The organism is Pseudomonas sp. WC2, assembly GCF_050586545.1.
Classification (GTDB): domain Bacteria; phylum Pseudomonadota; class Gammaproteobacteria; order Pseudomonadales; family Pseudomonadaceae; genus Aquipseudomonas.
On the sequence record NZ_JBOBDR010000012.1, the window covers coordinates 170,251 to 218,862 of the forward strand.

General features: G+C 61.0%; 47 protein-coding genes. 16 read left to right on the forward strand and 31 right to left on the reverse strand.

Annotation, left to right across the window (positions count from 1 at the left end; translation table 11 throughout):
• Positions 1-2: 2 nt before the first annotated feature.
• Positions 3-329, forward strand: a complete 327-nt coding sequence (locus ACQ4OE_RS16650; protein ID WP_430947265.1) for a DUF6124 family protein — start codon at positions 3-5, stop codon at positions 327-329.
• Between the two features lie 117 nt (positions 330-446).
• Here ACQ4OE_RS16650 and ACQ4OE_RS16655 read toward each other — a convergent pair whose 3' ends face one another.
• Genes ACQ4OE_RS16655 through cpaB form a run of 8 tightly spaced genes read right to left on the reverse strand, consistent with a single transcriptional unit; the run spans position 447 to position 7,900 of the window.
• Complete coding sequence (locus ACQ4OE_RS16655) at positions 447-719, reverse strand: DUF3613 domain-containing protein (protein WP_122593647.1); 273 nt, start codon at positions 717-719, stop codon at positions 447-449.
• Positions 720-729: 10 nt separating this feature from the next.
• Positions 730-1,452 carry a hypothetical protein gene (locus tag ACQ4OE_RS16660; RefSeq protein WP_430947266.1) on the reverse strand — a complete coding sequence of 241 codons (723 nt, stop codon included), beginning with the start codon at positions 1,450-1,452 and terminating at the stop codon, positions 730-732.
• A 22-nt stretch (positions 1,453-1,474) separates the two neighbouring features.
• A complete protein-coding gene (locus ACQ4OE_RS16665; protein WP_122593643.1) occupies positions 1,475-2,359 on the reverse strand; it encodes a type II secretion system F family protein in 885 nt (294 codons plus the stop codon).
• A 1-nt stretch (position 2,360) separates the two neighbouring features.
• Complete coding sequence (locus ACQ4OE_RS16670; RefSeq protein WP_430947267.1) at positions 2,361-3,245, reverse strand: type II secretion system F family protein; 885 nt, start codon at positions 3,243-3,245, stop codon at positions 2,361-2,363.
• A 17-nt stretch (positions 3,246-3,262) separates the two neighbouring features.
• On the reverse strand, positions 3,263-4,531 hold the full coding sequence (locus ACQ4OE_RS16675) for a CpaF family protein (RefSeq protein WP_430947268.1): 1,269 nt from the start codon (positions 4,529-4,531) through the stop codon (positions 3,263-3,265).
• On the reverse strand, positions 4,528-5,718 hold the full coding sequence (locus ACQ4OE_RS16680; RefSeq protein WP_122593639.1) for a pilus assembly protein: 1,191 nt from the start codon (positions 5,716-5,718) through the stop codon (positions 4,528-4,530). The genes ACQ4OE_RS16675 and ACQ4OE_RS16680 overlap by 4 nt, the downstream gene beginning before the upstream one ends.
• A complete protein-coding gene (locus ACQ4OE_RS16685) occupies positions 5,715-6,938 on the reverse strand; it encodes a type II and III secretion system protein family protein (RefSeq protein ID WP_430947269.1) in 1,224 nt (407 codons plus the stop codon). The genes ACQ4OE_RS16680 and ACQ4OE_RS16685 overlap by 4 nt, the downstream gene beginning before the upstream one ends.
• Before the next feature lie 20 nt (positions 6,939-6,958).
• Entirely contained in the window at positions 6,959-7,900 is a 942-nt protein-coding gene (gene cpaB / locus ACQ4OE_RS16690; protein ID WP_430947270.1) for a Flp pilus assembly protein CpaB, read from the reverse strand.
• Between the two features lie 338 nt (positions 7,901-8,238).
• On the opposite strand from cpaB, the gene ACQ4OE_RS16695 reads away from it, so the two are divergent.
• From ACQ4OE_RS16695 to ACQ4OE_RS16705, 3 genes are all read left to right on the forward strand, one after another.
• Positions 8,239-8,445: a Flp family type IVb pilin gene (locus tag ACQ4OE_RS16695; protein ID WP_122594139.1), complete on the forward strand. Its 207-nt coding sequence runs from the start codon at positions 8,239-8,241 to the stop codon at positions 8,443-8,445.
• A 116-nt stretch (positions 8,446-8,561) separates the two neighbouring features.
• Positions 8,562-8,774 carry a Flp family type IVb pilin gene (locus ACQ4OE_RS16700; RefSeq protein ID WP_122593634.1) on the forward strand — a complete coding sequence of 71 codons (213 nt, stop codon included), beginning with the start codon at positions 8,562-8,564 and terminating at the stop codon, positions 8,772-8,774.
• A 63-nt stretch (positions 8,775-8,837) separates the two neighbouring features.
• Entirely contained in the window at positions 8,838-9,245 is a 408-nt protein-coding gene (locus tag ACQ4OE_RS16705; RefSeq protein WP_122593632.1) for a response regulator, read from the forward strand.
• Positions 9,246-9,418: 173 nt separating this feature from the next.
• Here the strand turns inward: ACQ4OE_RS16705 and ACQ4OE_RS16710 are convergent, their stop codons facing one another.
• The 4 genes from ACQ4OE_RS16710 to ACQ4OE_RS16725 form a co-directional block, all read right to left on the reverse strand.
• Positions 9,419-11,089 (reverse strand): ShlB/FhaC/HecB family hemolysin secretion/activation protein, encoded by a 1,671-nt coding sequence (locus ACQ4OE_RS16710; protein ID WP_430947271.1) that lies wholly within the window; start codon positions 11,087-11,089, stop codon positions 9,419-9,421.
• A gap of 133 nt (positions 11,090-11,222) precedes the next feature.
• Positions 11,223-12,791, reverse strand: a complete 1,569-nt coding sequence (locus ACQ4OE_RS16715; RefSeq protein ID WP_430947272.1) for a collagen-like triple helix repeat-containing protein — start codon at positions 12,789-12,791, stop codon at positions 11,223-11,225.
• A gap of 307 nt (positions 12,792-13,098) precedes the next feature.
• A complete protein-coding gene (locus tag ACQ4OE_RS16720) occupies positions 13,099-13,953 on the reverse strand; it encodes a MaoC family dehydratase (protein ID WP_430947273.1) in 855 nt (284 codons plus the stop codon).
• Positions 13,954-13,956: 3 nt separating this feature from the next.
• Complete coding sequence (locus tag ACQ4OE_RS16725; RefSeq protein WP_430947274.1) at positions 13,957-15,309, reverse strand: 3-oxoacyl-ACP reductase; 1,353 nt, start codon at positions 15,307-15,309, stop codon at positions 13,957-13,959.
• A gap of 236 nt (positions 15,310-15,545) precedes the next feature.
• Between ACQ4OE_RS16725 and ACQ4OE_RS16730 the strand changes: the two genes are divergently transcribed.
• The 3 genes from ACQ4OE_RS16730 (at position 15,546) to ACQ4OE_RS16740 (ending at position 19,400) form a co-directional block, all read left to right on the forward strand.
• Positions 15,546-16,823: an acetyl-CoA C-acetyltransferase gene (locus tag ACQ4OE_RS16730; protein WP_430947275.1), complete on the forward strand. Its 1,278-nt coding sequence runs from the start codon at positions 15,546-15,548 to the stop codon at positions 16,821-16,823.
• Positions 16,824-17,062: 239 nt separating this feature from the next.
• Positions 17,063-17,959, forward strand: coding sequence for a PA4780 family RIO1-like protein kinase (locus ACQ4OE_RS16735; protein ID WP_122593621.1), 897 nt, complete (start codon positions 17,063-17,065; stop codon positions 17,957-17,959).
• A gap of 232 nt (positions 17,960-18,191) precedes the next feature.
• Positions 18,192-19,400, forward strand: a complete 1,209-nt coding sequence (locus ACQ4OE_RS16740) for an MFS transporter (protein ID WP_430947276.1) — start codon at positions 18,192-18,194, stop codon at positions 19,398-19,400.
• Here the strand turns inward: ACQ4OE_RS16740 and cueR are convergent.
• The 3 genes from cueR to ACQ4OE_RS16755 all read right to left on the reverse strand — a co-directional run bounded on the left by cueR (position 19,354) and on the right by ACQ4OE_RS16755 (position 22,754).
• A complete protein-coding gene (gene cueR / locus ACQ4OE_RS16745; protein WP_122594988.1) occupies positions 19,354-19,767 on the reverse strand; it encodes a Cu(I)-responsive transcriptional regulator in 414 nt (137 codons plus the stop codon). The two genes, ACQ4OE_RS16740 and cueR, sit on opposite strands and share 47 nt — an antisense overlap.
• A complete protein-coding gene (cueA, locus tag ACQ4OE_RS16750) occupies positions 19,764-22,157 on the reverse strand; it encodes a copper resistance metal-translocating P1-type ATPase CueA (protein ID WP_430947277.1) in 2,394 nt (797 codons plus the stop codon). The genes cueR and cueA overlap by 4 nt, the downstream gene beginning before the upstream one ends.
• A 213-nt stretch (positions 22,158-22,370) precedes the next feature.
• Positions 22,371-22,754, reverse strand: coding sequence for a hypothetical protein (locus ACQ4OE_RS16755; protein WP_016987375.1), 384 nt, complete (start codon positions 22,752-22,754; stop codon positions 22,371-22,373).
• Between the two features lie 147 nt (positions 22,755-22,901).
• On the opposite strand from ACQ4OE_RS16755, the gene ACQ4OE_RS16760 reads away from it, so the two are divergent.
• Both ACQ4OE_RS16760 and ACQ4OE_RS16765 read left to right on the forward strand, forming a co-directional pair.
• Entirely contained in the window at positions 22,902-23,099 is a 198-nt protein-coding gene (locus ACQ4OE_RS16760) for a cation transporter (protein WP_430947278.1), read from the forward strand.
• Positions 23,100-23,188: 89 nt separating this feature from the next.
• The gene (locus tag ACQ4OE_RS16765) at positions 23,189-24,391 is read left to right on the forward strand and encodes a multidrug effflux MFS transporter (RefSeq protein WP_430947279.1); all 1,203 of its coding nucleotides are present in this window, start codon (positions 23,189-23,191) and stop codon (positions 24,389-24,391) included.
• A gap of 4 nt (positions 24,392-24,395) precedes the next feature.
• On the opposite strand, the gene ACQ4OE_RS16770 is transcribed toward ACQ4OE_RS16765, so the two are convergent.
• From ACQ4OE_RS16770 to ACQ4OE_RS16780, 3 genes are all read right to left on the reverse strand, one after another.
• A complete protein-coding gene (locus tag ACQ4OE_RS16770; protein WP_430947280.1) occupies positions 24,396-24,569 on the reverse strand; it encodes a hypothetical protein in 174 nt (57 codons plus the stop codon).
• A gap of 152 nt (positions 24,570-24,721) precedes the next feature.
• The gene (locus ACQ4OE_RS16775) at positions 24,722-25,735 is read right to left on the reverse strand and encodes a zinc-binding alcohol dehydrogenase family protein (protein ID WP_430947281.1); all 1,014 of its coding nucleotides are present in this window, start codon (positions 25,733-25,735) and stop codon (positions 24,722-24,724) included.
• A 32-nt stretch (positions 25,736-25,767) separates the two neighbouring features.
• Entirely contained in the window at positions 25,768-26,061 is a 294-nt protein-coding gene (locus ACQ4OE_RS16780) for a putative quinol monooxygenase (protein ID WP_430947282.1), read from the reverse strand.
• Between the two features lie 118 nt (positions 26,062-26,179).
• Between ACQ4OE_RS16780 and ACQ4OE_RS16785 the strand changes: the two genes are divergently transcribed.
• From ACQ4OE_RS16785 to ACQ4OE_RS16795, 3 genes are all read left to right on the forward strand, one after another.
• Positions 26,180-27,109 (forward strand): LysR family transcriptional regulator, encoded by a 930-nt coding sequence (locus ACQ4OE_RS16785; protein ID WP_430947283.1) that lies wholly within the window; start codon positions 26,180-26,182, stop codon positions 27,107-27,109.
• A gap of 318 nt (positions 27,110-27,427) precedes the next feature.
• The gene (locus ACQ4OE_RS16790; protein WP_430947284.1) at positions 27,428-28,162 is read left to right on the forward strand and encodes an ArsR/SmtB family transcription factor; all 735 of its coding nucleotides are present in this window, start codon (positions 27,428-27,430) and stop codon (positions 28,160-28,162) included.
• Between the two features lie 128 nt (positions 28,163-28,290).
• Complete coding sequence (locus tag ACQ4OE_RS16795) at positions 28,291-29,673, forward strand: MFS transporter (protein WP_430947285.1); 1,383 nt, start codon at positions 28,291-28,293, stop codon at positions 29,671-29,673.
• A gap of 60 nt (positions 29,674-29,733) precedes the next feature.
• Here the strand turns inward: ACQ4OE_RS16795 and ACQ4OE_RS16800 are convergent, their stop codons facing one another.
• The 3 genes from ACQ4OE_RS16800 to ACQ4OE_RS16810 all read right to left on the reverse strand — a co-directional run bounded on the left by ACQ4OE_RS16800 (position 29,734) and on the right by ACQ4OE_RS16810 (position 32,879).
• Positions 29,734-30,687 carry an adenosine deaminase gene (locus tag ACQ4OE_RS16800; protein WP_008082147.1) on the reverse strand — a complete coding sequence of 318 codons (954 nt, stop codon included), beginning with the start codon at positions 30,685-30,687 and terminating at the stop codon, positions 29,734-29,736.
• Positions 30,688-30,767: 80 nt separating this feature from the next.
• Positions 30,768-31,733: a 2-oxoglutarate and iron-dependent oxygenase domain-containing protein gene (locus tag ACQ4OE_RS16805; protein ID WP_430947286.1), complete on the reverse strand. Its 966-nt coding sequence runs from the start codon at positions 31,731-31,733 to the stop codon at positions 30,768-30,770.
• A 72-nt stretch (positions 31,734-31,805) separates the two neighbouring features.
• Positions 31,806-32,879 (reverse strand): BMP family ABC transporter substrate-binding protein, encoded by a 1,074-nt coding sequence (locus ACQ4OE_RS16810; RefSeq protein WP_122594978.1) that lies wholly within the window; start codon positions 32,877-32,879, stop codon positions 31,806-31,808.
• A gap of 288 nt (positions 32,880-33,167) precedes the next feature.
• Between ACQ4OE_RS16810 and ACQ4OE_RS16815 the strand changes: the two genes are divergently transcribed.
• Positions 33,168-34,259, forward strand: a complete 1,092-nt coding sequence (locus tag ACQ4OE_RS16815; RefSeq protein WP_430947287.1) for a calcium:proton antiporter — start codon at positions 33,168-33,170, stop codon at positions 34,257-34,259.
• 126 nt (positions 34,260-34,385) lie between these two features.
• Here ACQ4OE_RS16815 and ACQ4OE_RS16820 read toward each other — a convergent pair whose 3' ends face one another.
• From ACQ4OE_RS16820 to ACQ4OE_RS16830, 3 genes are all read right to left on the reverse strand, one after another.
• A complete protein-coding gene (locus ACQ4OE_RS16820) occupies positions 34,386-35,744 on the reverse strand; it encodes an 8-oxoguanine deaminase (RefSeq protein WP_430947288.1) in 1,359 nt (452 codons plus the stop codon).
• Positions 35,745-35,933: 189 nt separating this feature from the next.
• Positions 35,934-36,617 (reverse strand): SDR family oxidoreductase, encoded by a 684-nt coding sequence (locus ACQ4OE_RS16825; protein ID WP_430947289.1) that lies wholly within the window; start codon positions 36,615-36,617, stop codon positions 35,934-35,936.
• 25 nt (positions 36,618-36,642) lie between these two features.
• Positions 36,643-36,993: a MerR family transcriptional regulator gene (locus ACQ4OE_RS16830; RefSeq protein ID WP_122594974.1), complete on the reverse strand. Its 351-nt coding sequence runs from the start codon at positions 36,991-36,993 to the stop codon at positions 36,643-36,645.
• Positions 36,994-37,075: 82 nt separating this feature from the next.
• Here ACQ4OE_RS16830 and ACQ4OE_RS16835 point away from each other — a divergent pair, with 82 nt between their 5' ends.
• Entirely contained in the window at positions 37,076-37,510 is a 435-nt protein-coding gene (locus ACQ4OE_RS16835; protein ID WP_430947290.1) for a hypothetical protein, read from the forward strand.
• Between the two features lie 59 nt (positions 37,511-37,569).
• On the opposite strand, the gene ACQ4OE_RS16840 is transcribed toward ACQ4OE_RS16835, so the two are convergent.
• The 7 genes from ACQ4OE_RS16840 to ACQ4OE_RS16870 form a co-directional block, all read right to left on the reverse strand.
• Positions 37,570-38,496 carry an ABC transporter permease gene (locus tag ACQ4OE_RS16840; protein ID WP_430947291.1) on the reverse strand — a complete coding sequence of 309 codons (927 nt, stop codon included), beginning with the start codon at positions 38,494-38,496 and terminating at the stop codon, positions 37,570-37,572.
• Positions 38,496-39,602, reverse strand: a complete 1,107-nt coding sequence (locus ACQ4OE_RS16845; RefSeq protein ID WP_430947292.1) for an ABC transporter permease — start codon at positions 39,600-39,602, stop codon at positions 38,496-38,498. The genes ACQ4OE_RS16840 and ACQ4OE_RS16845 overlap by 1 nt, the downstream gene beginning before the upstream one ends.
• A 13-nt stretch (positions 39,603-39,615) precedes the next feature.
• Positions 39,616-41,163 carry an ABC transporter ATP-binding protein gene (locus ACQ4OE_RS16850; protein ID WP_430947293.1) on the reverse strand — a complete coding sequence of 516 codons (1,548 nt, stop codon included), beginning with the start codon at positions 41,161-41,163 and terminating at the stop codon, positions 39,616-39,618.
• A 537-nt stretch (positions 41,164-41,700) separates the two neighbouring features.
• Complete coding sequence (locus tag ACQ4OE_RS16855) at positions 41,701-42,282, reverse strand: IMPACT family protein (RefSeq protein ID WP_430947294.1); 582 nt, start codon at positions 42,280-42,282, stop codon at positions 41,701-41,703.
• A 7-nt stretch (positions 42,283-42,289) separates the two neighbouring features.
• Positions 42,290-42,940, reverse strand: coding sequence for a TetR/AcrR family transcriptional regulator (locus tag ACQ4OE_RS16860; RefSeq protein ID WP_122594969.1), 651 nt, complete (start codon positions 42,938-42,940; stop codon positions 42,290-42,292).
• A gap of 88 nt (positions 42,941-43,028) precedes the next feature.
• Positions 43,029-44,417, reverse strand: coding sequence for a uracil-xanthine permease family protein (locus tag ACQ4OE_RS16865; protein WP_430947295.1), 1,389 nt, complete (start codon positions 44,415-44,417; stop codon positions 43,029-43,031).
• A gap of 122 nt (positions 44,418-44,539) precedes the next feature.
• A complete protein-coding gene (locus ACQ4OE_RS16870) occupies positions 44,540-45,460 on the reverse strand; it encodes a LysR family transcriptional regulator (protein ID WP_064387741.1) in 921 nt (306 codons plus the stop codon).
• A 138-nt stretch (positions 45,461-45,598) separates the two neighbouring features.
• On the opposite strand from ACQ4OE_RS16870, the gene ACQ4OE_RS16875 reads away from it, so the two are divergent.
• On the forward strand, positions 45,599-46,948 hold the full coding sequence (locus ACQ4OE_RS16875) for an aspartate aminotransferase family protein (protein WP_430947296.1): 1,350 nt from the start codon (positions 45,599-45,601) through the stop codon (positions 46,946-46,948).
• A gap of 76 nt (positions 46,949-47,024) precedes the next feature.
• Complete coding sequence (locus tag ACQ4OE_RS16880) at positions 47,025-48,518, forward strand: CoA-acylating methylmalonate-semialdehyde dehydrogenase (protein ID WP_122594965.1); 1,494 nt, start codon at positions 47,025-47,027, stop codon at positions 48,516-48,518.
• Positions 48,519-48,612: the final 94 nt, after the last annotated feature.

Here is a 48,612-nt window from a genome sequence, read left to right on the forward strand (position 1 = left end):
CAATGGACAAACTAATCCCCGACCCACCCCTCGAAGACCTGCCCACCGACCGTGACGCCATCAACCGCGCACTCGATTTCTACCTCGACCCCAAGCCCGCCAAACCCCGTCAACCCAGCACGATGTTCCTCGTCCATCCCGGTGTCGATACCGAAAGTCTGTTGGCCCACGCCTGTGAATCCCTGGCATCCGCCAGCGCGATGGCGAGTAATTTCGCCAACGAGTTGAATGGTTTGCAACGCAGCACGGCGTTGGCCATTCAGCAGATTGTGATGCTGGCCGAGTTGGCGGTGAATCGGGCGCTGGATCGGGTTGATCCGCAGACTTGAAACCGCATCATCGTTCTTCGCGAGCAGGCTCGCTCCCACAATTGAACGCTTTTCAGGACGCGGTCGAATGTGGGAGCGAGCTTGCTCGCGAAGGCGGCCGGGGAGCCCGCATGACTCTCAATTCTTTGTCTCGATCTTCCCGCCCGCATCCGGGTCGTAAAAATCCGGAATCTCATACTGATACTTCTTCAACCAGCGTTGCATCGCCAGTTCACGCTCGGTGGCGGTGGCCGGTTGGGGGTTTTTCGAGGCGGCCTGGTTGCGGCTTTGCAGGAGCAGCCAGCCTTCGGTTTCCTGTTGTTGCGCTGAGGCCGGGCCGGCGTCGATGGCGGCGGCGCTGAGAGGCAGGGTGAGCAGGGTCAGGTAGCACAGGCCTTTGACGGGGTTCATGGCTGTCTCCTTATTTGATGGCGGACGGTTGCGGGTCGGCCACCGCTGCCACTTGGTTGCCGGTCGAGGGTTTGCTCGGCGCCGGGGCTTTGAGTTTTTCCGCGCGTTCCTGGGCTTCGGTGAATTGCTCGGGCGTGAGTTTCGCCTGGCTGACGATGGCGGCGGCTTGCGGCCAGTTGTTCTGGTAGAGCAGCAAGGTGACCATGTTCAGCGCGGCCAGTTGATTGTTCTGCTTGAGTTCGAGGGCGGTGAGGAATTCGAAGCTGGCATCGTTCAGGCGCAGTTGGTTGAGGTAGACCACGCCGAGGTCGTTGCGGATTTTTTCGTCGGTGGGCGCCAGGCGGGCGGCGCGTCGCAGATGGGCCTGGGCCTGGCCGTTGTCGCCGCGGGCGGCGTAGAGTTGGCCGAGGCCGTGTTCGGCTTCGGCGCTCAAGCAGCCGCCGAGCAGGCTGCGGTAGAGCGGTTCGGCTTCGTTGCGCCCGAGCAGACGATAGACCTTGGCTTTGCGCAGGCGCACTTCGCTGAGGTTGTCCGGCAGGCTTTGCAGGTTGGCGAGGCTGGCGTGCAGTTTGCCGTCGTTGGCCAGATCATCCGCCAGGTTCAGCGCCAGTTCCTGCTCCGAGCTCAACTTGCTGCAACTGCTCGGCGACATCAAACTTGTCCACGGTGCCTGGCCATCGGTGGCGCAACCGCCGAGCAGTAACAGACTCGCCATGACTATCAGTACTTTCATCAAACGCTCTCCATGAGCCAGATCAGGCTGCAAATGCTCGGGTTATTGCGGTGAATCCCGGGCCGGCCAAAACGATCAGCAACGCCGGAAACAGAAACAGCATCATCACCACCGACATCTTCGCCGACATTTTCGAGATGTATTCCTGCAAGCGGGTCAGGCGGCGGTCATCCAGCAATTGCTTGAGCGCCAGCAGCGATTTCATCGCGCCGCCGCCCTGTTGAATCAGTTGCTGGAGGATCACGCAGGTGTCGGTGAATTCATCCACGGCGAGCATCACCGCGGCTTTGTTCAATTCCTGGCCAAGTTCCAGACCGGAGTCGACACGGGTCAGGATCAGGCGCAGTTCGCTGGTCAGTTCCGGCAGCAGTTTTTGCGCTTCGGTGCTGAGCACGCGCAGGGCTTGTTCCACTGCCATGCCAGATTCGAAGAGGATGCGCAGCAGCGGAATGAACGTGGAGATTTCCGCCGAGATGATTGTCTGCCGGCGTCCGGCGGCGTAGGCGAGCAAGCGTTTGGGCAACAGGTAACCGCCACCGGCGGCGAGCATCGGCACGATCCAGCGATTGGCCGCCTGGGGGAAAAACACTTCTTGCAGAAAGATCGCCAATCCCAGGGTCAGCAGTGGCGTGCCGATCTGGCAGGCGGCATACAGCGAACGTTCGCTGGCGCGGCGCCAGCCGAGACGGTTGAGCAAGATCTGGGTTTCGCTGTCCATGCTCACCGAGCGCTGGCCGAACCGGCTGCTGCCGAGTGCGCGCAACCAGTTGCCGAAGCGGTTTTCGCGCACCAGATGCCCCTGCAGGCGCTGATTGACCTGGCGCACGCGGCGGCGTTCGGTGAGCAAGTGATTGACCACCAGCAGCAATGCACCGAGCAGCAACATGAGGGCGGCGAGATAGACCATGTCAGACGCTCCGCAACATGCGCCACAGCGCCAGGCTACCCGCCACCTGCAGCGCGGCGGCGATGATCAACATGGTCTGGCCGCCGGAGTCGTTCCACATGCCGAGCATGTAGCCGGGATTGGTCAGCATGAAGTAACTCACCAGAATCACCGGCAGCGAGCCGAGCACCCAGGCAGTCATCCGTGTTTCCCCGGTCAGGGCGCGCAGTTGCCGCGCGCCCTGGTCGCGTTCGCGGATCAGTTTGATCAGGTTCTCCAGCAACTCGCTGGCATTGCCGCCGTAGCGGTGGTTGACCTTGAGGCCGAGGGCGAACATGCGCAGTTCGTCCTGTTCGTACAGTTCGGCAAAGTCACTGACGGCGTCCGGTAGGTTCACCCCCAGTTGCACGTTGCGCTGCACCCGGCCCATGGCCTTTTTCAGTGGATCTTCACTGGCTTCGATACCGCCCAGCACCGCATCACTCAAGGTGCGCCCGGATTTGAGACTGCGCACGGTGTGATCGAGCAATTGTGGCAACTGTTCGATCATGCGTCGGGTCCGCCGCCGGTAGAGAAAGGCGATGTACACGCGCAAAAACAGCGGCGGTACGACCAGCATGATCAGCAGGCCGATCCAGTCTGCCGCCAGATAACCGACCCCCACCGCCAGCGCCCACAGGCTCATCCACAATCCGAAGCGCTCGGTGGGTCGACCCAGCCCTGCACGCAGGAACATCCGCTCCAGTCCCACCCACAGCGGTTTTTCCACGGTCAGTTGCGGTTGCCCGGCAGCGAGCCGATTGAGCACTTTTTCCGTCGCGGTCTGGCGCATGCCTTGGAGGAACAGGCGGATCGACAGCCCGAGCAAGATCAGGCAAGTGGTGATGAGGATGATCGCTCCCAGCATGCTCGCGCTCCTTGCCGTCAACCGAGATGGGCGTCATGGCGCAGCTTTTCGCCGGCCGGATTGATCGCTTCGCGCAGGAAGCCGAAACCGCTGCGACGGTCGAGGCGAAACAGGGTGTTGGTGACATAGACGTCTTCGCGGATGCCGACCACTTCCACCACCTCACTGACGCAGCGACGGCCGTCGGGCATGCGCGTCAACTGGATGATCACGTCGAGGGCGGCGCAGATCATCTGGCGCAGGGTGCGTTCGGCGATGGAGCGCCCGGTCAGACCGACCAGCGTCTCCAAGCGCAACAAGGCATCCTGCGCATTGTTGGCGTGCACGGTGCTCATCGAACCGTCGTGGCCGGTGTTCATCGCCGTCAGCACATCAACCACTTCGACGCCGCGAATCTCGCCGAGGATGATGCGGTCGGGGCGCATGCGCAGGGCGTTGCGGATCAGGTCGCTGGCCTTCACTTCGCCGTGGCCTTCGGCGTTCGGCGGACGGGTTTCCAGGCGCACCACGTGCGGGTGGCCGAGCTGCAATTCGGCAACGTCTTCGATGGTCACCAGCCGTTCGTGCGGGTTGATCAACTGGCTGAGAATGTTCAGCAACGTGGTTTTGCCGGTGCCGGTGCCGCCGCTGATAAGAATGTTGCAACGCTTGCCTACCGCCTCCTGAAGGAATTCGAAGATCGACAAGTCGATGGTCTGCATGGCCATCAGATCACTGCTTTTGAGCATGTCCTTGCGGAATTTTCGAATCGACAGGCACGGGCCGTCGAGGGCGATCGGCGGGATGATGGCGTTGACCCGGCTGCCATCGGGCAGGCGTGCGTCGACCATTGGCGAGGACTCATCGAGCCTGCGCCCAAGCGGCGCAAGGATGCGTTGCATGACCCGTTCGACGTGATGCGCATCGATGAAGCGCAGGTCACTTTGATGCAGTACGCCGTCGCGTTCGATGAACACCCGATGCGGGCCGTTGACCAGAATTTCCGTCACCGACTGATCCCGCAGCAACACTTCCAGCGGACCGAAACCGGTGAGTTCGTCGACGATCTCTTCGGCCAGCCGCTCCATCTCGTAGCGGGAAATTGCCAAATGCAACCGGGCGATGTATTCGGCGACTTTGTCCGTGACGAATTGCGCCAGTTGCTGGCGTGAACCTTCCAGCAGGTTTTTCCCCGACTCTTCGATGGCGTCGATGATGTAGCGGTGCAATACCAGTTTCAGGCCATCGTGATCGGTGTTGCCGACGCCGCCGCGTTGCGGCGCGCCGAAGAGTTTTTCTGCGCTCATGAGCTGCCTCGCAAGCGGTCGAACCAGGTGACTTTCGGTTTGGCCAGGCCTTCGGAGCGTTTGGCCAGGCGTTCGCCGAGGGTACGCAGGCTCTGGGTGAGTTTTTCCCGCGGGGCCAGTTCGAACAGGCTGACGCCTTGGTTCTTGGCGTTCAGGCGCAGTTCCGGAGCGAGGGCGAGGACGGCGATGACTTCCAGATTGAAAGTCTTGCCGAGGGTTTCCGAGTTCGGCGCAACGGCGCTCAGGTAACGATCGACCAACAGGCGACCGTGGTCGAGTTTCATGCCTTTTTCCCGCCACAGATTAAGGATCGCCAGATTGCGCCGGCAGTTGAGGACGTTCTGATCGGTGTACCACAGCAATTTGTCGCAATGGCTGACGAACGTGCGCAAGGCTTCGCTGTCGGCCTGGCCGGTGAGGTTTACGACGATGTGCTGGAAGTGTTGGCGCAAGGCGCTGAGCAACATGTACAGCTCGGCGGCGCTGGTGGTTTCCAGCGGTTCGTCACTGCTCGCGTAGGCGAGAATCCGCAAGCCGTGTTCGGCGCTGGTGAAGGCACTGTCGATCAGCGTCGCGTCGAGCCGGCGCAAGTGGCGCAGGGCATCGCCGAAGTGAAACGAGCTCTCCAGCCCCAACAGCGCCAGACTGTCACCGCGCGGCAAACCGAGATCGAGCAGCAGCGTCTGCTGACCGCTCTTTTGCACCACCATCGCCATGTGGTTGGCGAGCAGCGCGCCGTCGGAGCTGCTTTGCACACCGTACATGACGGTAAGGCCGCCCAATTGCGTGTTCGGCGTCACCGCCGGCAGGCGTTTGCTCAGGCGTCGCACCAGCCCGGCGACTTCGCTGGAGCGCGAGCCATAGGCGACGAAATCCCGTGCCCCGGCGCGCATGGCATTGAGCACAAGTTGATTGTCCATGCCGTCGCCGAGGGCGACGATCGCCAGCATTGGCTTGGCTTCCAGCGCGCCTTCGATCAACGCACTCTGGGCGACCACGTGTTCGCGGTCGAGGCCGACGAACACCAGATTGGCGAATGTCACGTCGACCAGCGCGAGCAATTCATCGAGGCTGCCGCCACCGGCGCTGACCACTTGGCCGAGGGGCGCGAGGGCGCTTTGCAGCCATTCCAGATCGGTACTGTTGCGGGTGATGGCGAGGAAGGTCTGGCTCAGGCTCTGGCTCATTGGGATAGTCCGCTGCGCTTGTCGAAGTTGCCGTTTTCGAGGAAGAACATGCGGTAGAAATTCGGATCGTAGTTGCGCAGTTTTTCCCCCGGCAGCGACGGCAGTTGCGCATCCGCCGCCAAGGGCTGAACCAAGTGCGGAGTGACGATCATCAGCAGTTCGCGCTCTTCGCGCTTGATCTGCGAATCACGGAAAAAAGCACCCAGCACTGGAATGTCACCCAGCCCCGGAAACTTGTTCACCTGCGAGCTGTTGCTGGTGCTGATCAAACCGCTGATGACAAAACTTTCGCCATCGGCCAGCGACACACTGGTGTCGGTGCGCCGCACGGTGAGGGCCGGCACCGGCGTGCCGCCAATGGAAATCCCGTTGGCGTAATCCAGTTCGCTGACCTCCGGCGCAACTTTGAGCATCACCCGATTGCGGTCGATCACGGTCGGGGTCAACGTCAGGCGGATACCGAATTCCTTGTATTCGATGGTCACCGTGTCGCTGCCGGAGCTGGGCACCGGGATCGGAATTTCGCCACCGGCCAGAAAGCTTGCACTCTGTCCGCTCAACGCCACCAGGCTTGGCCGCGCCAGCGTATAAGCGAAACCGCTGCCCTCCAGCGCGTTGATGATCGCCATGGTCTTGCCGCCGATCCAGGAGAAATTGAACAGGCCGTTGTTTACCGGCAAGCGTGCTTGCGGCACGCCATCGATGGTCGGCAGGGTACCGGGTGAACCGAACAGGAAGTTGCCGCGCACACCGATCAGCGAGGCCGTGGCTTCCTTGAGTTTGGTGCGGCTGACTTCGACGAAACGAATGTCGGTCTGCACTTGTGACGGCAGGGTCGGATCATCGGAAGGCAACGTACTCCCGCTGGTGAGCGCCGCCGTGGCGGCGCCGTGGACGAACACCATGCTTTGGCGCGGCTGGCTCGAGCAGTCGGTCCAGATCATCAAACTGGTGGCACCGGGGGCGATGCCGGTGAGCAGCAACGATGAGCTGCCGTTGGCGTGCACGTCGGCGATTTTCGGATCGCCGATGGCCAGGCGTGTGATCGCCACTGGGGACGGCATGTCCTGTTGAAAACCTTGATCGATTTCGATCACCGAAGGCATCGGGCCGAGCGCCGAACATTTGCCGCTGGCCGCCCACGCAGCGTTGGTCGACAGTCCCAGCACAAACAAGGCTCGCAGCATTGGTTTCAAGGTCGGTCGGAGGCGACTCTGCATGCACGTGGATCCTTGCGCAATCATGGGGTTTGTTGGGTGATCTGGTTGCCGCGAATGATTTCCACCGCCGGCCGGGCAGTGCCGCCGGTGCTGGCGGTGGACGGCGTTTTCGGTGCAGCGCCCAACGCCAGTTGCGTAAACTGGAAGAGCTGGCTGTTGGCGTTGTCGAGGTGGGCGGGTGCTCGCGGTTCGCCGGCCCAGTATTTGGCCAGGCGTTGTTCTTCGCTGCTGCGCACGGCCAGGCGCAACGTGCCGACCTGCGTGGCGAGCATCATCCGGCTGAGCAGTTGTTCCGGCACCGCGAGCACGACCGTGCGTGCTGCGATGCGGCGTTGGTCCTGTTTGATTTTTTCATCGGCGCTCAGGGCCGGTGAGGCGGGTTGGCCGTCGTTGGTCAGGCCGTATTGATCGCCGACACCGAGCACGCGCATGGCCGGCACGACAATTTGTGCCGATTGCTGCAGGTTGCTGGCGTCCTGCCGCAGGTACAGCAAAACGTCGACATAGTCGCCGGGAATCAACTGCCCGGCGGCGCCGATCACTTCGTCGACGGCCACAGTCAGGGCACGCTCGTCGCTGTGAATCATGCGTGCCAATGAGCCGCCGGCCTGGAAGCTTTCATCGTTGAGCCAGGTGCCGGCGCTCAGGTGCCGCCAGGGTGTGCGCCCCACGGCCTGGTCGATATTGCTGAGGCTGCCGGCCGGTGCGCTGCGCAGTTTTTCCACCGCAACATCGGCAGCGGTCAGGGGGGTGAAGGGGGGCACGTCGTGCACCAGCACGACCACCGGTTGACGGGTCTGGTCTTCGGCAATGGCGACGGTTTTTTCAACGGTGACCGCCGGCGCGGCAGGCGCCTCGGCAACGGGGGCCGGTTGACGACTGAGCACCAGTCCCCAGTAACCGACGAAAATGGCGCCGAGCAACAGCACCGCTGCAAGGCCAATGGTGACGCGACTGTTCATGACGGCTCTCCCTTTCCTGCTGCACTACCCACCGCACTTAACTACGAGAGAAGTCCCATCCGGCAGCTATGAACATGCAACTATTTCGCTATTTCAACGCTAGCTGATCCAAGCCGAAACGCCATTACTGACAGGAAAATAACCCACTAAAGTATGAGTCTTGGCCAATTAGCAGTAGGAAATGGCCGAGACACGATGGGATTAATCCTTTGTGATTAATGCGTTCTTACAGTTGTTGGGAGAGGCTTTGTTGACAATGCTCAAATGGCACGGTGGAACCTTGCCGCTGTAGCGTGACAGCAGCGCCATAGGCGCGAAGGAGTGGACGTATGTTTCGTATGACTCTCGACTATCTGGTAGCCAGAGCCCGGACTTTTATCAACAGTGAAGAGGGCGCCTCGGCGATCGAATACGCAATTGTGGTAGCCATGGTCGCGGTGGTCGTTGTGGTGTTTGTGACACCTGTCGGCAACAAAGTCCTCGCCATTTTCAACTCGGTCCTGACGTCGCTTGGCGGAACGGCGCAAACCCGACCCACGCCTTGATCGCACCTGCTCTCCTGACAATGTCTGCGCGCGGATCACCGCATTCGCGACCAGGCATTGTCGAGGCATCTTTATGACCTGTGTCTGGCCCGACGCCGACACGCAGGAGAACGTCCATGGTCTTTGATTATCTGCTGACGCGCGTACGGGCATTCCTGGCGAGCGATGAAGGGGCTTCGGCAATCGAATACGCCATTGTGGTGGCGATGGTTGCTGTGGTGGTTGTGGTGTTCGTGACGCCGGTGGGTGCGCGAGTGCTGGCGATTTTCAACAGTATTCTGGTGTCCCTTGGCGGGGCCGCGCAGACGGCTCCGGTGCAAACGCCGTAATCGCGGCGCGTGGTCAATGACAGGCTACACTCGGTTTCACTTTCAGTTTTTCAGGGATTGCCCATGACTGCTTCTTCGCTGCCCCGCCAACAGTTGCTTCTGGTTGACGATGAAGAGGACGCGTTGCTGGAGTTGGCGGAGTTGCTGGAAGGTGAGGGGTTTGTCTGTCATACCGCGACGTCGGTGAAGCTGGCGTTGCATCACCTGACTCGCCATCCGGATATTGCGCTGGTGATTACCGATCTGCGCATGCCGGAGGAGTCGGGCATGTCGTTGATCAAGCGGTTGCGTGAGCACACTTCGCGTCAGCATTTGCCGGTGATTGTGACGTCTGGCCATGCGGATATGGAAGATGTCAGCGATATGCTGCGATTGCAGGTGCTGGATCTGTTTCGCAAGCCGATTTATCACGTCAGGTTGTTGGAAACTTTGGATAACTTGTTTCCCAAGCCGAAGGTTTCTGTTGGGTGAATATCCGTTCTGTGCTTCGCACATGAGTCAAAACGGTCGGGCCTGGTTTGCTGAATGGTTGTAGCTGGCTGCTAACGATGGCGGCCTGCGAGCCGCGCACGCAATCCAACTGTGGGAGCGAGCTCGCTCGCGAATGCGGTATTTTCAGCCACCGCATTGCTATCCCACTCTCCTCACAATTGATAACTGAAACTGATGCTATACCGCGCCCGGCGATTGAACGTGTCGAGCGCTTCATCCGACATCGCCTTCGCCGCTTCCAGCGCAATGTTGTAGTACTTGGCATCGCCAAAGCGCAGGCCGATCGCGGCTGATGACAGGTTGTTGGCCTGGACCGGCAATTCGTTGAACCAGCTGCGCGAACGGTCCAGCACAAAGTACGGTTGCAGGATGCGCACCCAATTGCCGTCGCGGTTGAAGCTATAGTTGACCTCGTACGCCACCCCCCAGCCCTTGTCGCCCGACGCCTGATCATCCGGGTAACCACGGCCGAAGTTCTGCCCGCCGAACACCGCGCGTTCACTGTCGGGCAAGGTGTCGTCGCTCCAGTACAGCGCTGCCGACAGTACGCCTTGCCAGTTGTCGAGAAACTTGTTGCTCTGCACCCCGGACAGGCGTACGCGGAAGAAGTCGAGGTCGATGGCGCTGTTGTTGGTTTTCGCACCCATGCCGTCGACGCCCTGGTACACGCCGCCACTCAAAATCCGCAGTTGCCGCGCATCGGCTTTGCGCCAGTCGCTTTCGAAAGCGAGGGCGCGGATGTCGGTGCGTTCTTCGACGCTCAGCGGGTAGCCGACGACCTTGTAGCGGGTCTTGTCGTTGACGGCGTACAGCCGCGAGCCGGCGGTGAGCAGTTCGTTGGAAGCGGCAATCAGCGGCAGGTTGAAACCGATCGAATAGCGGTCGTTCTCGCGATGCGGTTTGAGTTCCAGGCCGTTGTCGAGCAGGAGGCTGGTGCTCGGGTCGGCGCGGTAGCGCGAAGCGGAGAGGGCCAGTTGTGCGCCCTCGGCATTGAGGAACTGGTTGTAGTCCAGTCGGTAGTAATGCTCTTTGTCGTCGCCCGGTGGGAACAGGCCGCTAAGGGTCAGCTGCTCGCCCATCGAGGTCTGCGAATTGCTGCTGACGCCGAGCAGGGCCTGGGTGCCGTTGCGGTTGTCTTCGGTGGTGCTCAGGCTGCTGGTGAACGCTTTGCGGCTGGCTTCGGCGACCAGGGTGGTCGCGCCGTCGGTGGTGCCCGGCGGCGGCACTTGCGCCTGAATCGTTACCCCGGGAATTCGGCTCATCAGCGTCGTGTAGCGTTCGAAGGTCTTGCGGGTCAGTGGGCGTTCAGCCTGGATCTTCGCGGCCAGCTCATCGATCAGGCCTTTGACCCGACCGATGTCGCCCTGCATTTGCACGTCACGCACGTAACCTTCCACCAGCACCACCCGCGCCACGCCGTCGTCGAAATTCTGTTGCGGCAGGAACGCGTAGGACAGCAAGTAGCCGTCCTGCTGATAGCGACGGGTGATGTTGCGTGTGGCTTCGATCAGATCGGCGAGGCTGGTTTGCCGACCGATCAGGGCTTTGTAATTCTCGGCGAGTTCAGTCAGCGGGTAGATCGTGCCGCCTTCGATCTGCACGGTTTTCAGATTGACCTTGGTGGTCATCATCAACGGCTGCGCAGCGGTCGCCCCGGCCTCCGGTACTTGCACCGGCGCGGCGCTCGGGCGATAGGCATCGGCCGGCAGGTTGGGCACGGGCAGGTTGCGGATGGTTTCGTTGCTGTTGAGAAAGCTGGGCAGGGTGTCGGCGAGGGCAGCGGAACTGAGGCTGAGGAACAGCAGGGACGCCATAACGCGCATAGGACACTCCATGGTCAGGTCACAGCTTGAGGCTGTTTTTTCCTAAGAAAAAAGCGGAAGACTCGTGGGAATCTTCCGCCCTCAACCAAGCGTAGGCGCTGTAGGTAAGGCCGTCGAATCGGCCAGGTGCAATTTAACGTTTGTTGCCTCCCAAGGCGCCGGTCAGACCACCGAGTACACCGCCCAGACCGCCACCGGTGGTGCCCCCGCTGGCACCGCCGTTGACCAGGCCGCCGACGGCGGTGACGGTGCTGCCGACGTTGGTTACCAGCCCACCGACGGCGGTAGTCACCGGATTGTTGGTGGCGGCAATCGTGTTGCCGAGGTTGCCGACCGCGCTGCCAACCTGGCTGGTGAGACCGGCGACTGGCGAGCCGATACCGGTAGCGGCACCCAGTTGTTGAGTCACGTTGGTCACGCCACTGGTGACCGGGTTCAGCGCTGTGCCCAAAGTGGCGCCGACGGTGGCCAGTGGTGAAGTCGTAGCGGTAATCGGTGAGCCCGAGCCGCCCAGTACAGTGTTCAGCGAAGCCACGGTATTACCCAGGCCGACAGCGCTGACACCACCGGCGCTGACCACGCCATTGGTGCTGCCGGCGTTCAGACCTGCACCGACATTGACCACCGCGCCACCGACAGTTTGCAGCAGACCGGTGCCGCCGAGTCCGCCACCGAGACCGCCGCCAATACCGCCGGAGCCAGTGCCGGAACCGGTGCCGTTGGAGACCAGACCACCCGCCTTGCCGACCGCAGTCCCGGCATTGCTCAGCGCACCGCCGAGGGTGTTGGTCAGAGCATTGCCGTTGCCAGCGTCAGTCACTTTGTCACCCACGCCGTTGACGGTATCGCCGACTTTCTGAACCAAGCCTTTGAGTGGATCACCCAGACCGGTCGCGCTGCCGACTTTGTCGGTGGTGCTTTCAACCATCGCAATCACCGGCACCAGATTTTTGCCGAGCTGGTTGGTCAATTGACTGGTCGGGCCATTGGTCAGTGTGGTGTCGAGGGTATTGCCGAGCATGGTGACTTTTTCGCCAACGCCATCCAGCAGCGGCGCGACTTTGGTGACCACGCCGCCGACCACCGGAACGCTGCCGGTAGCGGTCGCCAGTTTGCCGCTGAGGTCGGACACGCCGTTGCCGACATCCGTCACCACGCCGCCCACCGATGCGACGGTGGTGGTCAGGCCCTTAGAGTCGGTCGCCAGTTTGCCAATGCCGTTGCCGACACCGTCACCCAAGGTGCTGACGACATTGCCAGTGGTGTTGGCCACGCTTTGCACAACGCCACCGACCACCGGAACGGTGCTCAACGAGTCGCCAATCTGCCCGACGCCATCGCCTACGCCGGCGACGGTAGTGCCGACATCCTGCACCAGCGTGGTGGTCACCAGCGGCGTTGGGGTGGCTGGATTGGTCGGGTTGGTAGGATCTGTCGGATTGGTTGGATTCGTCGGATTGGTCGGGTTGGTTGGATCGGTTGTGCCTGTGCCGCCAGTGCCACCGGTTCCGCCTGTGCCTGCGGTATCACCTGTGCCACCTGTGCCGCCAGTACCTCCGGTGCCCGCTGTGTCGCTGGCCGGCGCCGAACTGGCCGAGCTGCTTTTATGGCCGCCACCGCCGCTGCTGCAGCCAGCGAGACCCAGAGAGAAAATCAAAGCCAGAGCGATTGCCGATTTGCACCACACGTCTTGAGTTTTCATGATCGAGATTCCTTGCACCTGTCACAACGTTCGTCGTCTTCGATGGCTCACCGATCTGTTGCCGGTGATGCCTCGTCCGTGGTTGTAATTTCAGTCGGTGCGTGGATTTCAACCATTCTCAAGTTGGTATTAACGCCTTTATATACAAGGGCCAATGCAGTGCCTAACGACTAATACCCAAGATATACACGGGCAAAAAAAGGCCTTGAAAATCAAGGCCTGAGTTTTTTTGGGGAGAGGGGAAATAGCGAGGAAAACTTAAGTGATATATACACAATTTACGGGCTGTTGCTGCTCTGCCGGAGCGTCAGGCAATCGGTTGCCATAGACCGACCATGTGCTCCAGGTCGCCAGCGCCCATCAACTGCAACTCGCCACTGGAACCTGCGGCGCTGGCCAATAACCTGACCTCGCTGGGCAGGCGCACCGGTTTGCGAAAATGCACGGCGATTTCCAGATTGGCCTTGGGTAGCTGATCCGCCAGCGCCGCCAGTGTGCGAGCCTTGTTCCACAAACCGTGGGCGATGGCGGTGGGGAAACCGAACAGCTTGGCACTCGCCGCGCTCAGGTGAATCGGGTTGTAGTCGCCGGACACCTTGGCGTATTGCCGGCCAATGTCAGCCGGGGCTTTCCAGTGTGCAACTTCCGTCAGCGCTTGGCTCGGTTGCCAATCCTGCTCAACCGCCTCGCCTTCGAGTTTCACCCCGCGACAGAGCATCTGACTTTCCGCCTCCCACAACGGCCCGAGTTGATCATCGAGTGTGGTCAGCAAATCAAACGTGGCGCCTTTGGGATGCGGTTGCAGGTTGTGTACGCGCGCACTGACTTGCGCGCGGCTGATCCCGCCCATTGGCCGTAATACGCGGATGCGATTGCTCAGGTGAATCAGGCCGAGCAACGGAAACGGGAAGTCCTTGGCCGTGAGCAATTGCATCTGCAAGGCAAAAGCGAGGATGTGTGGATAAGTCGGCGGCAACAAGCCGTCATCGGCGAACCCGCAGACTTTGCGATACGCCGCCAGGCGTTGGCCCTCGACATCTACCCAGCAGCGCAAACCGTTGTCGGGCAGTTGCGTACCGGTGATTTTGCGTCGCGTCGCCGCCCGCGCGTAAAGCCCGGGCAAACCCGGTTCACGATCCAGTGTGTGCCATTCGATGCTCATGCCTTAAGCCCCCAGAACACTTTGTCCACAGACTCGCAGCGCCTGCCCGGTGAAAGCGCCGGTGCCGGGTTGCGCCAGCCATGCGACGGCTTCAGCGACGTCTTGCGGCAAGCCGCCCTGGCCCAGCGAACTCATGCGCCGCCCGGCTTCACGCAGGCCAAACGGAATGTGCGCGGTCATCTGGGTTTCGATGAACCCCGGCGCCACGGCGTTGATGCTGATGCCGCGCTCGAGCAGGGTCGGCGCCCAGGCTTGCGCCAGACCGATCAGCCCAGCCTTGCTCGCGGCATAGTTGGTTTGCCCACGGTTACCGGCGATGCCGCTGATCGAGGCGAGCAGCACCACCCGTGCGTTGTCGTGCAGCGTGCCGCTGTCGAGCAAGGCTTTGGTCAGCACTTGCGGGGCGTTGAGGTTCACCGCCAGCACCGCGTCCCAGAATTCCGGGGTCATGTTGGCCAGGGTCTTGTCGCGGGTGATGCCGGCGTTGTGCACCAGAATGTCGACGCCGTCAGGCAGATGTTCGATCAGTTGACTGGCCGCGTCTTCGGCGCAGATATCCAGGGTGATGCTGCGCCCGCCGAGGCGCGCGGCGAGGGCGTCGAGATCGGTTTTCGCCGGCGGCACGTCGAGCAGGATCACCTCGGCGCCGTCGCGCGCCAGGGTCTCGGCAATCGACGCGCCGATGCCGCGCGCCGCGCCCGTGACCAACGCCTTGCGCCCGGCCAGTGGCCGCGTCCAGTCTGTCACGGGTGTCGCACAAGCCGTCAGGCGAATCACCTGACCGGAAACGAAGGCACTTTTCGGCGACAGGAAAAACCGCAGCGGCCCTTCGAGTTGATCTTCGGCGCCTTCACCGACGTAGATCAGTTGCAGCGTGCCGCCGCTGCGCAACTCTTTGGCCAGTGAACGGGAAAACCCTTCCAGCGCTCGTTGCGCACTGGCGGCGAACGGATCAGTTTGGCTTTCCGGGGTGCGGCCGAGAATCACCAGATGCGCGCTGGATTCGAGGTTTTTCATCAATGGCTGGAAAAATTCGCGCAGCTGTTTGAGCTGGTCGGTGTGCTGCAACTCACTGGCGTCGAACACCACGGCTTTGAGTTTCGGGCCATGGCCGGGAATCCACTCGGTGGCGCTTGCAGGCTGATCGCCGTAGCGATAAATGCCGTCAGTCAAACGGTTGGCGAAACTGCTGATGCGCTCCGCCAGCGGCCCGCCGCCGATCAGCAGCGCACCCTCCACCGGACGCAGACGCCCGGCTTGCCAGCGTTCCAGCCGCACCGGCGACGGCAGGCCCAGTGCCCCGACCAGACGATGGCCGATGGACGAGTTGGCGAAGTCGATATAGCGGTCAGACATGGAACGCTCTCCAGAAGTTGGGGTTCAAAGTGTGGACTATCGACGGCAATCAATCGTTCGATCCACGCAATACGGCCTACGCTAGAACAGCAGAGTAGACCACCGACCCTGTGGGAGCTGGCTTGCCAGCGATGGCAGAGTGTCAGTCACTGTAGATGCTGGACGTGCCGGCCCCATCGCTGGCAAGCCAGCTCCCACAGGGATCTCAATGAATCCGGATCAACAAGGAGTTATGCATGAGTCAGCTGCGCCGCGTCGCGATCATTGGCGGTAACCGTATCCCTTTCGCCCGCTCCAACGGGCCGTACGCCACGGCCAGCAATCAGGCGATGCTTACCGCCGCCCTCGAAGGCCTGATCGAACGCTACAACCTGCACGGCCAGCGCATCGGTGAAGTGGTGGCGGGGGCGGTGCTTAAATTGTCACGGGATATGAATCTGACCCGCGAATGCGTACTCGGCTCGCGTCTGTCTCCTGCAACACCTGCCTACGACATTCAGCAAGCCTGCGGCACCGGCCTTGAAGCGGCGATCCTGGTGGCGAATAAAATCGCCCTCGGCCAGATCGAGAGCGGCATTGCCGGCGGCGTCGACACCACATCCGACGCGCCGATCAGTGTCAGCGAAGGCCTGCGCAGAATCCTGCTGCAAGCCAACCGGGGCAAAACCACCGCCGACAAACTGAAAACCTTCCTGCAATTGCGGCCCAAACATTTGCTCCCCGAGTTCCCGCGCAACGGCGAGCCGCGCACCGGATTGTCGATGGGTCAGCACTGCGAGCTGATGGCGCAGACGTGGAACATTCCCCGCGAGGATCAGGATCAACTGGCGCTGGAAAGCCATCACAAGCTGGCCGCGTCCTACGCCGAGGGTTGGCACAACGATCTGATGACGCCGTTTCTGGGCCTGACCCGCGACAATAATCTGCGTCCGGACCTGACCCTGGAAAAACTCGCCGCGCTGAAACCGGCCTTCGAGAAAAGCGCCAAAGGCACGCTGACCGCCGGCAACTCGACACCGCTGACCGATGGCGCCTCGGTGGTGCTGCTGGGCAGTGAAGAGTGGGCGAAGGAACGTGGCCTGCCGATCCTGGCTTATCTGCGCGATGGCGAAGCGGCGGCGGTGGACTTCGTCAACGGCGCCGAGGGCCTGTTGATGGCGCCGGTGTATGCCGTGCCTCGCCTGCTGGCGCGCAATGGACTGACCTTGCAGGACTTCGATTACTACGAAATTCATGAGGCGTTCGCCGCACAAGTGCTGTGCACGCTGAAGGCCTGGGAAGACCCTGAATACTGCAAAACCCGCTTGGGCCTGGAGGCGCCGCTGGGTTCGATCGACCGCAGCCGGCTCAATGTGAAAGGCAGTTCGCTGGCGGCGGGGCATCCGTTTGCCGCGACTGGCGGGCGGATCGTCGCCAACCTGGCCAAATTGCTGGATGCGGCGGGCAAGGGCCGAGGTCTGATCTCGATCTGCGCCGCGGGCGGGCAGGGCGTCACCGCGATTATCGAACGTTGACCCCGCTCCCACAGGATCTTCAGTGCATCGACATGTCAGATTCTGTCGCAAATGCCCTCGACGGCCGATAACTACAAGTGACCCGGGCTCGGCTATGATTCGCAGCGGTCGATTTTTTTCGGCACAGTGTGTGCATTCATAGGGTTCACAGGTCGGCAACCCCTCCCCGTGGTGCGAGGATTGCCGTATAACGAGTGACATTCGCGTGTTTGGTAATAAAGGACCCACAATAAAAGCTGATGAAGACTCCAAAACGCATTGAACCCCTGATCGAGGACGGTCTGGTCGACGAAGTGCTGCGCCCACTGATGAGTGGCAAAGAAGCAGCTGTTTATGTAGTGCGCTGCGGTAATCAGTTACGTTGCGCGAAGGTCTACAAGGAGGCGAATAAACGCAGTTTCCGCCAGGCGGCCGAGTATCAGGAAGGCCGCAAGGTTCGCAACAGCCGACAGGCGCGGGCGATGGCCAAGGGCTCCAAATTCGGTCGCAAAGAGACCGAAGATGCCTGGCAGAACGCCGAAGTCGCGGCGCTGTTCCGTCTCGCCGGTGCCGGTGTGCGGGTACCCAAACCGTACGACTTCCTCGACGGCGTGCTGTTGATGGAATTGGTCGCCGATGAATTCGGCGACGCTGCGCCGCGTCTGAACGACGTGGTGCTGGAGCCGGATCAGGCGCGCGAATATCACGCGTTCCTGATTTCGCAGATCGTGCTGATGTTGTGTACCGGTCTGGTGCACGGTGACCTCTCGGAGTTCAACGTGCTGCTGACACCGACCGGCCCGGTCATCATCGACCTGCCGCAAGCGGTCGACGCTGCCGGCAACAACCACGCGTTCAGCATGCTCGAGCGCGACGTCGGCAACATGGCTTCTTATTTCGGTCGCTTCGCGCCGGAGTTGAAGCAGACCAAGTACGCGAAAGAAATGTGGGCGCTGTACGAAGCCGGCACTTTGCACCCGGCCAGCGTGCTGACCGGCGAGTTCGATGATCCGGAAGATCTGGCCGATGTCGGCGGGGTCTTGCGCGAGATCGAAGCGGCGCGCCTCGACGAGGAACGCAAGCAGGCCATCCGCGCGGCGGACGACGAGCCGAAAGGCAAGTCCGACGAACCACCGCCACCACCGTGGATGCAGTAAGCGTTTGAACAGAAACCCGGCTTCGGCCGGGTTTTTTTGTGCCCTGTACTTTTCCGGAGAACACCCCAAATTCCCTGTGGGAGCGAGCCTGCTCGCGAAGGGGCCGTACCAGTCACCATCCTCGTTGACTGATACACCGCTTTCGCGAGCAGGCTCGCTCCCACAGGGGGTGGTGGTGTTGCTAATAGTTGTGTGGGAATCTGTCCGGCCTCCGCACACTCAAGGACTGAATGTGATCACCCCACGCAACACCCACCTGATCGTCACCGCTCGATTGATCTCCGATTTCGGCGCTTTCCTCAACATGGTCGCGCTCGCCACTTACGTCTACCTGCTAAGCAACAGCGCCATGAGCGTCGGGATCTTTCTTGCGAGCCGCGTGGGTGGAGGGATATTCGCCAGTCTGATCGGCACCGTGTTTTACCGCCGTTGGGGCGGGCGCCTGCCGTTGATTGCCTTCGATCTGCTGCGCGCCAGCCTGCTCGGTTTGCTGCTGATCGTGCCCGCCGCACAGCAGGCGATTTTCTTGCCGGTGGTTGCTTTCGGCTTGGGCCTGGGCAATTCGATGTTCGCCATTGGCCTCAACAGCCAGTTACCACGTTTGATCCCCGCCGAGCAATTGCTCAGGGCCAACGCCTGGATCACCTCGGCCTCATCCGCCGCCATGGTGGGGGGCAGTCTGGTTTCCGGTTTGCTGGTGGCCGCTTTTGGTTTCGAGACGGTGTTTGCCCTGAATGCGCTGACCTACCTGTTGGCGGCCGTGCTGATCGTGCCGCTGCGTTTCGAAAAAACCATCGTCGACGAAAAACCTGAGCGCAGTGAATGGTCGGCCTTGATGCACTGCCTGCGCAGTGCCCCGGTGATTGCTGCGATGCTGGCTGTGAGCATGGGCGACACCCTCGGCAGCGCGGCGCACAACGTCGGTTTTCCGATCATCTCGAAATTGCTCTCGCCGGATTCAGCGAGCACCACGTTGGGCCTGATGCTCGCGGTGTGGGCCAGCGGCAAATTGCTCGGAGCGCGAATCGCCAGCCGCCTGAAGGGCTCGGACAACGTTCACCTGGAGCGTCGATTCTTTTTCGGCGTGGCGCTGATGTCTTGCGGCTTCATCCTGATGTTTCAGCAGCACAGCCTTTTCGGTTTGCTGCTGTTTTCGCTGCCGGCGGGGCTGGGCGACGGTTTTTCCGAAGTCGGCCTGATGTCACGTCTGCAGCGCGAACCGGAATCTCTGCGCCTGCCGATTTTCAGTTTTCTGACGCTGCTGCAAATGACCGGGTTGGGTGTCGGCATGCTGATCGCCGCGCCGTTCTACGCCTGGTGGACGCCGGGTGCCGTGGTCATGCTGTTCCACGGCATTCCCCTCGGCACTTTGCTCGCGGTGAAGTGGTTGGCGTTCAGGCGCGGGCGGGTTGCGCGCAGCAGCCCGACGCCAGTTCCTTGAGGATCGGGCAGTCTGGGCGATGGTCGCCGTTGCAGTGTTCGACCAGGTCCTGCAAGGTGTCGCGCAGCTCACCGAGTTCGCGGATCTTCTGATTCAGCTCGTCGATGTGCTGGCGCGCCAAGGCCTTCACATCGGCGCTGGCGCGTTGCCGATCCTGCCAGAGGGTCAGCAGTTTGCCGACCTCTTCCAGTGAGAATCCCAGATCCCGCGAACGCTTGATAAACGCCAGGGTGTGCAGATCGTCTTCGCCGTAGACCCGGTAACCGCTGTCGGTGCGATGGGCTGCTTTGAGCAAACCGATCGACTCGTAATAGCGGATCATTTTCGCGCTTAGGCCGCTGTGTTTGGCCGCTTGACCGATGTTCATCGGTGCTCCTCCAGATCCTTGGGCTTCCAGGTTTTCAACAGTAGCGCATTGCTCACCACGCTGACGCTCGACAGCGCCATCGCCGCACCGGCCAGCACCGGGTTAAGAAAGCCGAACGCCGCGAGCGGAATGCCGATCAGGTTGTAGACGAAGGCCCAGAACAGGTTTTGACGGATCTTCGCGTACGTCTTGCGGCTGATCTCCAGCGCCGCCGGCACCAGACGCGGATCGCCACGCATCAGGGTGATGCCCGCCGCGTGCATGGCCACGTCGGTGCCGCCGCCCATGGCGATGCCGATGTCGGCAGCGGCGAGGGCCGGGGCGTCGTTGATGCCATCACCGACCATGGCGATCACGCCGGTTTTTTTCAGCTCCGCGACGGTGGCGGCTTTGTCCGCCGGCAGCACTTCGGCGTGGACATTGCGGATGCCCAGCGCCTCGGCGACCACGCGAGCGCTGCCACGGTTGTCGCCGGTCAACAGATGGCTGTGGATATCGCGTGCGGCGAGTTGCTGCACGGCTTCCAGTGCGCCAGGTTTCAAAGTGTCGCCGAAGGCGAACAAGCCGAGCACGCGCGGTTCAGGGCTTTGCTCGATCAGCCACGACAGGGTGCGGCCTTCGGCTTCCCAGGCTCGGGCGGATTCGCTCAGGTTGCCAGCACTGAGGCCGCTTTCTTCGAGCAACCGGCGATTGCCCAGCGCCAAACGTCGGCCATCCAGATTGCCGGCAATGCCGCGACCGGTCATGGATTGGCTGTCGCTGACAGCCGGAATATTCAGTTCGCGTTCGGCAGCAGCGTCGAGCACCGCTTTGGCCAACGGATGTTCGCTGCCGCGTTGCAGGGCGCCGGCCAGTGTCAGCACGTTGTTTTCATCGCCGTCGACTGCACTGAAATGAGCGATGCGCGGCGTACCGGAGGTCAGCGTGCCGGTCTTGTCGAAGACCACGCTGCTGACTTCATGGGCACGTTCCAGCGCTTCGGCGTCTTTGATCAGAATGCCGTGGCGCGCCGCGACACCGGTGCCGGCCATGATTGCGGTCGGCGTCGCCAGACCAAGGGCACACGGGCAGGCGATGACCAGAACAGCGACCGCATTGATCAGTGCGGTTTCCAGCGGTGCGCCATGTAGCCACCAGCCGATCAGTGTCGCCAAGGCAATCAGCAACACCGTCGGCACGAAGATCTGGCTGACTTTATCCACCAGTTTCTGGATCGGCGCTTTTGCCGCTTGTGCGTCCTCGACCAGGCGAATGATGCGCCCCAGCACGGTTTCGGCGCCGAGGGCCTGAGTGCGCACCAGCAAGCGACCTTCACCGTTGATCGCGCCGCCGGTGACCTTGTCCCCCGGTTGCTTCGGCACCGGCAGACTTTCGCCGCTGATCAGGGCTTCATCGGCATGGCTCTGCCCTTCGATGACCTCGCCGTCGACCGGGAAACGTTCACCGGGTTTGACCAGCACCAGATCATTCAGGCGCAGGGCGCTGATGGCGACGTCCTGTTCGCGGCCATCGATCACTTGTATCGCCCGCTCCGGGCGCAAGGCTTCGAGGGCGCGGATGGCGCTGGCGGTCTGGCGTTTGGCGCGGCTCTCGAGGTATTTGCCGAGCAGCACCAAAGCGATGACCACCGCCGACGCTTCGAAATATAAATGCGGCATACGCCCGGCAGCAGTGGCCCATTCGTACAGGCTCAAGCCATAACCGGCGCTGGTGCCGAGGGCGACGAGCAAGTCCATGTTGCCGGCGCCGGCGCGCACGGCTTTCCACGCGGCGACATAGAAACGTGCACCGAAAATGAACTGCACCGGCGTGGCGAGGGCGAATTGCGCCCAGGCCGGGAGCATCCAGTAGATGCCGAACGGTTGCAGCAGCATCGGCGCCACCAGCGGCAGGGCGAGGGCGATTGCGCAGATCAGCGCCCAGCGTTCGTGCTTGAGCTTCTGTTGCTGGTGATCGGTTTGCGGGTGTTCGCCTTGCCAGACGCTGGCCGAATAACCGGCCTTGCTCACGGCATCGAGCAGGGTTTGTGGGTCGACCTGACCGAGCAGTTCGAGGTGCGCACGCTCGTTGGCCAGATTGACGCTGACGCCTTTCACACCGGGGACTTTGTTCAGGGCACGTTCGACGCGACCGACGCAGGACGCGCAGGTCATGCCTTCGATATTTAGTTCGACAGTTTGCTGCGGGACGCTGTAACCGGCGCGTTCGACCGCTTCCATCAAGGCGGGAAGGCTGTCGCCCGGCGCCTGTACTCGGGCCTGCTCAGTGGCGAGGTTGACGCTGACCGCACTGGCGCCGCTGACTTTGCTCAAGGCCCGCTCGACCCGACCGGCGCAACTGGCGCAGGTCATGCCGGCAATCGGCAGATCGAACGTGATGGAATCGGACATCGGTCGTACTCCCTGTAGTGGATGCCTACAAGGATCAACCTTGCCATGCGGGCAAGGTCAAGCGCCAATCTTCCTACCCTGATCGTTCCCACGCTCTGCGTGGGAACGCCTCCTGTGACGCTCTGCGTCACGCATCGGGACGCTCTGCGTCCCTGGCTGCATTCCCACGCAGAGCGTGGGAACGATCAAAGATCGCAGCCTTCGGCTAGCGACTCAGTATTCGAGAGCCGCAGGCTTCAAGTAGACGCCTTCGGAATTCATCGCCAACCGATACTTCAGCACATCACCAGCATGCAGTTTGATCTCCTGCGAACCCGGCGCGAGCATCCCCGGATTGCACCCGGCCACCTGTCCCGGCAGCAACTTCAGGCGCAGCGACACGGTGCCCGGCGGCAGGTTGAAGGAAATGCTTTGCTCCTGCAGCAACCGCGCCGAGAGCTGATCCTGGATGTACACGCCGATCTCGCAGGAAGTCGAGACTTCCAGACGCTCGCGGGAAATGATCAGCACCGCGTAGTCCTCGCCAGCGGCTTGCACTTGCGGGACGGCGGCAAAGAGACTGAGAAAGCCAAACAGGCTGAAAGCTGACCAGCGCATGGCTGAATCTCCTGAATCGAGTCATTGATGTACGCAGCTTGGCCGAGCGCGGCGCCGATTGCCAGCCCGGCAGTTTATTCAAGAACTTGACCTTGCCATCGTGGCAAGCTCGAGACTGCCGGCAACCTCACTCAAAGGAGTCTTTCCATGCAAGTGTTCAATGTTCAAGGCATGTCCTGCGGTCACTGCGTCAAAGCCATCACCAACGCCGTGCAGGCCAAAGATCCGGCGGCCAGCGTGCGGGTCGATCTGGCGGCGAAAGAGGTCGGCGTCGAAAGCGCGCTGAGTGCCGAGCAGGTGATAGAGCTCATCAGCGAAGAAGGCTATGCCGTGAAACTCGTCTGAAGTTTTATAGTTAGCGAGCTATCGGAATGTTCAAGGCGTCCGGGCGCAGCTAGACTGTCGGGCTGCCGACTTGCCTGACTGGATGCCTGATGAACTTCCGTACCATTCTGATTCTCGGTGCCTTGACCGCCTTCGGGCCCTTGGCCATCGACTTCTATTTACCCGCATTTCCCTCGATGGCGCTGGCGTTCGCCACCGACGAGAAACATGTGCAGATGACCCTGGCGGCGTATTTCGCCGGGTTATCGATTGGCCAACTGCTTTACGGCCCGGTGGCGGATCGCTTTGGCCGCCGTATTCCGTTGCTCGTGGGGCTCGCGCTGTTCACCTTGGCCTCGCTGGCCTGCGCCTACGCGCCGAACCTCGAATGGCTGATCGGTGCGCGCTTCGTCCAGGCGTTAGGCGGCTGTGCGGGGATGGTGATTTCCCGCGCGGTGGTCAGCGACAAATGCGACGCGGTGGGTTCAGCGAAAGTCTTCTCGCAATTGATGCTGGTGATGGGCCTGGCGCCGATTTTGGCGCCGATGCTCGGCGGTTTGCTGGTCAATACCACCGGTTGGCAGTCGATCTTCCTGGTGCTGACCGGGTTCAGCGCATTGGCCGGCCTGGCCGTGGCGCTGGGTCTGCCGGAGAGCATGCCGGCGCACATGCCGCGCCAACCGTTATCCGGTGCATTGCGCCAATACGGTCGCCTGCTCAAGGATCGCGTCTACCTCGGTCATGCCCTGACCGGTGGCATCGCCATCGCCGGGATGTTCGCCTACATCGCCGGTTCGCCGTTTATCTTCATCAAACTGTATGGCGTGCCGGCCGAGCATTTCGGCTGGCTGTTCGGTACTAACGCGGCGGGTTTCATTCTGGTGGCGCAGATCAATGCGCGGATGTTGGCCAAGCGTGGCCCGGCCTTCCTGCTGGCGCGTGCGGTCTGGGTGTATCTGGCGGCGGGGCTGACGTTGCTCGCGGTCAGCGCCATGCACACCGAATCCCTGTGGCCGCTGCTGATTCCGCTGTTCATCTGTGTTTCCAGCCTCGGCTGCATCAGCCCCAACGCTGCCGCGTGCGCGATGAACGGGCAGGGCGGGCGCGCCGGCAGTGCGTCGGCGTTGCTCGGTTGTATGCAGTTCAGCGTCGCCGCTGGTGCTTCCGCACTGGTGGGGGTGCTGCACGATGGCACGGCTGTACCGATGGCGATCGTCATCAGTATTTGCGGTGTGCTGGTGGTGTGCGTGGCAATGCTCACCCGGCGTCTGCAGAACGCGCGGGCGCTGGCGCAAGCTCAGGCCGAAGCGTGAAACCTCAGCCGGCAGCGCGCTGCTGGCTGCGGTCGGGAATCTCATGGGGCGCGCAAAGTCGCGCTTCGAGGGTGCGGGTGAAGGCCAGTGCCTCGGCTTCACTGCGAAATGTCACGGCGTGCTGGTCCAGACGAACCTGCCATTGAGACTTTGCCACTTCTTTCATCAGGATCTTCATTGCTGACCTCCCTCGCGTAAAAGATGTATCGCAGAGGCTTCGATTGTAGTCCTGAATACGGTCGCAATTGTGACAACGGTCAAGCATCTGACTGACGGCAAAAAGCTCTCGGCAGCCCCTGTAGGTGCTGCCGAGGGCTTCATTTTTTGAGCTTAGAAACCTTCTAAAACAATTTTCCCCTTGGCTTTACCACTTTCCAGCAACTCATGCGCCCGACGCAGGTTGGCCGCATTGATGACACCGAAATGCTCACCCACGGTGGTCTTCAACGTCCCCGCGTCAATTAGCTCGGCGACGCGGTTGAGCAGGTTGTGCTGTTCGATCATGTCTGCCGTTTCGAACAGCGAGCGGGTGTACATGAACTCCCAGTGCAGCGACAGGCTCTTGCGTTTGAGCTTGGTGATGTCCAGCGACTTCGGATCATCGATCAGCGCCAGTTTGCCTTGTGGGGCGAGCGCTTCGACCAGTTGATCCAGATGCTGATCGGTTTGCGTCAGGCTGGCGACGTGGGTGACGTTGTCGATGCCGGCGCGCTTCAGTTCTTCGCTCAGCGGCTGGCTGTGATCGATCACCAGGTCGGCGCCCAGTGCTTTGACCCAGTCACGGGTCTGTGCGCGGGACGCGGTGCCGATCACGTTCAGACCGGTCAACTGCTTGGCCAATTGAGTGAGGATCGACCCTACACCGCCCGCCGCGCCAACGATCAACAGGCTCTGGCCTTCATCGGTTTTGCCTTCGCGGATTTGCAGGCGTTCGAACAACAATTCCCACGCGGTGATCGCGGTCAGTGGCAGCGCGGCGGCTTCGGCGAAACCGAGGGATTTCGGCATGTGGCCGACGATGCGCTCATCCACCGTGTGCAGTTCACTGTTGCCGCCGGCGCGGGCGATGGAACCGGCGTAGAAAACTTTGTCGCCCGCCTTGAACAGCGTCACGTCGCTGCCGACAGCCTTGACCACACCGGCAACGTCCCAGCCCAGCACTTTCGCCGCGCCGTTTTCCGGTGCCACGTTCTGCCGCACCTTGGTGTCGACCGGGTTGACCGAAATGGCTTTGACTTCCACCAGCAGGTCGCGCGGGCCGGCGAGCGGTTCTGGCAGTTCGATGTCTTGCAGGGATTTTGCGTCGCTGATCGGCAGGGAAGCGTAGTAGGCGATGGCTTTCATGAAGGGCTCCGTACAGGTAATAGAAGAAGAAATCAGCCAATCGCGCCGAGGCGCTTCAGCTCAAAGTGTTCAATGGTGTGGCCGGCAGTGGCCTGGAAGTTCTGAAAATGGGCGCTGGCGTTGTGTATTTGCAGAATTTCTTCGCTGGCCCAGTGTTCGATCACATAGAAAACCTGCGGATCGGCGAGGTCGCGGTGCAAGTCGTACTGGCTGCAACCGGCTTCGGCGCGGCTCGGTGCAACCAATGCGCGCAGGCCGTGCTCAAGAAGATCCTGTTGGCCGGGTTTGGCGACCAGGGTGGCTATGGCGGTGAAGGGCTGGGACATGCTCGACTCCTGAAAAGCGGACTGAATGCGATGGCCAGATGATTGGCTATTTCTCTGCGAGATAAAACCGGCTAAAAGAGCAGTCTCTTTCAATATTTTTTTGATAATCGAGGCTGAAATGCTGCGTTTCGATGACTTGCAGTTGTTTGTCCGGGCGGCGGATCTGGGCAGTCTGTCGGCGGCTGCGCGGGTGATGGACATGTCTGCGGCTGTGGCCAGTGCGGCGTTGAAACGGATCGAACAGCAATTGGGCGCGCGCTTGTTGGCCCGATCGACCCGCAGCCTGCGCCTGACGGCCGAAGGTGAGGGCTTTCTCGAATACGCCCGGGCGGCGTTGAGCAATCTGGATGAAGGCCGGCGCTTGCTCGCCAGTGGGCAGGATCAGGTCAGCGGCGTTTTGCAGTTGTCGGCGCCTTCGGACTTCGGGCGCAACCTGTTGCTGCCATGGCTCGATGAATTCCAGCGCGAGCACCCGAAGCTGACCGTGCGTTTGTTGCTCGGCGATCGCATCGCCGACCTGTTCCGCCAGCCAGTGGACATCGCTCTGCGTTATGGCGAACCGGAAGACTCGAGCCTGGTCGCCTTGCCCATCGCCCCGCATAACCGCCGCGTGCTGTGTGCCTCCCCGGCCTATCTCGCGCGGCACGGCGAACCGCGCCAGCTCGAACAACTGGCCCAGCACAATTGCCTGCTGTACATGCTCGGCAGCCGGGTTCATGACCATTGGAGTTTTCACGACGGCAAACGTGAAGTCGGACTGACCGTCAGCGGTGACCGCTTCAGTGATGACGCCGATGTGGTGCGCCTGTGGGCAGTGGCCGGCGCCGGGATTGCCTACAAGTCGTGGCTGGATGTGGGCGCCGATGTCCTCGCCGGGCGGCTCAAAGTGCTGCTGCCGGAGCTGCTGTGCGAGCGCGCTCCGCTGAATTTGTTGTGCGCCCATCGCGCACAATTGAGTAAGCCGGTGAACCTTCTCAGGGAAATGCTCGCCAGCCGATGCGCTGATTTGAGTAGTCAATTTCCCGTTTTTTCGGAAGTTGCTCATTAGTCGCAGGTAAATAGAGAAATTTCTGTCAGGAACAATCACCACCTGCGCAGGCCCCGGCGCGGGACGCGGGGGCTATCCCGCTTATACTAGCGCCCGCCTCAGACCAGCACCGACACCCCGGCCCGGAGACGCTTGCACCGCGCCGCCAGTCTTCGAGTGACGGTCGCGCAACTGCTGCGGGTTCTGCGCCGGAGCAGGCTGCGTCAGTGGCCTGCCTTGCCCCGGTTCATGGCGATTTTTCGCGTCTTGGCCGATGACTCATTAGCGGCCAAGATGTCTCCGAGCAGTAGACGATACGATTCAACAGGGAGTGAACACATGGAACATGCACCTTGCATCAGCCAGATCGCCACGTTGCTGGCCGACCCCAAGCGCAGCGCGATGATGTGGGCGTTGATGGATGGCTCGGCCCGGCAAACCGAAGAGCTGGCGCTGCTGGCAGGTCTCTCGCCCTCGTCGGCCAGTGCCCATCTGGGGCGTTTGTCCGCTGGCGGTCTGTTGAAGATCGAAATACGCGGTCGCAAGCGTTTCTTTCGCCTGGCCGCTCCGGAGATCGGCGCCGCCATCGAGGCGCTGGCCAGTGCCACCATCGCCAGCGCTCCCCGGGAAGTGCCTGAAGTGTTCAAGCGCAGCACGCCGATTGCCAGGTCCCAGGCCGCGCCGTCGTCGTTGTTGCGCGCACGTTTCTGCGATGACCATTTGGGCGGCACTCTCGCTGCCGACCTTTATCAGCGCCTGCTCGATGCCGGCTGGATCGAGCAGCTTGAGCATCGGGTGGTGGTGACCTACAAGGGCTCCACGCAACTGGCCAAACGTGGCGTATTCATCCAAGCGCTGGCCCATCGCAATGTGCAGGTGGCGTGCGCCTGTCCGGACTGGAGCGAGAGACGCCCGCACATGGGCGGAACACTCGGTGCTGCGTTGTTGCAACTGTTCATGCAGTCCGGCTGGCTGTCGTTGCCCAATGATTCGCGCGCGCTGCAATTGACGGCCATCGGACAGCGGGAAATCCATCGTTTTGCCAAGGAAACCGAGCTGGAAATGGCGTTGTAGAGAGGTCGTCGCGCCGGCCTTGTGGCTGGACGTCGCCCACGATTGCAAGCAGGTCGCATTCAGTACGACCTTCGAATGACCATCGCGCACACTCGATCCGGGGACTTTTTCGGATGGGGGGGCACGGCATGGACACTCAACGCTTTAGCGCGGCAGAACGACTGGAACGTCTACCAGTCAGCGGTTATCACCGGATCATTTTCATCATCATCGCCCTGGCGTTCTTCTTCGACTCCATGGACCTGGCGATGATGACGTTCCTGCTGGGCTCGATCAAAGCCGAATTCGGCTTGAGCAGCGCCCAGGCGGGTTTGCTCGCCAGTTCGAGCTTTTTCGGCATGGTCCTGGGCGCATCGCTGTCGGGGATGCTCGCCGACCGCTTCGGGCGTAAACCGGTGTTCCAGTGGAGCATCGTGTTGTGGGGGCTCGCCAGTTACCTGTGCTCGACGGCGCAGACGGTCGAGACGCTGACGCTGTTCCGGATTCTGTTGGGGATTGGCATGGGCATGGAGTTTCCGATTGCCCAATCGATGCTTTCGGAGCTGATTCCGGCGCAGCGGCGCGGGCGCTATATCGCCTTGATGGACGGCTTCTGGCCATTGGGTTTTGTCGCGGCAGGCGTGTTGTCGTATTTCCTGCTGCCATTGATTGGCTGGCGCGACATTTTTCTGGTGTTGGCGGTGCCGGCAGTGTTTGTGCTGGCGATCCGCTTTTTCATTCCCGAGTCGCCGCGCTGGCTGGAACAGGCCGGGCGCGATGAGGTGGCGGACAAGGTGTTGAACGGCATCGAAGCGCGGGTGCGCGCATCGCTGGGCGGTGCAGCGCTGCCGGAGCCGATTCGCTTGCCGCGCACGGTGACGCCACCGGGCAACTTCTTCTCGGCGCTCAAGCAGATCTGGTCGCCGCAGTATCGCCAGCGTACGACGATGATCTGGAGTTTGTGGTTCTTCGCGCTGCTCGGTTTCTACGGGCTGACGTCGTGGTTGAGTGCATTGCTGCAGCAGTCGGGATTTGCCGTAACGCAGTCGGTGTATTACACGGTGCTGATCTCACTGGGCGGGATCCCCGGGTTTCTGATGGCGGCGTGGCTGGTCGAGCGTTGGGGGCGTAAACCGGTGTGCATCGTCACGTTGCTCGGCGGCGGGGTGATGGCGTTTCTCTACGGCCAGAGCGCGGTGTTCGGCGGCAACGTGGCGCTGCTGATCAGCACCGGGTTGTTGATGCAGTTTTTCCTGTTCGGTATGTGGGCGGTGCTTTACACCTACACGCCGGAGTTGTATCCGACTTCCGCGCGCGCTACCGGCTCCGGGTTTGCGTCGGCGATTGGCCGCGTGGGGTCGCTGCTCGGGCCATTGGTGACCGGGCTGGTGTTCCCGATAACCGGGCAGGGCGGGGTGTTTGCGCTGGGCGCGGCGTGCTTCGCCATCGCGGCAGGGGTGGTGTGGTTGTTCGGAATGGAGACGCGGGGGAAAACCCTGGAGGAGCTGACTGAAGCCCAAATCCCAGGCTAAACAAAGAACCCACTGTGGGAGCGAGCAGGCTCGCTCCCACAGTGGGTTCTTTGGTGTTGCTTAAGGTTTTACCAGGCGCGCATCCAGGCTGTTTTGCGCCAGGCGCTTGGCCTGATCCTGGGTCATGCCCAAGTGCTCATGCAGCGCGTAGAAGTTCTCGGTCACATAACCACCGAAGTACGCCGGGTCATCGGAGTTCACCGTGACCTTCACGCCACGCTCGAGCATGTCGAGAATGTTGTGCTGCGACATGTGATCGAACACGCAGAGTTTGGTGTTCGACAGTGGGCACACGGTCAGCGGGATCTGCTCGTCGATGATCCGCTGCATCAGGCGCTCGTCTTCGATGGCGCGCACGCCGTGGTCGATACGCTGGATTTTCAGCAGGTCGATGGCTTCCCAGATGTACTCCGGCGGGCCTTCTTCGCCAGCGTGGGCAACGGTCAGGAAGCCTTCGTGGCGAGCTCGATCAAACACACGCTGGAACTTGCTCGGCGGATGACCCATCTCGGAACTGTCCAGACCGACAGCAACAAACGCGTCACGGAACGGCAGCGCTTGGTCGAGGGTTTTCTCGGCTTCTTCTTCGCTGAGGTGGCGCAGGAAGCTGAGGATCAAACCGCTGGTGATGCCCAGTTGCTGCTCGCCATCCTTCAACGCGGCGGCGATGCCGTTGAGCACCACTTCGAACGGGATGCCCCGGTCAGTGTGGGTCTGCGGGTCGAAGAACGGTTCGGTATGAATCACGTTCTGTGCTTTGCAGCGCAGCAGGTAAGCCCAGGTCAGGTCGTAGAAATCCTGCGAGGTGCGCAATACATCGGCGCCCTGGTAGTACAGGTCGAGGAATTCCTGCAGGTTGTTGAAGGCGTAGGCCTTGCGCAGGGTTTCCACGTCGTTCCACGGCAGGGCGATCTTGTTGCGTTCAGCCAAGGCGAACAGCAGCTCGGGCTCCAGCGAGCCTTCCAGGTGCAGGTGCAGTTCAGCCTTGGGCAAGGCGTTGAGCCAGTCGTACATATTCTTTTCTCATCAGGTGCAATGACGGCATTCTACAGATGCGCGCCGAAACAATTGGCAAAACCTGACCAAGCGATCCATCAAACGGCTTCCTGCTCGCGCCGATAAGCGTAGGTATCGGCGAAGCGCGACAGCAGGAATTCGGCGCAGGTGGTGGTCGGATATTTCGCCGGATGCTGTGCGTCCTGACAACCGGGCAGGCATTCGATGCGCGTCTCCGGGTGCGGCTCGGCAAAGAACGGCATCGAGTAGCGATCCACCCCTAGCGGGCTGATCACTCGATGCGGCGTCGAGCGATAACGGTCGTTGCTCCAGCGCGCCATCATGTCGCCGAGGTTGACCACGAACGTGCCGTCAATCGGTGGCGCATCGATCCATTCGCCTTTGACGTTTTTCACTTGCAGGCCACCGGCGCTGTCCTGATAGAGCAGGGTGATGCAGCCGTAATCGGTGTGCGCACCGGCGCCTTGTTGCTCGGCGGAACTCGCGGTGTGACGCGGTGGGTAGTGGATCATGCGCAGGACGCTGACCGGATCAACGAAGCGGCTGTCGAAGAAGTCGCGTTCGATGTTCAGTGCGATAGTCATTGCTCGCAGCAGGGTTTGTGCGAGGGCCTGCATGTCGAGGTAGTGCTGCTCCATCAATTCAGCCCATCCGGTTTGAGCTGGATGACGGTTCGGCCCGCGCAACGGTTTTTCTGCGAGCACGTCGGGATGGTTGGCCGGCAAGTGCAGGCCCATGTCGAAGGTTTCTTTGAGGTCGCTGGGTTTGCTCGGGTCGAGTTGCTCGGTGGCGATGGCGCCGTAACCGCGATGGTGGCGGGTCTGGGTGATATCGATCTTGAGTTTTTCTGCGGCGGGCAGGGCGAAGAAACGCTGGGTGTGATCGAGGACCGCGTCGATGCGCTGCGCGGAAATCGGATGACCCTTGATGTAGAAGAAACCCCATTCGCGGCAGGCGTGGTCGATTTGTTCAGCCACGGCAGGCCAGGCGTTTTCGTCGTCACCGTAGAGCGGGCTGATATCGATGATCGGAAGCTGATCCATACACAATCCTTGAATACGCTGAGTTTGTGATCGTTCCCACGCAGAGCGTGGGAACGATCGGGGTCAGGTAGATTACTTCGGCATCTCAGCCTTCATGCCTTCAACGTAATAGTTCATCGACGCCAGTTCCGCAGTAGTGGCGCTCACACCTGCGGGGATTTTCTCGACGCCAGCCTGATCCTTGATCGGCCCGGTGAACGGCTGCAACGCACCGCTCTTGATGTCGGCAATGATCTGCTCGGCTTCGGCTTTCACCGGCGCTGGCACCAGATCGCTGATCGGCAGTTCAACCGTGCCTTCCTTCAACCCGCCCCAGTAATCCTGGGATTTCCAAGTGTGGTCGATCACGCTTTGCGTCGCTTGAATATAGTGCGGCGCCCAGTCGTTGACGATCGAGGTCAGCACCGCTTTCGGGCCGAAGTGCGCCATGTCCGAGGCGTAACCCACCGCGTACACGCCACGACGTTCGGCGGCCTGAATCGGCGCCGGGCTGTCGGTGTGCTGGAACACCACGTCGACGCCCTGATCGATCAGTGCGTTGGCCGCGTCGGCTTCCTTGCCCGGATCGAACCACGAGTTGACCCACACCACTTTAATCTCGGTGCCCGGGTTGTATTTGTTCAGTGCCAGTTGAATCGAGTTGATGTCGCGGATCACCTCGGGGATCGGGAAGGAGGCGACGTAACCGATCTTTTTGGTCTTGGTCATCTTCGCCGCAAGGAAACCGCCGACGTAGCGCCCCTCGTATGTGCGCGCCAGATAGGTGCCGAGGTTCTTGTCCTGTTTATAGCCGGTGGCGTGCTCGAAGGTGACCTTGGGAAATTGCTTGGCGACTTTGAGGGTCGGGTTCATGTAGCCGAAAGAGGTGGTGAAGATCAGGTCGTACTTGTCCTTGGCCATGTTGCGGATCACCCGCTCGGCGTCTGCGCCCTCAGCGACGTTCTCGACGTAGTTGGTGGTGATCTGATTGCCGAACTTCTCCGCCAGTGCCTTGCGCCCCTGCTCATGCTGATACGTCCAGCCGTGGTCCCCGATCGGGCCGATGTAGACGAAACCGACCTTCAGCGGATCGGCAGCGCTGGCGCTCAGGCTGATCCCCAAACCGAGGGCGGCGCACAGCAGTTTGTGCAGCGGACGTATTTGCATGAACTCGAACTCCATTTTGTTGTGTGTGGACAAGGCCAATGCAAATTGCTGACCAACAAGACAACAAACTGGTTTGAAACCGTGTGAAAGCCTTCGCGAGCAGGCTCGCTCCCACAGGGGATTGCATTCCAAGGTGGGAGCGAGCCTGCTCGCGAAGGGGCCGGTCAGGCCAATAAAAGTGCATCAGGCAAAAGTCCCGCCATCGCTTGGTGCGCTAAGGTGTAACGAAACGTTAGCGCCGCTCCGCAGTCAGTAGCTCATTCGCACTCTTCGGCAAAAAGGCCCGCCATGTTCTCGATTCTCAAGCAAGAAAGCTTTCTGCTCCTGGCCGTCATCGCCGCGTGCGTCGCCTATCCGCTCGAACACTGGATGCTGCACAGCGGCCAGATCGTCGCGCTGACTGCCGGCCTGGTGCTGATCGCTTTCATCGTCGTCGCCTCGATGCGCGTCGCCCACCACGCCGAATTGCTCGCCGAAAAGGTCGGCGACCCTTACGGCACGATGATCCTCACCCTCGCCGCCGTGCTGGTCGAAGTGGTGATTCTGGCAATCATGATGAGCAACGAAGCATCGCCCACGCTGGTGCGCGACACGATCTACTCGGCGGTGATGCTCGACATCAACGGCATCCTCGGCCTCGCCGCGCTGATGGGCGGGATCAAACATGGCGAGCAGTCGTACAACGACGATTCGGCGCGCAGCTACAGCGTGATGATCCTCACCGCCATGGGCGTGTCGATGGTGGTGCCGGAGTTTATTCCCGAGGCCAACTGGAAGGTTTATTCGGCATTCACGATTGGTGCGATGGTGGTGCTTTACGCGCTGTTTCTGCGCATGCAGGTCGGCCCGCACAGTTATTTTTTCAGCTACAGCTACCCGGACAAACGCCGCAAGAAAGAACCGCAGGACGCGCAGGCGAAAGCACCGAGCATCGGCCTGTCGATCGGCATTCTGGTGTTTGGCATTGTGGTGATCGGCGCACTGGCCGAAGTGATGTCGAAGACTCTCGATCTGGGCCTGGAAGGCACGGGCGCACCGCCGGTGATCACGGCGATTCTGGTGGCAGCGATTTCCGCCGCGCCGGAGATTTTGACCGCGTTGCGTGCAGCGTTGGCTAACCGCATGCAGTCGGTGGTGAACATTGCGATGGGCGCGTCATTGTCGACGGTGATTCTGACGGTGCCGGTGATGGAAGCGATGGCGCTGTACACCGGCCAGCCGTTTCAGATGGCGATGACCCCGGTTCAGACAGTGATGATTTTCCTGACGCTGATCGTCAGCGCGATCAACCTCAATGACGGCGAAACCAATGCCATCGAAGGCATGACGCACTTCGTGCTGTTTGCGACGTTTATCATGTTGTCCCTGCTGGGCCTTTGATATTGATCGTTCCCACGCTCCGCGTGGGAATGCCGCCATGGACGCTCTGCGTCCGCTGCTGGGACGCGGAGCGTCCCGAGATGCATTCCCACGCAGAGCGTGGGAACGATCATATGGGGAGGGGGATCAGGTGCCGGCGATCAGTTGGCGGGCCGCCTGGCTGTGATCGGCGATCAGGCCTTTCAAGTCGAGGCCTTCAACCTGCCCATCCACCACGCGCCACTTGCCGCCAATCATCACCCGATCCGCACGATCCGCGCCGCACAACAACAGCGCTGAAATCGGATCATGGCTGCCGGAGAAGCGCAGCTCATCGAGCTTGAACAGCGCCAGATCCGCCTGCTTGCCCACGGCAATTTCGCCGATATCGGTACGGCCCAACAAGCTGGCCGAACCCTTGGTCGCCCAGCCCAGCACGCGTTCCGGGGTAATCTTCTCGGCGCCATAACGCAGACGCTGGATATACAGCGCCTGGCGCGTTTCAAGAATCATGTTCGACGCATCGTTGGACGCCGAACCATCGACGCCCAAGCCAAACAACGCGCCGGCATCGGTCAGATCGATACTCGGGCAGATGCCGGACGCCAGGCGCATGTTCGAGCTCGGGCAATGGCAGATACCGGTGCCCGCCTCGCCGAGACGCGCGATTTCGTCCGGGTTGAAGTGGATGCCGTGCGCCAGCCAGGTGCGCGGGCCGAGCCAGCCGACGCTGTCGAGATAGTCGACGGTGCGCAGGCCGAAACGCTGCAGGCAGAAATCTTCTTCGTCGAGGGTTTCGGCCAGATGCGTGTGCAGACGCACGTCGAGTTTGTTCGCCAGTTCGGCGCTGGCCGACATGATTTCCGGGGTCACCGAGAACGGCGAGCACGGTGCCAGCGCGATCTGGATCTGCGCGCCATCGCCACGCTCGTGGTACTCGTGAATCAGGCGCTGACTGTCGTCGAGAATCACTTGGCCTTCCTGCACGGTCTGCTGCGGCGGCAAACCGCCATCCTTCTCGCCGAGGCTCATCGAACCGCGAGTGAGCATCGCGCGCATGCCCAGTTCACGTACGCTTTCGACTTGCACATCGATGGCGTTTTCCAGACCGTCCGGGAACAGGTAGTGGTGGTCGGCCGCGGTGGTGCAACCCGACAGCAGCAACTCAGCCAACGCCACTTTGGTGGCCAGTGCGAGTTTCTCCGGCGTCAGGCGCGCCCACACCGGGTACAGGGTTTTCAGCCACGGAAACAGCGGCTGATTGACCACCGGCGCCCAGGCGCGCGTCAGGGTTTGATAGAAGTGATGGTGGGTGTTGATCAGGCCCGGCAGGATCACATGCTCGCGGGCATCGAACACTGCATTGCACGGCGCCGACGGCTGCTGGCCAGCGGCGAGGACTTCGACAATGACACCGTCTTGCACGACAAGACCGCCACGGGCATCGAGCTCGTTGGAAGTGAAAATGGCGAGGGGATTTTTTAACCAGGTACGGGTCGCGGGCATGTTGCCGGCTCCTCTGAAAATGGGTTCAGGGTTGCCAGCTCAGTGATGCCCTGTCTGCTGATCCAGGGTCGCCGCGGGGACGAGGTGCGCAGTTTCAAACAAATTGTTGCAACGGGCAAGCCCAACCCGACCATTCACCGCACAACCCATGTGGGAGCAGGCTCGCTCCCACATTGGGATCTTCATTGTTTACCAGGGAATCGTTTCACCCTTGTAATTGATGAAGTGATGCCCGCCCTTGCCAGTGTACGCATTCACCTGATCAACCAACCCACGGGTGCTGGTCTCGACATCAAGGTCAGCCCCTTCACCGCCCATATCCGTCTTCACCCAACCCGGGTGCAGCGACAACACCGTCAGCTTCTGCTCGCCCAACTGCGTGATAAAACTGTTAGTCATCGAATTCAGCGCAGCCTTGCTGGCCTTGTACAGCGCCAGTCCTGGCGAGTCCGGCATGGTCACGCTGCCGAGCACGGAGCTCATGAACGCCAGCACGCCGCTGCCATCGCGAATCTGCCCGACAAAACGCTGGGCCAGATTGATCGGCGCCACGGCGTTGGTGAAAAACAGTTGACCGACTTCCGCCAGTGTCGCGCCGCCCGGGGACTGATCGGCCGGGCCTTTGACCCCGGCGTTGACGAACAGCAGGTCGAAGGTTTCGCCTTTCAGCTGCTGGCTCAGGGCGATCACCGCTTGCTGATCGTCCATGTCGAGTTTCTCGATCCGCACCTTGCCCAGCGCTTGCAGCGCCTCGGCGTTGTTTGGATTGCGCACGGTGGCGGTGACTTGCCAGCCGTCGGCCAGCAGGGTTTTCACCAGACCGAGGCCCAGGCCCCGGGAGGCGCCGATGATCAATGCGTTTTTGGCAGACATGAGAGGCTTCCTTGATGAATGAGGATCATGGATTCAATGGACAGGCCTGACCGAGCCGAAGTTGCAGCTCTTGCCGCAGTAAGTCGAGTTCGCCCATGCGGGTTTCGATCAGTTGCAGTTTGTCGCGCAGCAACTGAGCCACGGCGTTGTCCGGATCGGGGGCGTTCCACAACGCGCCGACGCTGTCGCCGATCTCGCCGAGAGTAAATCCCAGCCGTTGTGCAGTCTTGATGTAGAGCACCAGTTGCAGCATTTCCGGCGGATAGTCGCGATAACCGTTGGCGCTGCGCTGCGCCGCGATCAACCCGCGCTGCTCGTAGAAACGCAGGGTATCGCGGCTGACGGCGCTGGCTTGGGCTAATTCACCGATGCGCATGCTGGTTCTCAAAAGAGGTATTGACCCTGGAGCATACTCCAGGCTTTACCGTGGATGCTCCTGAATTTCTGGAGCAAGGACGATGTGGACTTCAACGCAGTATCGCAACGTGGTGCGCGGCAGCGCCTGGTATGACTTGATCGTCACGGCGGCGTTTGCCACGCCGTGGAGTTTTGCGCTTGTGCATGGATTGTTGAGCACACTGGATTTGCCCGGCGAGCTGCCGGTGTTTCAGCCTATGCACATGTTGATGGCGAATCTGTTGGGGTCTGTGGTGTGCGTGTGGGCGGTGCTGCGGATTCGTGATCCGCAGGCGCTTTATGGACGCTATGACGCGGTGGCGCGGTTTTTGTTTGCGGCATGGCAAGCGTATGCCTTGTTGCACGGCGCCAGTTCGATATTGCTGGTTTTCATGGTCTTCGAGTTGGCGTGGGGCATTGCTCAGGTGTTGCCTGTGAGTAAGTCTTCGCGAGCAGGCTCGCTCCCACAGGAGACGGGCGCCACCTCACATTCCTGAGTCGGGCGCGGAAAATGTGGGAGCGAGCCTGCTCGCGAAGAGGCCCGCCCAAACAACAATCAATGCCCCGCCTGCCACGGCTGCCCCAACGAAACCGGCGCATACAATCTTGTGCGCAGCGCATCCCGCGACAACAACACCAGCACCACAATCGTCGCCACGTACGGCAGCATCGCCAGCAAACTCGATGGAATCGCCAGCCCCAATCCCTGCGCCACCAAATGCAGGATGCTGGCGAGGCCAAAGAGATACGCCCCGAGCAACAACCGCCACACCCGCCAACTGGCAAACACCACCAGCGCCAACGCAATCCAGCCACGCCCGGCGGTCATGTTTTCCGCCCACATCGGCGTATACGCCAGCGACAAATAAGCCCCGGCCAACCCGGCCATCGCTCCGCCAAACAGCACCGCCAGCGTACGCACCGTCAACACCGGCAAGCCCATCGCACTGGCCGCATCCGGGTTCTCACCCACGGCTTGAATGATCAATCCGACACGGCTTTTGGTGATCACCCACGCCACCAGCGCAAACAGCGCGAACGACAGATACACCAACAAATCCTGAGCAAACAGCATCCGCCCGATCAGCGGGATCTCACTCAGATAAGGAATCGCCAACGGCTCAAAGCCGGCCAACGGCTTACCCACCCATGCCGCGCCGACAAAGGTCGACAGCCCGACACCAAAAATCGTCAGCGCCAACCCGGTCGCCACCTGATTGGCGTTGAACACCAGCGCCACCAGCGCAAACAGTGACGACAACAACATCCCGGCCAGCATCGCCAACAACACGCCAAGCCACAGGTTACCGCTGTTCAGCGCGACGATAAAACCGATCACCGCACCGAACAGCATCATCCCTTCCTGCCCAAGATTGAGCACGCCGCTCTTCTCGCAGATCAGTTCACCCAGCGCCACCAGCAACAGCGGCGTGCCGCATCGCACCATGGCGTAGAAAATATTGCTCAACAGATCGATATCCATCACAGCGCTCCGGCGGTTACGGCGGTGGTCGACGTTCGCTTCACCCAGTGCAGGTTCAGGCGTGGCCGATAGAGGATCAGCGCGTCACAGGCGAGCAGGAAAAACAGCATCATTCCCTGGAACAACTGGGTGATCGCCTGCGGCAGATTCATCGTCATTTGTGCGCTCTCACCACCGATGTAGAGCAGCGCCATCAGCAGACTGGAGAACAGAATGCCGATCGGATTCAGTCGCCCAAGAAACGCTACGGTAATCGCGGCATAGCCATACCCCGGCGACACTTGCGGCACCAATTGGCCAATCGGTCCGGTCACTTCGCAGACACCCGCGAGCCCGGCCAAGCCACCGCTGATCAACAGCGCCAGCCAGATCAAACGCTTCTCGCGAAAGCCGACAAACCCCGCCGCGCGCTTGTCCAGGCCAAGCACTTTGATCTGGAAACCGACAAAACTTTTCTGCAACAACACCCACACCGCGACCAGGGCGAGCAGGGCGAAATACACCCCGGCGTGGACGCGGCCATCCTCCATCAACAACGGCAAACGGCTGGCGTCGCCGAACATCGCCGACTCGGGAAAGTTGAACCCGGCCGGATCCTTCAGCGGCCCGTGCACGCAGAACAGCAGCAGGTTCAGGGCGATGTAATTGAGCATGATGCTGGTGAGGATTTCATTGGCGTTGAAGCGCGTGCGCAACCACGCCGTCAGCCCGGCCCACGCCGCGCCGGCGAGGGTGCCGGTGAGCAGAATCAACACCAGCGCCCAACGGCTTTGCATGTCGATGATGTTCACCGCCAATGCACTGCCGGCGAGGGCGCCGAGGAGCAATTGACCTTCGGCGCCGATGTTCCAGATCCGCGCCTGATACGCCACCGCCAGACCGAGTGCGCAGAGCAGAATCGGCAGCGCCTTGACCAGTAATTCGGAGACGCCATACAAATCGCTGACCGGCGCTATCAGTAGCGTGTGCAAGGTTTGCAGCGGGTCGTGGCCGAGGGCGATAAACAATAACGAGCCGCAACCAAGCGTCAGCGCCGCCGCCAGTAATGGCGAGCACCACAGCATCAAGCGCGATTGCTGGCCACGGGGTTCGAGGGAAAGCAGCATGAGTAAAACTCCGTTAAACCGTGGCGGCGGAAGGTGGATTGTCGAACTGGCCGGCCATCCAGCCGCCGACGTCGCTGAGTTGTGTATCCGAGGTGTTGTGTAGCGCCGACAGCCTTCCGCCGCACAACGCGCCGAGGCGGTCGCTGATCTGGAACAGTTCGTCGAGGTCTTCGGAGATCACCAGAATCGCTGCGCCGGCATCGCGCAACGCGATCAGTGCCCGGTGGATGGTCGCGGCGGCGCCGACGTCGACGCCCCAGGTCGGATGCGCGGCGATCAGCAGTTTTGGCTGTTGGAGGATTTCCCGGCCGAGGATGAATTTCTGCAGGTTGCCGCCGGACAGGCTGCGCGCGGCGGTTTGCGTGTCCGGGGTTTTTACGCCGAAGCGCTGAATGATTTGTTGGGCGAGGGCTTCGACTTTGCCGCGTTCGATCAAACCGTGGCTGACCAAACCTTGTTGGAAAGCGGTGAGCAGGGCGTTGTCCGCCAGGCTCAATTCCGGCACCGCGCCGTGACCGAGGCGTTCGGCAGGCACGAACGCCAGGCCCAGTTTGCGTCGCGCGTCCGGGCGTAAATCAGCGACGTTTTGCTCGGCGAATCGAATGGTCGCGGCCTCCGCACGAGGCAAGGTTTGTTCGCCGCTGAGCAGAGCGAGCAACTCATCCTGACCATTGCCCGCGACCCCGGCAATGCCGACGATTTCACCGCTGCGCACCTGCACATCAATGTCTGTCAGCGAGCAGCCGAACGGATCGGGGTTGTGCCAGCTCAAGCCCTTCACCTGCAAAAACGCCGCGCCACCGCTGACCTTTGGATAGTCGCCGATCAACGCCGCCGCTTCGCCAACCATCAACTGCGCCAACTGCTGATCCGAACATTCGGCAGGCACGCAATGCCCGGCCACGCGCCCGCCGCGCAAAACCGTTGCGCTGTGGCACAAGGCGCGGACCTCACCGAGTTTGTGGCTGATAAACAGAATGCTGCAGCCCTCGCCAGCGAGGCGGCGCAGGGTGATGAACAACTCGTCGGCCTCCTGCGGGGTCAGCACCGAAGTCGGTTCATCGAGAATCAACAGGCGGATGTCCTGCATCAGGCAACGAATGATTTCCACCCGTTGCCGCTCGCCGATCGACAGGCTGTGGACAAGTCGCTCCGGCTCCAGCGCCATGCCGTAACGGCGCGACACTTCGCGAATTTTCGGTTCCAGTTGTTTCGGCGTGCCGGCGGCAGCGCCCATCGCCAGCGCGATGTTCTGAGCGACGCTGAGGGTTTCGAACAGCGAGAAATGCTGGAACACCATGCCGATGCCCAACTGCCGCGCCTGCGCCGGGTTGCGGATATTGACCGGCTGACCTTGCCAGAGCATCTCGCCCGCATCGGATTGGGTGACGCCGTAGATGATCTTCATCAAGGTGCTTTTTCCCGCACCGTTTTCACCGAGCAGGGCGTGGATTTCACCGGGGGCGATGGTCAGGTCGATGGCGTCGTTGGCCAGACAACCGGGGTAGCGTTTGCTGATATGGCGCAGTTGCAGGCGCGGGGTTGCAGGAGCAATGGGCATGACAGGCTCGACTTGCTTGAAGTTGTGCCTGTGGATAAAGCAATTTCCTGGCCATTGAGTCAGGAACGCGAGCGGGCGGCGGTTGCCGTGGGTTGGCGCAGAGCGTCTCGTCGCAAATCGAGCGCAGGCACAGCACCAATTCAGCGCAAAGCCGTTGATCGGGCTCCAGTTTTGCCCGTTGGCAACTGATTAAAAAATGAGCAATCACGTTGGGGCTAGGCTGCACCTGAGACTGAGCCGGTCATGAACGGCTTATCCACAGGTTGTTCCACAGTTATTGTGCGCAAGCTGGAATGGCGGGCATAAGCACTGCAGTGCTTTCTTCTAATGGTGCTAAACCGCACTAACTCTATGTTTCTGCGGGAAATTTTCGCTTCGTCGGATGAATTGAACGAAAAGTGAACAAACCGCGCAAAGCCGCGTGACAGAAGGGTTACAGCGAAATGTACTCAGGTTATCCACAGTCGGGTGCACAGCAGATGTGGGCAAGTCTCAGGAATGAGCATATCGAGCAACGCCCTAAAAAATTGCAGTGTCTTAACGCTGGAGCAAAATCCGCCCGCGACTCAAATCGGCCAACTGACTTTGCAGCAAATCGATTTGTGCTTCGCCCACCGCCAACTGCAATTCGACGCCGTTTGCCGTGAAGTTTTCTTCGACCACCAATCCACCGAGATCGGCCACGCGCAATTTGACCAACGCCAACTCGGCAAACCCGCACGCGCAACTCAACGGCACCCGACTGATCAGCTCAACCTTCGCCGCCGTCTGCAAGCACTTGTTCGCCCCACCGCCATAGGCCCGGGCCAAGCCGCCAGTGCCGAGTTGAATGCCGCCGTACCAACGAATCACCAGCACCGCGACCTGGTCGCAATCCTGCGCTTCAATCGCCGCCAGAATCGGTCGCCCGGCGGTGCCGCCCGGTTCGCCATCGTCATTGCTGCGGTATTGATCGCCGAGTTTCCACGCCCAGCAATTGTGCGAGGCATTCAAATCGCTGTGCTGTTCGAAGAACACCTGCGCATCGGCAGGGCTGCCGATCGGTGCGGCGAAAGTGATAAAGCGGCTTTTGCGAATCTCTTCGCGGTACTCGCAAAAACCGCTGAGGGTGAAAGGCATAAACGTCTTATACAGAAGGAGTGAGGCCGCAGCCTTTGAGGATAATGCGGATCAGGTTATTGCCGGCGTCTTCCATGTCTTGCTTGGTCAACTTGCTGCGACCGCTGACGCGGCAGATCTGCGTGGCGAAGTCGGCGTAATGCTGGGTGCTGCCCCACAATAGAAAGATCAGGTGCACCGGATCGACCGGGTCCATTTTGCCGGCATCGATCCACGCCTGAAACACCGCAGCACGGCCGGTGAACCAGGCGCGGTAATCCTGATTGAAATATTCGCTCAGGCATTCGCCACCGCTGATGACTTCCATCGCAAAGATTCGCGAGGCTTGCGGCTGGCGGCGGGAGAATTCCATTTTCGCGCGAATATAGCGAGTCAACGCTTCGGCCGGATCGTCTTCGGCGGTGAGCGTATTGAAGGTGCTGTCCCACAGCTCGATGATGTTGCTCAGCACCGCCACGTACAAACCGAGTTTGTTGGTGAAGTAGTAATGCAGGTTCGCCTTGGGCAACCCGGCATTCTGCGCGATGGTGTTCATGCTGGTGCCTTTGTACCCGTGACGGGCGAACTCGTCTTCGGCGGCTTTGAGGATGGTCTCTTCGTTCTTCTGACGAATGCGGCTGGCGGGTTTGCCGCCATGGGCAGGGACTTCAAAGGTCATAGGCACTTCCGGGTTTGTCTGTGGGTGCAACCAGTTGCGTTGATAGCGCACCCACAGGCATCCGACAAGTCCTTGCGCGATAAAACCGTTACGCCTGTTCGATCTTGTTCAGCGGCGCGCGGGCTTCAGCGGCCTCGGTTTTCGACTCCGGCAGCAACAGGCACAGGATGATTGCCGTCAGACCACCGCTGGTGATCGCCGAGTCGAACAGGTTCTGCACCAGTTTTGGCAGCAGGTGCAGCAGGTTCGGTTGCGCGGCAATGCCCAGGCCGACGCCGAACGACGTGGCGATGATCAACATGCTGCGTCGATCCAGTGGCGACTGCGCGAGGATGCGCACGCCGGCAGCGGCCACCGCGCCGAACATCACCAGGGTCGCACCGCCAAGCACCGGTTTCGGAATCTGTTGCAGCACCGCGCCGATCATCGGGAACATACCCAGACAGAACAGAATCGCGCCGATGTACAGCCCGACGTAACGGCTGGCGACGCCGGTCAACTGGATCACGCCGTTGTTCTGCGCAAACGTGGTGTTGGGAAACGCGCTGAAGGTCGCGGCGATCATGCAGCTCACGCCGTCACCCAGCACGCCACCGCGCAGGCGGCTTATATAAGAAGGACCGCTGATGGGCTGGCGGGCGAGCATGCAGTTGGCGGTGAGGTCACCGACGGTTTCGATGGTGCTGATCAGATAAATCAGCGCGACCGGCAGGAAAGCCGTCCAGTCGAAGCTGAAGCCAAACTTGAACGGTGTAGGAAAACTCACCAGCGGCAAGTCAGGCAAAGGCTGCGGCACCAGTTTCCCGCTGAACCACGCGGCGAGGCTGCCGAGCAGCAAACCGATGATGATCGCCGACAAGCGCACCCATGGCGTGTTCGAGCGGTTGAGCAGAATGATCGTCAGCAGCACGAACACGCCCAACGCCAGATTGCCTGGCGCACCGAAGTCCGGCGCATTGAAACCGCCGCCGAGATCAGTGATGCCGACCTTGATCAGGCTGATGCCGATCAGAGTGATAACGATCCCGGTCACCAGCGGCGTGACCACACGACGCAACTGACCGATAAAGCGGCTCAAAACGATTTGCACCATCGCACCGAAAAAACACACACCGAAAATCATCGCGAGAATGTCTTCCGGGCTGCCGCCGCGTTGCTTGACCAGAAAACCGGCTGACAGCACTGCACCGAGAAAGGCGAAACTGGTGCCTTGCAGACAGATCATCCCCGCGCCGATGCCAAACGGACGCCGCGCCTGAATAAAGGTGCCGACGCCCGAAACCATCAACGCCATGCTGATCAGATAAGGCAGATAAGCGGTGAGCCCGAGCGCCGAACCAATCACAAGCGGCGGGGTGATGATGCCGACGAAACTGGCGAGCACGTGTTGCAGCGCGGCAAGGGTGGCGGCGAGTGGTTTGGGGCGGTCGTTGAGGCCGTAGATCAGGTCGCTGGACGGTGCGGAATCTGGCTGCATGGTTCAGGGCTTCTTGTTGAAGGATCGGGGTTGATCCTGCTTTGCAAAAAGCTGTCCACTTGCTCAGGTTATTCAGTGAATTTGTCGTTGAGGCCCAACGCTGCTGGGCCTTGCGGGATTTGTCAGCGTGTAGCGGCAAGGCTTTCCAGAAAGCTCTCCAGCACCAAATGAGGGCGACGGCCCTTGCGCGTGACCGATGCGAGGCTCAGGTCGTAGAACCGCGTCTGCGATTTCAGCGCACGCAACCGACCTTGTTGCACCCAAAGGCTGGCGTAGTGATCCGGCAGATAACCAATGTAACGCCCGGTCAAAATCAAAAACGCCATGCCTTCACGGTCGGAAGCGCTGGCTGTGCAATTCAGCGCCTGATAATGCGCCTGGATATCCGCCGGCAAACGAAACGTCGGCGCAATCGCATCCTGACTGTTCAGGCGTTCGTCATCGAGTTGCTTGTCATCAACATAAAACAACGGATGCCCCACCGCGCAATAAAGCAACGAGCGCTCGCTGTACAACGGCTGATATTCCAGTCCCGATAACGCGCTGGCCTGCGGCACCACGCCAACATGCAGACGCCCGTCGAGCACGCCCTGTTCGACTTCATTCGGCGCAATCATGCGGATCTGAATTTGCACATCCGGCCCACGCTCCTTCAACTGCGCGAGGGCGTGGGTGATGCGCATGTGGGGCAGGGTGACGAGGTTGTCGGTCAGACCAATGATCAACTCGCCGCGTAAATGCTGGTGCAGGCCATTGACCTCGGTGCGAAAACTTTCCAGGGCACTCAATAATTGCAGCGCCGACTGATACACCTCGCGACCTTCTTCGGTCAGCGAGAACCCGGCGCGCCCGCGCTGACACAAACGCAAACCGAGGCGCTGCTCGAGATCACTCATCTGCTGGCTGATCGCCGAGCGACCGATGCCGAGCACGGTTTCCGCCGCCGAGAACCCCCCGCACTCCACCACGCTGCGAAAAATCCGCAACAGGCGAATATCAAAGTCACTGACCTGGGCCAGCGGATCGGGGCGGCGGCTGCTCATCTTATTGTTCTCATTGTTTAGCGAAGTTCTAACTGAAGGTTAGAAGAGTTGGATTTCACCGACTTTATCGCCGTGGCAATTTAGCTGCAACAACGCTTTTTATCTCCCTGACGCTTATGCCCTGCGAGGTTTTGCCCGATGAACATGCCTGAAAACGCTCAGTCGCCACTGGCCAGCCAACTGAAGCTGGACGCGCACTGGATGCCGTACACCGCCAACCGTAACTTTCAACGCGAGCCGCGTTTGATCGTTGGCGCCGAAGGTAGCTGGCTGATCGACGACAAGGGCCGCCGGGTATATGACTCGCTGTCCGGTCTGTGGACCTGCGGCGCGGGCCACACCCGTAAGGAAATTCAGGAAGCGGTCTCCAAACAGCTGGGCACCCTGGATTACTCGCCGGGCTTCCAGTACGGTCACCCGCTGTCATTCCAGCTGGCCGAGAAAATCACCGAGCTGACTCCGGGCAACCTGAACCACGTGTTCTTCACTGACTCGGGTTCCGAGTGCGCCGACACCGCGGTGAAAATGGTGCGTGCCTACTGGCGCCTGAAAGGTCAGGCGACCAAAACCAAAATGATCGGCCGCGCCCGTGGTTACCACGGTGTGAACATCGCCGGCACCAGCCTCGGCGGCGTCAACGGCAACCGCAAACTGTTCGGTCAGGCGATGATGGACGTCGATCACCTGCCGCACACATTGCTCGCAAGCAATGCGTTCTCCCGTGGCATGCCGGAGCAGGGCGGTATCGCCTTGGCGGATGAGCTGCTGAAGCTGATCGAGCTGCACGATGCCTCGAACATTGCTGCCGTATTCGTTGAGCCAATGGCCGGTTCCGCTGGCGTACTGGTTCCGCCACAGGGTTACCTGAAGCGTCTGCGCGAGATCTGCGATCAGCACAACATCCTGCTGGTGTTCGACGAAGTGATCACCGGTTTCGGCCGTACCGGCAACATGTTCGGCGCCGACACCTTTGGCGTGACCCCGGACCTGATGTGCATCGCCAAGCAAGTCACCAACGGCGCGATCCCGATGGGCGCGGTGATTGCCAGCTCCGAGATCTACCAGACCTTCATGAATCAGCCGACCCCGGAATACGCCGTGGAATTTCCGCACGGCTACACCTACTCGGCGCACCCGGTGGCCTGCGCCGCTGGCTTGGCAGCGCTCGATTTGCTGCAAAAAGAGAATCTGGTGCAGAGCGTCGCCGAAGTCGCCCCGCATTTCGAAAACGCGCTGCACGGTCTGAAAGGTTCGAAGAACGTTATCGACATTCGTAACTTCGGTCTGGCCGGCGCGATCCAGATTGCCCCGCGTGACGGCGACGCCATCGTGCGTCCGTTTGAAGCCGGCATGGCCCTGTGGAAAGCCGGGTTCTACGTGCGCTTCGGCGGCGACACCCTGCAGTTCGGCCCAACCTTCAACAGCAAGCCGCAAGACCTCGATCGTCTGTTCGACGCGGTCGGCGAAGTGCTGAACAAGCTCGACTGATTTTTCCCTCTATATATAAGTACAAACAGCCGGCGCCCCTCGTGGGCGTCTGCGGACAAGAATTCAGGAGTTTTCGATGAGCGTTATTCCGCATTTGATCAATGGCGAACTGGTGACCGAGAACGGTCGCGCGGTTGATGTGTTCAACCCGTCCACCGGTCAGGCGATCCACAAGCTGCCACTGGCTACTCAGGCAACCATTCAGAAAGCCATTGATGCCGCCAAGGCTGCGTTCCCGGCCTGGCGCAACACCCCGCCGGCCAAGCGCGCCCAAGTAATGTTCCGCTTCAAGCAACTGCTGGAGCAGAACGAAGCGCGCATCTCGCAACTGATCAGCGAAGAACACGGCAAGACCCTCGAAGACGCCGCCGGTGAATTGAAGCGCGGCATCGAGAACGTCGAGTTCGCCTGCGCCGCCCCGGAAATCCTCAAGGGCGAGTACAGCCGCAACGTCGGCCCGAACATCGACGCATGGTCGGACTTCCAGCCGCTGGGCATCGTGGCCGGCATCACCCCGTTCAACTTCCCGGCCATGGTGCCGCTGTGGATGTACCCACTGGCGATCGTCTGCGGCAACTGCTTCATCCTCAAGCCGTCCGAGCGTGACCCAAGCTCGACACTGCTGATCGCTCAGTTGCTGTTGGAAGCTGGCCTGCCGAAAGGCGTGATGAGCGTGGTGCACGGTGACAAGACTGCGGTGGACGCCCTGATCGAAGCGCCGGAAGTCAAAGCGCTGAGCTTCGTCGGTTCGACGCCGATTGCTGAATACATCTATGCAGAAGGCACCAAGCGCGGCAAACGCGTTCAGGCGCTGGGCGGCGCGAAGAACCACGCGGTGCTGATGCCGGATGCCGATCTGGATAACGCGGTCAGCGCATTGATGGGCGCGGCCTACGGCTCGTGCGGCGAGCGCTGCATGGCGATTTCTGTTGCCGTGTGTGTTGGTGACCAGGTGGCGGATGCGCTGGTGGCGAAACTGGTGCCACAGATCCAGGCGCTGAAAATCGGTGCCGGCACCTCGTGCGGTCTGGACATGGGGCCACTGGTCACCGGTCAGGCGCGCGACAAAGTCAGCGGTTATGTTGATGACGGCGTGGCGGCGGGCGCGACTCTGGTGGTCGACGGTCGTGGTTTCAGCGTGGCCGGTCATGAAGAAGGCTTCTTCCTCGGTGGCTGCCTGTTCGACAACGTCACCCCTGAGATGCGCATCTATAAAGAAGAGATCTTCGGCCCGGTGCTGTGCATCGTTCGCGTGAACAGCCTGGAAGAGGCCATGCAACTGATCAACGATCATGAATACGGTAACGGCACCTGCATCTTCACTCGTGATGGTGAAGCGGCGCGTCTGTTCTGCGACGAGATCGAAGTTGGCATGGTTGGCGTCAACGTGCCGCTGCCAGTGCCGGTGGCTTATCACAGCTTCGGCGGCTGGAAGCGTTCGCTGTTCGGCGACCTGCATGCTTATGGTCCGGATGGTGTGCGCTTCTACACCCGTCGCAAGGCGATCACTCAGCGCTGGCCGCAGCGCGCGAGCCATGAGGCTTCGCAGTTCGCTTTCCCTAGCTTGTAAGTAGAAGGGCAGGGCAAAGAAGGCCTACCCCTTGGGGTCGGCCTTCGTGTTTTCGGGTTTTTTTGACCGATGTGACAGATTTATGAAAATAGGT

Bases quoted from the DNA above. Each gene is read 5' to 3' on its own strand.
- ACQ4OE_RS16650 (WP_430947265.1), top strand. From the start codon at position 3: ATGGACAAACTAATCCCCGACCCACCCCTCGAAGACCTGCCCACCGAC.
- ACQ4OE_RS16655 (WP_122593647.1), bottom strand. From the start codon at position 719: ATGAACCCCGTCAAAGGCCTGTGCTACCTGACCCTGCTCACCCTGCCT.
- ACQ4OE_RS16660 (WP_430947266.1), bottom strand. From the start codon at position 1,452: ATGAAAGTACTGATAGTCATGGCGAGTCTGTTACTGCTCGGCGGTTGC.
- ACQ4OE_RS16665 (WP_122593643.1), bottom strand. From the start codon at position 2,359: ATGGTCTATCTCGCCGCCCTCATGTTGCTGCTCGGTGCATTGCTGCTG.
- ACQ4OE_RS16670 (WP_430947267.1), bottom strand. From the start codon at position 3,245: ATGCTGGGAGCGATCATCCTCATCACCACTTGCCTGATCTTGCTCGGG.
- ACQ4OE_RS16675 (WP_430947268.1), bottom strand. From the start codon at position 4,531: ATGAGCGCAGAAAAACTCTTCGGCGCGCCGCAACGCGGCGGCGTCGGC.
- ACQ4OE_RS16680 (WP_122593639.1), bottom strand. From the start codon at position 5,718: ATGAGCCAGAGCCTGAGCCAGACCTTCCTCGCCATCACCCGCAACAGT.
- ACQ4OE_RS16685 (WP_430947269.1), bottom strand. From the start codon at position 6,938: ATGCAGAGTCGCCTCCGACCGACCTTGAAACCAATGCTGCGAGCCTTG.
- cpaB (WP_430947270.1), bottom strand. From the start codon at position 7,900: ATGAACAGTCGCGTCACCATTGGCCTTGCAGCGGTGCTGTTGCTCGGC.
- ACQ4OE_RS16695 (WP_122594139.1), top strand. From the start codon at position 8,239: ATGACTCTCGACTATCTGGTAGCCAGAGCCCGGACTTTTATCAACAGT.
- ACQ4OE_RS16700 (WP_122593634.1), top strand. From the start codon at position 8,562: ATGGTCTTTGATTATCTGCTGACGCGCGTACGGGCATTCCTGGCGAGC.
- ACQ4OE_RS16705 (WP_122593632.1), top strand. From the start codon at position 8,838: ATGACTGCTTCTTCGCTGCCCCGCCAACAGTTGCTTCTGGTTGACGAT.
- ACQ4OE_RS16710 (WP_430947271.1), bottom strand. From the start codon at position 11,089: ATGCGCGTTATGGCGTCCCTGCTGTTCCTCAGCCTCAGTTCCGCTGCC.
- ACQ4OE_RS16715 (WP_430947272.1), bottom strand. From the start codon at position 12,791: ATGAAAACTCAAGACGTGTGGTGCAAATCGGCAATCGCTCTGGCTTTG.
- ACQ4OE_RS16720 (WP_430947273.1), bottom strand. From the start codon at position 13,953: ATGAGCATCGAATGGCACACACTGGATCGTGAACCGGGTTTGCCCGGG.
- ACQ4OE_RS16725 (WP_430947274.1), bottom strand. From the start codon at position 15,309: ATGTCTGACCGCTATATCGACTTCGCCAACTCGTCCATCGGCCATCGT.
- ACQ4OE_RS16730 (WP_430947275.1), top strand. From the start codon at position 15,546: ATGAGTCAGCTGCGCCGCGTCGCGATCATTGGCGGTAACCGTATCCCT.
- ACQ4OE_RS16735 (WP_122593621.1), top strand. From the start codon at position 17,063: ATGAAGACTCCAAAACGCATTGAACCCCTGATCGAGGACGGTCTGGTC.
- cueR (WP_122594988.1), bottom strand. From the start codon at position 19,767: ATGAACATCGGTCAAGCGGCCAAACACAGCGGCCTAAGCGCGAAAATG.
- cueA (WP_430947277.1), bottom strand. From the start codon at position 22,157: ATGTCCGATTCCATCACGTTCGATCTGCCGATTGCCGGCATGACCTGC.
- ACQ4OE_RS16755 (WP_016987375.1), bottom strand. From the start codon at position 22,754: ATGCGCTGGTCAGCTTTCAGCCTGTTTGGCTTTCTCAGTCTCTTTGCC.
- ACQ4OE_RS16760 (WP_430947278.1), top strand. From the start codon at position 22,902: ATGCAAGTGTTCAATGTTCAAGGCATGTCCTGCGGTCACTGCGTCAAA.
- ACQ4OE_RS16765 (WP_430947279.1), top strand. From the start codon at position 23,189: ATGAACTTCCGTACCATTCTGATTCTCGGTGCCTTGACCGCCTTCGGG.
- ACQ4OE_RS16770 (WP_430947280.1), bottom strand. From the start codon at position 24,569: ATGAAGATCCTGATGAAAGAAGTGGCAAAGTCTCAATGGCAGGTTCGT.
- ACQ4OE_RS16775 (WP_430947281.1), bottom strand. From the start codon at position 25,735: ATGAAAGCCATCGCCTACTACGCTTCCCTGCCGATCAGCGACGCAAAA.
- ACQ4OE_RS16780 (WP_430947282.1), bottom strand. From the start codon at position 26,061: ATGTCCCAGCCCTTCACCGCCATAGCCACCCTGGTCGCCAAACCCGGC.
- ACQ4OE_RS16785 (WP_430947283.1), top strand. From the start codon at position 26,180: ATGCTGCGTTTCGATGACTTGCAGTTGTTTGTCCGGGCGGCGGATCTG.
- ACQ4OE_RS16790 (WP_430947284.1), top strand. From the start codon at position 27,428: ATGGAACATGCACCTTGCATCAGCCAGATCGCCACGTTGCTGGCCGAC.
- ACQ4OE_RS16795 (WP_430947285.1), top strand. From the start codon at position 28,291: ATGGACACTCAACGCTTTAGCGCGGCAGAACGACTGGAACGTCTACCA.
- ACQ4OE_RS16800 (WP_008082147.1), bottom strand. From the start codon at position 30,687: ATGTACGACTGGCTCAACGCCTTGCCCAAGGCTGAACTGCACCTGCAC.
- ACQ4OE_RS16805 (WP_430947286.1), bottom strand. From the start codon at position 31,733: ATGGATCAGCTTCCGATCATCGATATCAGCCCGCTCTACGGTGACGAC.
- ACQ4OE_RS16810 (WP_122594978.1), bottom strand. From the start codon at position 32,879: ATGCAAATACGTCCGCTGCACAAACTGCTGTGCGCCGCCCTCGGTTTG.
- ACQ4OE_RS16815 (WP_430947287.1), top strand. From the start codon at position 33,168: ATGTTCTCGATTCTCAAGCAAGAAAGCTTTCTGCTCCTGGCCGTCATC.
- ACQ4OE_RS16820 (WP_430947288.1), bottom strand. From the start codon at position 35,744: ATGCCCGCGACCCGTACCTGGTTAAAAAATCCCCTCGCCATTTTCACT.
- ACQ4OE_RS16825 (WP_430947289.1), bottom strand. From the start codon at position 36,617: ATGTCTGCCAAAAACGCATTGATCATCGGCGCCTCCCGGGGCCTGGGC.
- ACQ4OE_RS16830 (WP_122594974.1), bottom strand. From the start codon at position 36,993: ATGCGCATCGGTGAATTAGCCCAAGCCAGCGCCGTCAGCCGCGATACC.
- ACQ4OE_RS16835 (WP_430947290.1), top strand. From the start codon at position 37,076: ATGTGGACTTCAACGCAGTATCGCAACGTGGTGCGCGGCAGCGCCTGG.
- ACQ4OE_RS16840 (WP_430947291.1), bottom strand. From the start codon at position 38,496: ATGGATATCGATCTGTTGAGCAATATTTTCTACGCCATGGTGCGATGC.
- ACQ4OE_RS16845 (WP_430947292.1), bottom strand. From the start codon at position 39,602: ATGCTGCTTTCCCTCGAACCCCGTGGCCAGCAATCGCGCTTGATGCTG.
- ACQ4OE_RS16850 (WP_430947293.1), bottom strand. From the start codon at position 41,163: ATGCCCATTGCTCCTGCAACCCCGCGCCTGCAACTGCGCCATATCAGC.
- ACQ4OE_RS16855 (WP_430947294.1), bottom strand. From the start codon at position 42,282: ATGCCTTTCACCCTCAGCGGTTTTTGCGAGTACCGCGAAGAGATTCGC.
- ACQ4OE_RS16860 (WP_122594969.1), bottom strand. From the start codon at position 42,940: ATGACCTTTGAAGTCCCTGCCCATGGCGGCAAACCCGCCAGCCGCATT.
- ACQ4OE_RS16865 (WP_430947295.1), bottom strand. From the start codon at position 44,417: ATGCAGCCAGATTCCGCACCGTCCAGCGACCTGATCTACGGCCTCAAC.
- ACQ4OE_RS16870 (WP_064387741.1), bottom strand. From the start codon at position 45,460: ATGAGCAGCCGCCGCCCCGATCCGCTGGCCCAGGTCAGTGACTTTGAT.
- ACQ4OE_RS16875 (WP_430947296.1), top strand. From the start codon at position 45,599: ATGAACATGCCTGAAAACGCTCAGTCGCCACTGGCCAGCCAACTGAAG.
- ACQ4OE_RS16880 (WP_122594965.1), top strand. From the start codon at position 47,025: ATGAGCGTTATTCCGCATTTGATCAATGGCGAACTGGTGACCGAGAAC.